Source organism: Streptomyces sp. NPDC008086 (assembly GCF_042957325.1).
Lineage (GTDB): Bacteria > Actinomycetota > Actinomycetes > Streptomycetales > Streptomycetaceae > Streptomyces.
The window spans coordinates 170,346-227,811 of sequence record NZ_JBIBIA010000003.1 but is presented as its reverse complement, the minus strand read 5'-3'; the positions used below and the strand labels follow the sequence as shown (position 1 = coordinate 227,811).

46 protein-coding genes and 6 pseudogenes (1 of these 52 running past the window's edge) are annotated in these 57,466 nt (G+C 72.1%); 30 read left to right on the top strand and 22 right to left on the bottom strand.

What is annotated here, in order from left to right:
* The 3 genes from ACFZBP_RS11260 to ACFZBP_RS11250 form a co-directional block, all read right to left on the bottom strand.
* Nucleotides 1-1,594, bottom strand: the 5' portion of a protein-coding gene (locus ACFZBP_RS11260; RefSeq protein WP_391411992.1) for a hypothetical protein. 1,358 nt of this gene lie to the left of the window's left edge; only the first 1,594 of its 2,952 coding nucleotides appear in the window; it begins with the start codon at nt 1,592-1,594; its stop codon lies off the left edge, out of view.
* A gap of 120 nt (nt 1,595-1,714) precedes the next feature.
* Nucleotides 1,715-2,629: an amidohydrolase family protein gene (locus tag ACFZBP_RS11255; protein WP_391411991.1), complete on the bottom strand. Its 915-nt coding sequence runs from the start codon at nt 2,627-2,629 to the stop codon at nt 1,715-1,717.
* 167 nt (nt 2,630-2,796) lie between these two features.
* Nucleotides 2,797-3,426, bottom strand: coding sequence for a TetR/AcrR family transcriptional regulator (locus ACFZBP_RS11250; RefSeq protein ID WP_383443631.1), 630 nt, complete (start codon nt 3,424-3,426; stop codon nt 2,797-2,799).
* 79 nt (nt 3,427-3,505) lie between these two features.
* Here ACFZBP_RS11250 and ACFZBP_RS11245 point away from each other — a divergent pair, with 79 nt between their 5' ends.
* From ACFZBP_RS11245 to ACFZBP_RS11195, 11 genes are all read left to right on the top strand, one after another.
* Nucleotides 3,506-4,900 (top strand): MFS transporter, encoded by a 1,395-nt coding sequence (locus tag ACFZBP_RS11245; RefSeq protein ID WP_391411988.1) that lies wholly within the window; start codon nt 3,506-3,508, stop codon nt 4,898-4,900.
* On the top strand, nt 4,897-6,138 hold the full coding sequence (locus ACFZBP_RS11240) for an FAD-dependent monooxygenase (protein ID WP_391411985.1): 1,242 nt from the start codon (nt 4,897-4,899) through the stop codon (nt 6,136-6,138). Before ACFZBP_RS11245 ends, ACFZBP_RS11240 begins: the two co-directional genes overlap by 4 nt.
* Before the next feature lie 85 nt (nt 6,139-6,223).
* Nucleotides 6,224-6,637: a cytidine deaminase family protein gene (locus tag ACFZBP_RS11235; RefSeq protein ID WP_383443640.1), complete on the top strand. Its 414-nt coding sequence runs from the start codon at nt 6,224-6,226 to the stop codon at nt 6,635-6,637.
* A gap of 451 nt (nt 6,638-7,088) precedes the next feature.
* Nucleotides 7,089-9,215, top strand: a complete 2,127-nt coding sequence (locus tag ACFZBP_RS11230; protein ID WP_391411982.1) for a hypothetical protein — start codon at nt 7,089-7,091, stop codon at nt 9,213-9,215.
* A 48-nt stretch (nt 9,216-9,263) separates the two neighbouring features.
* Nucleotides 9,264-10,790, top strand: a complete 1,527-nt coding sequence (pelF, locus tag ACFZBP_RS11225) for a GT4 family glycosyltransferase PelF (protein ID WP_383443646.1) — start codon at nt 9,264-9,266, stop codon at nt 10,788-10,790.
* The gene (locus ACFZBP_RS11220) at nt 10,787-12,202 is read left to right on the top strand and encodes a hypothetical protein (RefSeq protein ID WP_391411979.1); all 1,416 of its coding nucleotides are present in this window, start codon (nt 10,787-10,789) and stop codon (nt 12,200-12,202) included. Before pelF ends, ACFZBP_RS11220 begins: the two co-directional genes overlap by 4 nt.
* 95 nt (nt 12,203-12,297) lie before the next feature.
* Entirely contained in the window at nt 12,298-13,299 is a 1,002-nt protein-coding gene (locus ACFZBP_RS11215; RefSeq protein ID WP_383443652.1) for a GDP-mannose 4,6-dehydratase, read from the top strand.
* Nucleotides 13,300-13,330: 31 nt separating this feature from the next.
* Nucleotides 13,331-14,044, top strand: a complete 714-nt coding sequence (locus ACFZBP_RS11210; RefSeq protein ID WP_062720295.1) for a nucleotidyltransferase family protein — start codon at nt 13,331-13,333, stop codon at nt 14,042-14,044.
* Between the two features lie 6 nt (nt 14,045-14,050).
* Nucleotides 14,051-14,989 carry an NAD-dependent epimerase/dehydratase family protein gene (locus ACFZBP_RS11205; protein ID WP_391411976.1) on the top strand — a complete coding sequence of 313 codons (939 nt, stop codon included), beginning with the start codon at nt 14,051-14,053 and terminating at the stop codon, nt 14,987-14,989.
* Nucleotides 14,986-15,648 (top strand): spherulation-specific family 4 protein, encoded by a 663-nt coding sequence (locus ACFZBP_RS11200; RefSeq protein WP_383443659.1) that lies wholly within the window; start codon nt 14,986-14,988, stop codon nt 15,646-15,648. The genes ACFZBP_RS11205 and ACFZBP_RS11200 overlap by 4 nt, the downstream gene beginning before the upstream one ends.
* Nucleotides 15,645-16,451: an endo alpha-1,4 polygalactosaminidase gene (locus tag ACFZBP_RS11195; RefSeq protein WP_383443662.1), complete on the top strand. Its 807-nt coding sequence runs from the start codon at nt 15,645-15,647 to the stop codon at nt 16,449-16,451. Before ACFZBP_RS11200 ends, ACFZBP_RS11195 begins: the two co-directional genes overlap by 4 nt.
* Before the next feature lie 12 nt (nt 16,452-16,463).
* Here ACFZBP_RS11195 and ACFZBP_RS11190 read toward each other — a convergent pair whose 3' ends face one another.
* The 3 genes and pseudogenes from ACFZBP_RS11190 to ACFZBP_RS11180 all read right to left on the bottom strand — a co-directional run.
* Nucleotides 16,464-17,267, bottom strand: coding sequence for a TipAS antibiotic-recognition domain-containing protein (locus ACFZBP_RS11190; RefSeq protein ID WP_391411973.1), 804 nt, complete (start codon nt 17,265-17,267; stop codon nt 16,464-16,466).
* A complete protein-coding gene (locus ACFZBP_RS11185) occupies nt 17,260-17,796 on the bottom strand; it encodes a VOC family protein (protein ID WP_391411970.1) in 537 nt (178 codons plus the stop codon). The genes ACFZBP_RS11190 and ACFZBP_RS11185 overlap by 8 nt, the downstream gene beginning before the upstream one ends.
* Nucleotides 17,797-17,851: 55 nt before the next feature.
* Nucleotides 17,852-18,686: pseudogene (locus ACFZBP_RS11180) on the bottom strand (non-ribosomal peptide synthetase); the annotation flags it as partial.
* Between the two features lie 6 nt (nt 18,687-18,692).
* Between ACFZBP_RS11180 and ACFZBP_RS11175 the strand changes: the two are divergent.
* Nucleotides 18,693-19,139 (top strand): aminotransferase class III-fold pyridoxal phosphate-dependent enzyme, encoded by a 447-nt coding sequence (locus ACFZBP_RS11175; RefSeq protein WP_391411968.1) that lies wholly within the window; start codon nt 18,693-18,695, stop codon nt 19,137-19,139.
* Between the two features lie 120 nt (nt 19,140-19,259).
* Here the strand turns inward: ACFZBP_RS11175 and ACFZBP_RS11170 are convergent, their stop codons facing one another.
* Nucleotides 19,260-20,090, bottom strand: a complete 831-nt coding sequence (locus ACFZBP_RS11170; RefSeq protein ID WP_391411965.1) for a phosphotransferase — start codon at nt 20,088-20,090, stop codon at nt 19,260-19,262.
* A 90-nt stretch (nt 20,091-20,180) separates the two neighbouring features.
* On the bottom strand, nt 20,181-22,889 hold the full coding sequence (locus tag ACFZBP_RS11165; protein WP_391411963.1) for a SpoIIE family protein phosphatase: 2,709 nt from the start codon (nt 22,887-22,889) through the stop codon (nt 20,181-20,183).
* A 127-nt stretch (nt 22,890-23,016) separates the two neighbouring features.
* Between ACFZBP_RS11165 and ACFZBP_RS11160 the strand changes: the two genes are divergently transcribed.
* Nucleotides 23,017-24,138 carry a SpoIIE family protein phosphatase gene (locus ACFZBP_RS11160; protein WP_391411961.1) on the top strand — a complete coding sequence of 374 codons (1,122 nt, stop codon included), beginning with the start codon at nt 23,017-23,019 and terminating at the stop codon, nt 24,136-24,138.
* A gap of 32 nt (nt 24,139-24,170) precedes the next feature.
* Here the strand turns inward: ACFZBP_RS11160 and ACFZBP_RS11155 are convergent, their stop codons facing one another.
* Nucleotides 24,171-24,836, bottom strand: a complete 666-nt coding sequence (locus ACFZBP_RS11155) for a class I SAM-dependent methyltransferase (protein ID WP_383443725.1) — start codon at nt 24,834-24,836, stop codon at nt 24,171-24,173.
* A 57-nt stretch (nt 24,837-24,893) separates the two neighbouring features.
* Here ACFZBP_RS11155 and ACFZBP_RS11150 point away from each other — a divergent pair.
* Together ACFZBP_RS11150 and ACFZBP_RS11145 are read left to right on the top strand one after the other, a co-directional pair.
* Nucleotides 24,894-25,448: pseudogene (locus ACFZBP_RS11150) on the top strand (zinc-binding dehydrogenase); the annotation flags it as partial.
* Between the two features lie 299 nt (nt 25,449-25,747).
* A pseudogene (locus ACFZBP_RS11145) lies at nt 25,748-26,101 on the top strand (histidine kinase); the annotation flags it as partial.
* 226 nt (nt 26,102-26,327) lie between these two features.
* On the opposite strand, the gene ACFZBP_RS11140 reads toward ACFZBP_RS11145, so the two are convergent.
* Entirely contained in the window at nt 26,328-27,668 is a 1,341-nt protein-coding gene (locus tag ACFZBP_RS11140) for a hypothetical protein (protein ID WP_391411959.1), read from the bottom strand.
* Between the two features lie 114 nt (nt 27,669-27,782).
* Between ACFZBP_RS11140 and ACFZBP_RS11135 the strand changes: the two genes are divergently transcribed.
* Entirely contained in the window at nt 27,783-29,024 is a 1,242-nt protein-coding gene (locus ACFZBP_RS11135) for a molybdopterin-dependent oxidoreductase (RefSeq protein ID WP_391411957.1), read from the top strand.
* 316 nt (nt 29,025-29,340) lie between these two features.
* Here the strand turns inward: ACFZBP_RS11135 and ACFZBP_RS11130 are convergent, their stop codons facing one another.
* From ACFZBP_RS11130 to ACFZBP_RS11120, 3 genes are read right to left on the bottom strand one after another with little or no spacing between them, the layout of a single operon-like run.
* Nucleotides 29,341-30,105: a methyltransferase domain-containing protein gene (locus ACFZBP_RS11130; RefSeq protein WP_391411955.1), complete on the bottom strand. Its 765-nt coding sequence runs from the start codon at nt 30,103-30,105 to the stop codon at nt 29,341-29,343.
* Complete coding sequence (locus ACFZBP_RS11125; protein ID WP_391411952.1) at nt 30,102-30,776, bottom strand: DUF2064 domain-containing protein; 675 nt, start codon at nt 30,774-30,776, stop codon at nt 30,102-30,104. Before ACFZBP_RS11125 ends, ACFZBP_RS11130 begins: the two co-directional genes overlap by 4 nt.
* Nucleotides 30,773-31,468, bottom strand: coding sequence for a glycosyltransferase (locus ACFZBP_RS11120; protein WP_391411950.1), 696 nt, complete (start codon nt 31,466-31,468; stop codon nt 30,773-30,775). The genes ACFZBP_RS11125 and ACFZBP_RS11120 overlap by 4 nt, the downstream gene beginning before the upstream one ends.
* Before the next feature lie 123 nt (nt 31,469-31,591).
* Between ACFZBP_RS11120 and ACFZBP_RS11115 the strand changes: the two genes are divergently transcribed.
* Together ACFZBP_RS11115 and ACFZBP_RS11110 are read left to right on the top strand one after the other, a co-directional pair.
* Nucleotides 31,592-32,338: a response regulator gene (locus tag ACFZBP_RS11115; protein ID WP_391411947.1), complete on the top strand. Its 747-nt coding sequence runs from the start codon at nt 31,592-31,594 to the stop codon at nt 32,336-32,338.
* A complete protein-coding gene (locus tag ACFZBP_RS11110) occupies nt 32,331-33,443 on the top strand; it encodes a sensor histidine kinase (RefSeq protein ID WP_383443750.1) in 1,113 nt (370 codons plus the stop codon). Before ACFZBP_RS11115 ends, ACFZBP_RS11110 begins: the two co-directional genes overlap by 8 nt.
* A gap of 159 nt (nt 33,444-33,602) precedes the next feature.
* Here the strand turns inward: ACFZBP_RS11110 and ACFZBP_RS11105 are convergent, their stop codons facing one another.
* The gene (locus tag ACFZBP_RS11105; protein ID WP_391411945.1) at nt 33,603-34,604 is read right to left on the bottom strand and encodes an NAD-dependent epimerase/dehydratase family protein; all 1,002 of its coding nucleotides are present in this window, start codon (nt 34,602-34,604) and stop codon (nt 33,603-33,605) included.
* A 124-nt stretch (nt 34,605-34,728) separates the two neighbouring features.
* Between ACFZBP_RS11105 and ACFZBP_RS11100 the strand changes: the two genes are divergently transcribed.
* The 6 genes and pseudogenes from ACFZBP_RS11100 (at nt 34,729) to ACFZBP_RS11075 (ending at nt 43,550) form a co-directional block, all read left to right on the top strand.
* Complete coding sequence (locus ACFZBP_RS11100; protein WP_391411943.1) at nt 34,729-35,466, top strand: NAD(P)H-dependent oxidoreductase; 738 nt, start codon at nt 34,729-34,731, stop codon at nt 35,464-35,466.
* 67 nt (nt 35,467-35,533) lie between these two features.
* Complete coding sequence (locus ACFZBP_RS11095) at nt 35,534-36,244, top strand: HEAT repeat domain-containing protein (RefSeq protein ID WP_391411941.1); 711 nt, start codon at nt 35,534-35,536, stop codon at nt 36,242-36,244.
* A gap of 3 nt (nt 36,245-36,247) precedes the next feature.
* Nucleotides 36,248-37,258, top strand: a complete 1,011-nt coding sequence (locus ACFZBP_RS11090) for a MerR family transcriptional regulator (RefSeq protein ID WP_383443762.1) — start codon at nt 36,248-36,250, stop codon at nt 37,256-37,258.
* 358 nt (nt 37,259-37,616) lie between these two features.
* A pseudogene (locus ACFZBP_RS11085) lies at nt 37,617-37,754 on the top strand (VOC family protein); the annotation flags it as partial.
* Between the two features lie 249 nt (nt 37,755-38,003).
* The gene (locus ACFZBP_RS11080; protein ID WP_391411939.1) at nt 38,004-42,698 is read left to right on the top strand and encodes a TIR domain-containing protein; all 4,695 of its coding nucleotides are present in this window, start codon (nt 38,004-38,006) and stop codon (nt 42,696-42,698) included.
* Nucleotides 42,699-42,806: 108 nt separating this feature from the next.
* A complete protein-coding gene (locus ACFZBP_RS11075; protein ID WP_391411936.1) occupies nt 42,807-43,550 on the top strand; it encodes a hypothetical protein in 744 nt (247 codons plus the stop codon).
* Nucleotides 43,551-43,708: 158 nt separating this feature from the next.
* Here ACFZBP_RS11075 and ACFZBP_RS11070 read toward each other — a convergent pair whose 3' ends face one another.
* On the bottom strand, nt 43,709-43,900 hold the full coding sequence (locus ACFZBP_RS11070) for a hypothetical protein (RefSeq protein WP_391411934.1): 192 nt from the start codon (nt 43,898-43,900) through the stop codon (nt 43,709-43,711).
* A gap of 151 nt (nt 43,901-44,051) precedes the next feature.
* On the opposite strand from ACFZBP_RS11070, the gene ACFZBP_RS11065 reads away from it, so the two are divergent.
* Nucleotides 44,052-45,890: a glycosyltransferase gene (locus ACFZBP_RS11065; RefSeq protein WP_391411932.1), complete on the top strand. Its 1,839-nt coding sequence runs from the start codon at nt 44,052-44,054 to the stop codon at nt 45,888-45,890.
* Between the two features lie 150 nt (nt 45,891-46,040).
* Nucleotides 46,041-46,991, top strand: coding sequence for a hypothetical protein (locus ACFZBP_RS11060; RefSeq protein ID WP_391411929.1), 951 nt, complete (start codon nt 46,041-46,043; stop codon nt 46,989-46,991).
* A 20-nt stretch (nt 46,992-47,011) separates the two neighbouring features.
* On the opposite strand, the gene ACFZBP_RS11055 is transcribed toward ACFZBP_RS11060, so the two are convergent.
* Entirely contained in the window at nt 47,012-47,587 is a 576-nt protein-coding gene (locus tag ACFZBP_RS11055) for a dihydrofolate reductase family protein (RefSeq protein WP_391411927.1), read from the bottom strand.
* A gap of 125 nt (nt 47,588-47,712) precedes the next feature.
* Nucleotides 47,713-48,792, bottom strand: a complete 1,080-nt coding sequence (locus ACFZBP_RS11050; RefSeq protein WP_391412992.1) for an endonuclease/exonuclease/phosphatase family protein — start codon at nt 48,790-48,792, stop codon at nt 47,713-47,715.
* Nucleotides 48,793-49,019: 227 nt separating this feature from the next.
* On the opposite strand from ACFZBP_RS11050, the gene ACFZBP_RS11045 reads away from it, so the two are divergent.
* The 3 genes from ACFZBP_RS11045 to ACFZBP_RS11035 all read left to right on the top strand — a co-directional run bounded on the left by ACFZBP_RS11045 (nt 49,020) and on the right by ACFZBP_RS11035 (nt 51,327).
* Entirely contained in the window at nt 49,020-49,715 is a 696-nt protein-coding gene (locus ACFZBP_RS11045) for a response regulator (protein WP_391411925.1), read from the top strand.
* The gene (locus ACFZBP_RS11040; protein WP_391411922.1) at nt 49,708-50,847 is read left to right on the top strand and encodes an ATP-binding protein; all 1,140 of its coding nucleotides are present in this window, start codon (nt 49,708-49,710) and stop codon (nt 50,845-50,847) included. Before ACFZBP_RS11045 ends, ACFZBP_RS11040 begins: the two co-directional genes overlap by 8 nt.
* A gap of 69 nt (nt 50,848-50,916) precedes the next feature.
* The gene (locus ACFZBP_RS11035; RefSeq protein WP_383443790.1) at nt 50,917-51,327 is read left to right on the top strand and encodes a hypothetical protein; all 411 of its coding nucleotides are present in this window, start codon (nt 50,917-50,919) and stop codon (nt 51,325-51,327) included.
* Nucleotides 51,328-51,604: 277 nt separating this feature from the next.
* Here ACFZBP_RS11035 and ACFZBP_RS11030 read toward each other — a convergent pair whose 3' ends face one another.
* The 4 genes and pseudogenes from ACFZBP_RS11030 to ACFZBP_RS11015 all read right to left on the bottom strand — a co-directional run bounded on the left by ACFZBP_RS11030 (nt 51,605) and on the right by ACFZBP_RS11015 (nt 55,905).
* Nucleotides 51,605-52,375, bottom strand: a complete 771-nt coding sequence (locus ACFZBP_RS11030; protein ID WP_391411920.1) for a DUF4328 domain-containing protein — start codon at nt 52,373-52,375, stop codon at nt 51,605-51,607.
* An 88-nt stretch (nt 52,376-52,463) separates the two neighbouring features.
* Nucleotides 52,464-52,784: pseudogene (locus ACFZBP_RS11025) on the bottom strand (GNAT family N-acetyltransferase); the annotation flags it as partial.
* Nucleotides 52,785-52,881: 97 nt separating this feature from the next.
* Complete coding sequence (locus tag ACFZBP_RS11020) at nt 52,882-53,844, bottom strand: alpha/beta fold hydrolase (protein WP_391411918.1); 963 nt, start codon at nt 53,842-53,844, stop codon at nt 52,882-52,884.
* An 87-nt stretch (nt 53,845-53,931) separates the two neighbouring features.
* Nucleotides 53,932-55,905, bottom strand: a complete 1,974-nt coding sequence (locus ACFZBP_RS11015; RefSeq protein WP_391411916.1) for a glycoside hydrolase family 97 catalytic domain-containing protein — start codon at nt 55,903-55,905, stop codon at nt 53,932-53,934.
* Nucleotides 55,906-55,993: 88 nt separating this feature from the next.
* Between ACFZBP_RS11015 and ACFZBP_RS11010 the strand changes: the two are divergent.
* Nucleotides 55,994-56,941 (top strand): annotated as a pseudogene (locus ACFZBP_RS11010) (terpene synthase family protein); the annotation flags it as partial.
* A gap of 89 nt (nt 56,942-57,030) precedes the next feature.
* Here the strand turns inward: ACFZBP_RS11010 and ACFZBP_RS11005 are convergent.
* The gene (locus ACFZBP_RS11005; protein WP_391412989.1) at nt 57,031-57,447 is read right to left on the bottom strand and encodes a polyprenyl synthetase family protein; all 417 of its coding nucleotides are present in this window, start codon (nt 57,445-57,447) and stop codon (nt 57,031-57,033) included.
* Nucleotides 57,448-57,466 lie beyond the last annotated feature (19 nt).

The window sequence follows — 57,466 nt, the reverse complement described above, 5'->3', positions numbered from 1 at the left end:
CCTTGCCCGCCCCGTACAGTTCCAGTCCGTTGCCCGCGGCCAGCCGTACGTCCCCGGTGGCGACGCCCACGCACTCGCCGCCCACCAGAACGGAGTCGGTGTTGGAGCCGACCAGCCGCCCCTGGCAGTAGCGCTGGGCCATCCACCGGTTGCCGAGGAAGCCCAGGGCCAGGGCGATGGCGAGGACCACCGCGAGACAGGGCCGGGACCACAGCAGCCAGGCGGCGGTACGGCGGATCCGGGTGGTGGAGTGCTGCGCGGAGTGCCGGCGGCGCAGCTCCTCGGCGGACAGCGGTATCCACAGGATCCACGGCAGTGCGGCCGACCGCCCGGGCGACTGGCCGACGTTGAGGCCGGTCACCCACTCCTGGTAGCGGGCGTCCGCCGCGAAGGCACGCTCCGGGTCGTCCGGCCCGGACCCGTCGGGCCGCGGTACGGCGAGCCGCCCCGGGTCCTCGGATCCCGGCGGCCGCAGCCGCTCCGCGGCCGGGAGCGCGGCCAGCACCAGCAGCGGGTCGACCTCGCTGCGGCGGGTGCGCACATTGCTGATCGCCCGCAGCAACAGCAGGCCGCCGTCCTCCTCGGTGGCGCACGGCAGATACACCACGGGCGGAACCGTGCGCTTGCGGCGACGCAGGTCCAGGGTCCGGGGCCGGAAGTTCTCGCGCAGGTCCTCGAGCAACGCCAGCACCCGTAGCTCCAGATGGAACTGACGTGCCGTCACGTCCCCGGCCTGGGCCGCCACCACCTGCTGGGCGACGGCGAAGGCACGGCCGCGGATCGTCTCCCAGGACTTCGTCGGCCGCCACCGGGACCATTCGGCGGCTTCCGGCCGGTCGCTCGAAGGCGCCAGGAACGTGGTGGTGGCGAACCAGCGGCTGGCTCGGCGCAGCCACAGCAGCGGTGGCGCGCTGCGCGCCAGCAGGTGCACCACGCCGAACGCCGCCAGCGCCAGGGCACCGCCCCACACGGCCGTCTGCCACCCGCCCTCGCCCAGCAGCACGCTCAGACAGGCGATGAACATCGCGCCCACGAAACCGGACGGGTTCACCACCGCGCCGAACGTGTCCGACAGCGCCGAGACACGTCTCTCCTCGTCGGCGCCGTCCGGATCACGCCCCGGCCGCCAGCGCAGCTCGGCCAGCCGCCGCATCAGCCGTTCGCGACGCTGGGCGGCCGACCAGACCGTGCTCACGTCCCCGCCGACCTCCGGCGCCGCCTGCTCGATGGCCCGCAGCAGCCGCGAGCGCGGAAAGCCGAAACCCTTGTACTGCGACTGGTTCTGGTTGTCCCAGGGGTGTTCGCACAGCTGGCGCACCATGTCGATCGCCGAGGAGTACGCGTCCGCGCCGCCCCCGCCGTCCAGCCGCTTGGCGATCAGCCCCCGCGGCTGATGGCCCTGCCGGACGAACTCCACGACCTGCGCGACCCGCCGGTCCAGGATTCCGGTGGGGTCCTCCTCACCTGCCTGGAGGACCACCAGCGGCGTCACCGGCGGGTTGTCCCGGAAGTTGTCGATGAGCCGCCTCATCAACTCGAACACCGCGTCCGCCGCCTCTATCCCGGCGCTGCCGCTCCATACCTCTCTCGCCACTCGCTCCGCCCCCGTCGCATCCGCCCGAACCGGCACCGCCGGATCCGATGCTGATACCCACGCGGAAACACGCTGCACCGCACAGACGTCGGATTCTCACGAACGTGACCGGGGCCGGCGTCACAGCCCGAACAGCTCCACGGCGTTGTCGTGACACACCGCCCGCAGCCACTCGTCGCCGAGCCCGAGCCGCTCCAGGGCGTGCAGCTGATGGACGTACGGATAGGGGATGTTGGGGAAGTCGGAGCCGAGCAGGACGCGGTCGCCGAGGCCGGCCAGCCGGGGCAGGGCCCGGCCGGGGAACGGCATGAGCCGCTCGGCGAAGTCCGTGAACGCCATCGTCGTGTCCAGCCGCACCTCCCGGTACCGCTCGGCGAGCCCGAGGAACTCCTCGTACTCGGGCATGCCGAGATGCGCGACGACCAGTCGCAGCCGGGGATGCCGTGCCAGCACGCGCGCGATCGGCTCCGGGCCGGTGTGCTTGCCGGGCGCCGGCCCGGAGCCGCAGTGGATCACCACGGGGATCCCCGCCTCGGCCAGCAACCCCCAAGCGGCATCGAGGAGTTCGTCTGCCGGGTCGTACGCACCCACCTGCACATGCGCCTTGAAGACCCGCGCGCCCGCGTCGACGGCCTCCTGGACATACGCCTCGACGCCGGGCTCCGGATAGAGGGTGGCGGTGTGCAGGCAGTCCGGGGTGCGGCGGGCGAAGTCGGCGGCCCAGCCGTTCAGCCAGGGCGCCATGCCGGGCTTGTGCGGGTACAGCATCGAGGTGAAGGCCCGTACGCCGAACTCCCGCAGCAGCGCGGTCCGTTCCTCCTCCTCCGCGCGGTAAGTGATCGGCCACTCCAGCCCACCGGTCAGCGGTCCGAGCGCGTCGAAATAGCCCCAGACCTTGCGCAGCACGCGCTCCGGCATGAAGTGCGTGTGGACGTCGACCAGCCCGGGAAGCCCCAGCCGCTCCCAGAAGAGCCGGATCGCGGCGGCCCCGGCGTGCGGGTCGGGGGCGGCGGACGCCGTGCGGTGATCGTTCATGCCGTTCACGATCGCCTCTGGCGGGGCGGCGGGTCCATTCCCCCGCGCCGGGATGCGAGAGGGATCACTCCGAGGGGAACGACGCCGGCCCCGTCATGCGGGCCTGCGGGACCAACGGTCCGGGCGGCGCCATCGAGTGCACCGCCTGGTTCTGATCCGCCCCGGCTCTACTTGGCCCGGTACGCCCGGAGGAAGGTCCGCACCCCCTCCACGAGGAGTGGCCGGACGCGGTCGTCCTCCGCGGCGTTCGCGGAGCCGAACCTGTTGAGCGCGACGCTGAAGGTCAGCGCGATGAACTGGTCGGCCGCGAGCCGGGGGTCGGGGACGTCGAGCAGTCCGGCCTCGGCGAAGGCGGCGAAACGCTCGGCCAGCGCCTCGTCCGGGGCGTCGGCCATGGAGTTCTCGCCGCCTTCGCCGAGGCCGGACTGCGCGCGGACCAGCCGCTGCAGTGTGGCGTACTCCGCCGAGCCGAGCATGTCGGTCGCGATCCGCGTCGAGAACGTGACCAGGACGTCCTCGAGGTCGGCGGCCTCGGCGGGGTCGGCGAGCGTGTCGTCGAGGATGCGCCGGATCGTGGTGATCAGGGACTGGCCGACGCCGTCGACGACGGCCTGCAGCAGCGTCCGCTTGTCGCCGAAGTAGTCGTAGACCGTCCGCTTGGACACGCCGGCCCGGGCGGCGACCGCGTCGACGCTGGTCCGGTCGAAGCCGTCGGCGAGGAACAGTTCCCGGGCCGCGGTGAGGATGGCGGCCCGCTTCTGCGTGGAGCCCTCGCGCAGTGTCTTCGTGGTCGGCATGGCCGTATCCTAACCTGATTACACTGCACGGTGTAGTGTAGTTCTCTGAATCTCCCCCGACACCGAAGAAAGGACGTTCATGACCACGACCCTGGCTCCCCCGGTCCGCGCCGGGAAGGCCGCCGTCGGGGCGCTCGGCATGCTGGCAGTCGCCACGGGGGCCCTGGAGTCGGTGGTGACACCGACGCTCCCGCTGCTGCAACGCGAGTTGTCCATCAGCCCCGCGCAAGGGGCCTTACTCAGCATCACGCTGCTCATCACCGGCGCTCTCGTCACGCCCGTCGCCGGCAACCTGGGCGACCGCTACGGCGGGAAACGGGTCATGCTCCGGCTGATGGCGGTGGTCTCGGCCGGTGGCCTGGTGTCCTCACTGGCACCGAACCTGCCGGTGCTGCTGCTCGGCCAGGTACTGGAGGGCGCGATGGTGGGCGCGATGCCCCTGTCGTTCATCCTGGTCCGCAGGCACCTGCCCACCGGTGCGTCCCAGGTGGCCATCGGCGTGGTCAGCGGTTTGTTCGTGGGCGGCGGCATGCTGGGCACGCTGATGGCCGGGCCCGTCGCGGAAGGGCTGTCGCGGCACTGGATGTTCGCGATACCCACGATCGCGATCGTCATGGCGACCCTGCTCGTCCACCGGCTGATGCCGGACGATCCGCCCACCCGGTCGAGCGCCGGGATCGACTGGCCCGGCCTGGGGCTCCTGAGCGGCATCCTCCTCACGCTCATGCTCGGCCTCTCGATGGCACCCGAACTCGGCGGCCGGCCACTCGTACTCGGCGCCCTCGTCCTGCTCCTGGCCCTCCTGGTGGCCGGATGGATCTCCGTCGAACGCCGGTCGCCCTCACCCATGGTCGACCTGCGCCTGGTGGCGAAGCCGGCGATATGGAGCTCGTACGCGATCACCTTCGCCGTGTGTGTGGGCACCGCCGTGTCGATGTTCCTCGTTCCGCAGCTGTTCGCTGCGTCCGCCGACGGGTACGGCTTCGGGGCCGACTCCACCGACATCGGGCGGTACCTGTTGCCCGGGGCCGTCGCGGGGGCGGCCAGCGGGCCGCTCGGCGGGGCCGTGGCGCGGCGTTACGGCTCGACCGCTGTGGTCACCGCCGGAATCGGCACCATGACGGCCACGCTGCTCGCCCTGGCGTTCGTGCACACCGAGGTCTGGCACCTCGTCGTCGGCAAGGCGCTGGTCGCCCTCGCCAGCGGTGTCTGCATCACGGCGATGGTCGTCAGGACCGCCACCTCCGTCGACCACGGCAACACCGGAACCGCCACCAGCCTGGTCCTGGTGACGCGCGTGATCGGCTTCGCCGCGGGCGCACAGGTCAGCGGCGCCTTCCTCGCCGCCGGAACCCGGCCCGGGACGGACGACCCTGCCGAGTCCGCCTTCGTCACCGGCTTCGTCATCGCCGGCGTCGTCACCGCGCTGTCCCTCCTCGTCGTCCGCACCATGGGCAAAGGAGTCAAGACATGACCTCCACCGGCCCGTTGACGGCTGTGCGTACCCCGCCCCGCAGACGCGAGGTCCTGATATCGGGCGCAAGCATCGCGGGTCCCGCCCTCGCCTTCTGGCTGAACCGCTACGGCTACGCCGTCACCGTGGTCGAGAAGGCGGCCGCATTGCGCGGCGGGGGCTACCCCATCGACGTACGGGGCACCGCGCTGGAGGTCGTCCGCAGGATGGGGATCCTGCCCCGACTGCGGGACGCGCACGTCGACCTGCGTCGCTTGACCTTCCTCGACGCGGAGGGCGGCACGGTGGCCTCGGTCGGTCCGCACGCCGTCGCCGGCAGTGTCGCCGGACAGGACCTGGAGGTGCGGCGCGGGGATCTGACCGAGGCCCTGTACGGGGCGGTCCGTGACGACGTGGAGGTCTTGTTCGACGACTGCGTCGACAGCCTCGACCAGTCCGACCACGGGGTCGACGTCACCTTCCGTCGGGGCGGCCGACGTACGTTCGACATGGTCTTCGGCGCGGACGGTCTGCACTCGCGTACCCGGGAGTTGGTGTTCGGCCCCGAAGAGCAGTACCACCGCTACCTCGGGTACTGCTTCGCCGGGTTCACCATGCGCAACACCCTCGGCCTCTCCCACGAGGTCACGATGTGGAACACCCCGGGCAGGGCGGCGGCTCTCTACGCCGTGGGGGACAGCGAAGAGGTGCACGCCCTGCTGACCTTCGCCCGACCGCAGGCCCCGACCTCGTTGGAGGCGTTCCGTGACCCCCGAGCCCAACGGGACCTGGTCGCCGCCACGTTCGCCGACGCGGGATGGGAGGTCCCGGGCATGCTCGCCGCCCTGCGTGACGCGGACGACCTGTTCGTCGACGTGGTCAGCCAGATCCGGATGCCTCGCTGGTCCAGCGGCCGGGTCGCGCTGGTCGGCGACGCCGCCTACGCACCCTCCTTCCTCACCGGGCAGGGCTCCAGCCTCGCGCTCGTCGGCGCGTACATGCTCGCCGCTGCCCTGGCCGACCGGGACGCCGAAGCGGGCTTCGCCGCCTACGAACACGGCACCCGTGGGTTCGTGACGCTGAACCAGGACCAGATCGGCGAGGGCGACGCCATACTCTTCCCCACCACCGCCCGGGGCCTTGAGCGGCGCAACGACATGCTGCGCGGCCTCAGTGGCACAACCGTGCCCGCCACGGAGGGCCGGCCCGCCCATTCGGCCCTCACCTTGCCGCCACCGCGGCAGGGCCAACTGGGATGACCGGTCAGCACACAGCGAGGATGGTCACTTGCGCAGCACGGTCGGGCGGGTCAGCGTCGCCTGACCCCGGACGAAGGCAGAGGACATGACCACGCAGATACAGGACGTCGACCACGAGCTCATCCAGGCCGCGTCCGATGTCGCGCGCACGCGGTGCCGGGGCGACAACCACACCATGGCAGCCGCGGGCCGTGCCGGCGACGGGCGCATCGTCACCGCGGTGAACGCCTACCACTTCACCGGAGGCCCGTGCGCCGAACTCGTCCTCATCGGTGCGGCGGCCGCCCAGGGCGTCTACGACCTCGACACGATCGTCGCCGTGGGCGACCGCGACCGCGGCGTCGTTCCCCCGTGCGGCCGGTGCCGCCAGGCCCTTCTCGACTACTTCCCCGACCTCGAGGTCATCGTCGGCGAGGGCGACCGCGTCCGAACCGTCCCCATCACCGACCTGCTGCCCGCGAGCTATGTCTGGGCCGACCACCAGTTCGACGCCGAGTAGGCCGGCGCGGGAGCCGTGGTCGGCGTCGGCCCGGCGGAAGGGACCCGATGCCAAGCGCCGGCAGTACGTGAGGGACGCGGATGACCTGAAACCGGCGCGAGGCCAACCCGCGTACCGGTCCATACCAGTGGCAGTCGCACCGGCGTTCCCCGACCGTCCAAGGAGACGGGGAACGCCCCTCCCACCTGCGCGGCAGGGGGCGAAGCCGCACTCGCGGGCGGCCGTGATCCCTGGTCGCGCACCCGGTCCGGGCCGAGCGGCCCCGCGTCCCGCACCTGCGTTTTTCCGTCAGGTTCCGCAGCAAGAGCACGAAAGCTCCACAGATACCTCACTATTTGACGCGACGGATGGGTCGACGACCGGCGACTGAGGGGGAGCCGGCGTCACTCGCGGGGGTGCGTCCGCTCTGCGGAGCAGTACTCACCCCTGCCCTGGGAGGGGACAGCACCGCATGAAGCGGACCTTAGGCACCACCTTGCTCACGACGGGAGCGCTCATAGCGGCGCTCGGCGCACCGGCCGCACACGCGGCGGCCCCGCCGCCGCCCCGCATCGACCTGCGGGTGCTCGTCGTCAGCGACGGCGGCCCGGCCACCGACGCCATCGCCGCCGAACTGGACACCGCGGGAACGCCGTACACGGAGATCGACCTCACTCGGTCCGACCGCCCGGTCATCGACGCCGGCTACCTCGCGGACACCGTGGACGGCCGGGACCGCGCCAAGTTCCAGGCCGTCGTGCTGCCCAACGACAACCCGTTCCCCACGAACTCGCCGGAGATGGCCGCCCTCGCGGCATACGAGCAGGCCTACGACATCCCGCAGGTCGACGCCTACACCTACGCCCGCCCCGAGACCGGCCTGCAGTACCCGGTGTACGGCGGCTACTCGGGCAGCGTCGACGGAGTGCGGGCCCAGGTGACGGACGCCGGGCGGGCGGGGGCGTTCGGCTACCTCGACGGACCGGTGCCCTTCGAGGACAACTCCCCGACCGTCGGCGAGAGTTACGCCTATCTGTCGACGCCCATGGCCGGCGCCGACTTCACCCCGTACGTGCAGGCGCCGATCCCGGGCACCGCCAAGCAGGGCTCGCTGGTGGGGGAGTACCGGCACGACGGCCGGCGGGAACTCGTCGTCACCTTCGTCTACAACGAGTACCAGCAGCAGTTCCGGCTGCTCGCCCGCGGCATCGTCGAGTGGATGACCGGCGGGGTGCACCTGGGCGCCTCCCGCAACTACTTCGCCGTCCACGTCGACGACGTCTTCGCGGCCGACGACCGCTGGAACTCCACGCTCAACTGCACACCCGGCGACGTGGACTGCACCGACCCGAACGCCACGCCCGACCCGATCAGGATGACGCCCGCCGACGTCGACCACGCCGTCACCTGGCAGCGCGAGCGCGGCTTCACCCTCGACCTCGCCTACAACGGCGCCGGCAGCGTCGACCACCGGGAGGACAACGGTGGAGCCGACCCGCTGGCCGACCGGCTCGTCGCCGAACGCGCCGAGTTCCGCTGGATCAACCACACCTACACGCACGCCTTCCTCGGCTGCGAACAGGACACCTCGGTCGTGCCCTGGAGGTGCGCCACCAACGCCGACGGCAGCACCCAATGGGTCAGCCGCGCCGCCGTCGCCGACGAGATCGCCCACAACAGCGTCTGGGGCCGGTCGGCCGGACTCCCGCTGGACGACGACGAGTTGGTGACCGGCGAGCACTCCGGGCTCAAGGTGCTGCCGCAGCAGCCGGCCGACAACCCCAACCTGGCGCTCGCCCTCGCCGACAACGGCACCGCCTGGCTCGCCTCGGACAACTCCCGCGAACCCGGCCAGCGGCAGGTCGGCCCCGCCACGACCGTGCCCCGCTACCCGATGAACATCTTCTACAACGCCGGCCGCGCGGCCGAGCAGGTCGACGAGTACAACTGGATCTACACCAGCCGCGCCCAGGGCGGCAGCGGCATCTGCGAGGACAACCCGGCCACCACGACCTGCCTGCCCGAGCCGCTCGACACCGCGACCGGCTACGACCGGCACATCGTGCCCCTGGAACGGCAGATCGCCCTCGGCCACGTCCTCGGCAACGACCCCAAACCGCACTTCATCCACCAGTCCAACCTCGCCGAGGACCGCATCGCCTACCCGGTCCTGGACGGCGTCCTCGACACCTACGGCACGCTGTTCGCGCAGAACACACCGCTGGTCAACCTGAGAATGAAGGACACCGGCAACGAGCTGAAGCGGCGCGCCTCGTGGCGGACCGCGGTGGCCGACGGCCAGGTCACCGCCTACCGGATCGGCGACACCGTCACCGTCGAGAGCCCCGCCGGCGTCGACGTCCCCGCCACGATGCCCGAGGGCACCACACGGGACGGCGCCGCCTTCGGCGAGGCGTACGCCGGCGAACGGTCCGCGTGGACCGCGGCGACCGCCACGCCGCTCACCCTCACCCTGCCGCAGTCCGCGGCCCCCTCCACGGTCACCGGCACGGACGCCACCGCGCCGGTCACCGCCCCGGCACCGGACGCCCGCGTGCCCGAGGGCGTGGCCGAGCCCGTCTCTCCCACGGGGAGCTGACCGGCGCGACCGGCACCCCTGCCCACACCTCGGCCGTGGAGCACATCCATGCACGTTCACCACGGCGCGCGACCCAACGACACCGCGCGCGTCACCCTGCTCACCGAAGGCACCTACCCGCACAGCCATGGCGGTGTGAGCGTCTGGTGCGACCAGCTCGTCACCGGCATGCCCGACATCGAGTTCGACGTCATCGCCGTCACCGGCACCGGACGGGAGCCGATCGTGTGGGACCTGCCCGACCATGTCAGCGGCGTCCTGTCCGTCCCCATGTGGGGCGCCGCACCCGAGGGCCGCCCGCCCCGCGGCCGGTCCCGCAGGCGGCTCACCGACGCCTACGAGCGGTTCCTGACCGCGCTCGTCGACCCCGGCGCCGAGCACGGCTTCGCACCCGCGCTGCACACCCTGGCGCGGGCCGGGGCAGGCGGCGAACTCAGCGCGTTCCTCAGGGGCGACACCGCGATCCGCATCCTGACCGCCGTATGGACGCGTCCCGGGCTGGCCGTGCGCGAGGCGCGGCCCACCCTGCACGACGCGCTCACCGCCACCGCCCTGCTCGAACACGCGCTGCGCCCGCTGGCCGCCCCGCCCCCGCAGCACGGCGTCGCCCACGCCGTCAGCGGAGGCGTCGCCGTCCTGCCGGGGCTGGCCGCACGCGAACGGCACGGGGTTCCGCTGCTGCTCACCGAACACGGCGTCTACCTGCGCGAGCGCTATCTCGGCTATCGCACGGCGCCGTACCGCTGGCCGGTGAAGGCGGTGATCCTGGGCTTCTTCCGGCTGCTGGCGGAGGAGAGCTACCGCCAGGCGGCGCTGATCACCCCGGGCAACCGCTACAACCGGCTGTGGGAGGAACAGGGCGGCGCCGACCCCGAGTCGATCCGCACCGTCTACAACGGCGTCGACCCCGCCGCCTTCCCACCGGCCGGACCGGAGCCGGAGAGCCTCACCCTGAGCTGGGCCGGCCGGGTCGACCCGATCAAGGACCTGGAGACCCTGATCCGCGCCTTCGCACTCGTCCGGGACCGGCTGCCGGACGTACGCCTGCGATTGTTCGGCGGCACACCCCGGGGCGGCGAGACGTACCGGGAACGCTGCGAGGCCCTCGCCGCCGAGCTGGGGCACGGCGACGCGGTGACCTTCGAGGGCCGCGTCGACGACATCAAGGACGCCTACGCCGCCGGGAACGTGGTGATGCTGTCCAGCATCAGCGAGGGCTTCCCGTTCACGCTGATCGAGGCCATGTCGTGCGGCCGGGCGACCGTCTCCACCGACGTCGGCGGCGTCCGCGAGGCCGTCGGCGACACCGGGCTCGTGGTGCCGCCGCGCGACCCTGCCGCAATGGCCGCCGCCGCGCTGGAGCTCCTGGGCGATCCCGTCCGGCGCCGGGCGATGGGCGAGGCGGCCCGGCTGCGGGTCATCGAACAGTTCACCCTGCGCCAGACCATCGACACCTTCCGTGCCATCTACCACGAACTGGCCGCAGGAAAGGCGCAGTCGCCCGCCAGAGTCGTGCTGCCCGCGCCGGCGGTCACCGGCCCGGCGGTCACCGGCACGGGGAGTCTGACCGGATGAGCGGTCCCATATCCCTCGAACCCGGCGACGCGGGACAGGACACCCTCGCCCTGCGGCTGGCCGCACCCCGCCCGCCGCGCCGCCGCCCGCGCTGGGCCCTGGACGACGCCACGCTCGCGATCCGGCTGCCCGGACCCGGCCCCGACGAGGAGGCGGTCAGCACACTCGCCGCCGAACTCGCCGACGCCATCGGACCCGCCGTCCACCCCTACGAGGTGGCGGCCCTGCTGGAGGCCGAGGGCCTGTCCGCCACGGTGATCAAGGAGCGGTACGGCCACCCGAACCTCTTCTCCCTGGCGACCGCGCTGTACCAGCGGGTGCCCCGGACGTTCCCGGAGCCGCCCCGCCCGGCCGACCCGTGGCGCCCGGACACCTTGCGCTGCCTCCTGCGCGGCGTGCTGTTCGCGCTGCCGGCCCTGGCCTACCTGCTCACCGCGCCGCTGTGGGCCGTCGACCGGCACGCCCCCGTGCTGATCGTGGCGGGCATCGCCTCCTGGGCCTGGGGACAGGCACTGGGCCACCGCGCCCATCTGCGCCTGGTGACCGGACGCCGGGAGGCATCCGGCACGCTGCTGACCGGGTCCCTGCTGGGCGCCGCCGCGGCCACGGCACTCGCGGCGCTCCCCGGGGCCGGCGCCCTGGCTCTCGCCGTGGCGGCCGCCCAGTCGCTGTACCTGGCCGGCGCGAGCGTACTGCTCGTCCTGGCCCGGGAGCGGCTGCTGCTGGCCGCGCTCAGCCCGCTCATCGCGGGCGCCGCGGTACTGCCGTGGTGGGAGCCCGGACCCGAACTGCGGGTCGGACTGCCGCTGTTGGCGCTGCTGGCCACGCTGGGGGCCGCCGGTCGGGTCCTGTGGGCGGGGCGCGCCGGCCCGGCCAGCGCCGACGCCGTACGGCCGCCGCTTCGCGCGTCCGTGCCGTACGGACTGTTCGGGCTCGCCGCCGCCGTGCTCGTCATGCTGGAGGGCCGACGGCAGCCGTACGCGGTGATCGCCCTGACGCTCAGCATGGGCCCGGCCGAGTGGCTGCTGTACCGCTACCGCGGCTGGTCGGTCGCCGCGCTGCGGGTGAGCGCGACTCCCGCCGGATTCCTGCTGCGTTCGACCGCCGTCCTCGGCCTGTGCCTGACCGGCTATCTGTCACTGCTGCTGCCCGCGGCACTGCTCACCGGCTCCGACCCGGTCACCCTGCTCCTGCTCGCGGCCGCCTTGTGGACCGCCCTGCTGCTGCAGGCGTTCGGGGTGGCCTGGCCGCCGGCCGTGCTCTGCCTGGCCGCGGCCGGCCCGGCCGGGGCGGTGCTCCTGCTGGACCTGCCGCCAGGACCGCCCGTACTGCCCTGGGCCTGCGGCGTGGCCGCCGTCTGTCTCGCGGTCTGCGCGACACGCCTGCTCGGCCGGCCGTCCCCGCACTCCTGACCACGCGAACGAACCGCACGACCCCATCGGACCGCAGACCCGCGCCCGTCCGCGCCGGGTCCCCCGTCCGACGACCACGACGAAGGGACCAAGAGTTGACCTCCGCACCGCTCGCCGCCGTCACCGGAGCCGAAGGCTTCATCGGCTCGCACCTCACCGAGGCGCTCGTCGCCTCCGGCCACCGCGTCAGGGCCATGGCCCAGTACAACTCCTTCTCCTCCTACGGCTGGCTGGAGACGCTGCCCGCCGACGTCCTGGACCAGGTGGAGATCGTCCTCGGCGACGTACGCGACCCCGGCTCGGTGCGCGGCCTGCTCGACGGCGCCGACTGCGCCTACCACCTGGCCGCGCTCATCGCGATCCCGTACTCCTACCAGGCCCCGCACAGCTACGTGGACACCAACGTCACCGGCACGCTCAACGTGCTGGAGGCGGTGCGCGCGCTGGGGACCCCGCGGCTGGTGCACACCTCCACCAGCGAGACGTACGGCACCGCGCGGACCGTGCCGATCACCGAGGACCACCCCATCAACACCCAGTCGCCGTACGCCGCTTCGAAGGCCGGCGGCGACCGGCTCGCCGACAGCTACCACGCCAGCTTCGGCACCCCCGTCGTGACGCTGCGGCCGTTCAACACCTTCGGCCCGCGCCAGTCGATGCGCGCCGTCATCCCCACCGTCATCGGCCAGGTGGCGGCCGGACAGCGCACCATCACCCTCGGCGACCTGCGGCCCACCCGGGACTTCACCTTCGTCGAGGACACCGCGCAGGCCTTCCTCGCGGTCGGCACGGCCGAGGCGGAGCGGGTCGTGGGCCGCACCTTCAACGCCGGGACCGGCGGGGAGATCTCCGTCGGCGACCTGGTCGCGCTGATCGGCAAGGTGATGGACGCCCCGCTCGACGTCCAGGAGGACTCCGCGCGGCTGCGGCCCGCCGCCTCCGAGGTGATGCGGCTCGTCGCCGACGCGACCCGGCTGACCACGGCGACCGGCTGGCGACCCGCGAGCACCCTGGAGGAAGGACTCGCGCGCACCGCCCGGTGGTTCACCGACCCGGCCAACCTGGCCCGCTACAAGACCGGCATCTACAACATCTGACCCGACCGGCACGTATCGCAGGAGGTACGCCATGCACGCAGTGATCCTGGCCGGTGGAAAGGGCGTCCGGCTACGGCCGTACACCACCGCGCTGCCCAAGCCGCTCGTCCCCATCGGCGACCAGCACGCGATCCTGGAGATCGTGCTGCGCCAGCTGTCCACGGCCGGCTTCACCCACTGCACCATCGCCATCGGCCACCTGGGCGAGATCATCCGCGCCTACGTGGGCGACGGCACCCAGTGGGGCCTGAAGGTCGACTACGCCACCGAGGAGAGCCCGCTCGGCACCATGGGCCCGCTGCTCACCCTGCGCGACCGGCTGCCCGAACACTTCCTCGTCATGAACGGCGACGTCCTCACCGACCTGGACTACGCCGACGTCCTGCGCACCCACCAGGCGTCGGGCACGCCCCTGACCATCGCCACCTACGCCCGCAAGGTCCACATCGACTTCGGCGTGCTGACCACCGACGCCAGCCGCGTGGTCGCCTTCACCGAGAAGCCCAGCATCGACTACCGGGTGTCCATGGGCGTCTACGGTGTCTCCCGCACCACCCTCGACGACTACACGCCCGGGCTGCCGCTCGGCTTCGACGAACTGGTGATGGACCTGCTCGCCGCCGAACGCCCCCCGCACGCCTACGAGTTCGACGGCTACTGGCTCGACATCGGCCGCCCCGACGACTACGACCGGGCCAACGCCGAGTTCACCAGCCGCAAGTCGCTGCTGCTCAAGGGGGCCTGAGCGGCCATGCGCATCCTCGTACTCGGCGCCACCGGCTACCTGGGCACGCACGTCGCCGAGCAGCTGCGTGTCCGGCCGGACGCGCGGGTCCTCGTCGGCGGCCGCTCGCCCGCCGCCGACGTCACCGTGGACCTCGCCGCCGACCGCCCGCAGGACCTGGCGGAGGCCCTGGCCGAGGCCGCGCCCGACGCCGTCGTCAACTGCGCGGGCGCGACCGGCGGCGACGCCGCCACCCTCGCGGAGGTGAACGCCCGCGGCCCCGCCGTGCTGTGCGCCGCCCTGCGGAAGGCGGCGCCCGGGGCCCGCCTGGTCCATCTGGGCTCGGCCGCCGAGTACGGGCCCACCGAACCCGGAGTACGGGTGACGGAGTCGGCGCCGACCCGGCCGGCCGGCCCGTACGGCGCGACCAAGCTGGCGGGCACGGTGGCGGTGACCGCGTCCGGGCTGGACGCGGTGGTGCTGCGGGTGGGGAACCCGGTCGGCCCGGGCGCCCCGCCCACCGGGCTGCCCGGCCGGGTCGCCGCACTGCTCGCCGCCTCGTTCGGGGACGACGGCGACGACCCGGAGGCGGTCCTGCGCCTCGGTGACCTGTCAGCGCGCCGCGACTTCGTGGACGTACGCGACGTGGCCCGGGCGGCCCGGCTCGCGGTGACCGCCGAGGGGCCGCTGCCGTCCGTGCTCAACGTCGGCGGCGGGGAGGCCCGTCCGGTGCGGGAGCTGGTGCGGGCGCTGGCGGACGCGGCCGGGTTCCGGGGCCGGATCGTCGAGGAGGAGGACGGCGGATCCGCCCGGTCCGCGCAGGTGTCGTGGCAGTGCTCGGACATCACGGCGGCCGGCGACGCCCTCGGCTGGAAGCCCGCCCACCCCCTCGACGCGTCCGTGGCGGCCCTGTGGGCGGCCACCGGCCGACGGGCCGGTCCCGCCGCGGGGGTGGCGGCGCGGTGAGCCTGCTGATCCCGCTGTACGTGCACCCGGCCGAGGACCCGGCCGCCTGGCACCGGCTCATCACCTGCGCCGCACGCACCTACGCCGTCGTGCTGAACCCCGCGAACGGACCCGGCCGCGCCCCGGATCCGGCGTTCGTCGCGGCGGCGGAGGCGCTGCGTACGGCGGGAGCCCGGCTGCTCGGCTACCTGGACACGGACTACGGCGCCCGCGACCCCGACGACATCACCGCCGATCTGCGCCGGCACCAGGAGTGGTACGCCGTCGACGGCTGCTTCCTGGACCAGGTGCCGGCGGCGCCGCACGGACTGCCGGACTGCCGTCGACTGGTCCGCTCCGCGCGTCGGCTCGGCGCCTCGACCGTCGTCCTCAACCCGGGTGTCCATCCCGCGCCGGGATACGCCCGGCTCGCCGACCTGACGGTCACCTTCGAGGGCCCCTGGTCCCAGTACGTCTCGGACTTCAGCCGCCCCTCCTGGACCGCCCGACTGCCAGCCGAGCGACTGTGCCACCTGGTCTACGGCGTGCCCGAACCGCTCGTTCCGCTCGCCCTGCGGACCGCGAAGGAGAGAGGTGCGGGCGTGTGCGGACCGGTGACGGGCGAACCCCCGAACCCCTGGTCCCGACTGACGCCCGCACTGGCGGAGGCGGACCGGTGAGGCGGGCGGTGTCGGCCGCCGTCGTGGCCGCCCTGATCACCTTGGCGGGGTGCTCCGGCGGCCAGGCTCCCACCCCGGCCAACCCCACGGCCCCCGCCCCCGACGCGCGGTGGCAGCCGCGCCCCGGGCTGGCCTGGCAGTGGCAGCTCGACGGCAAGGTCGACCCGTCCGTCGACGTACCCGTCTACGACATCGACGGTTTCGAGAACACCGCCGACGACGTGGCACGTCTGCACCGCGACGGCCGCAAGGTCATCTGCTACGTCAACGTCGGCGCCTGGGAGGACTTCCGCCCCGACCGACGCGCCTTCCCGCGCTCCATCCTCGGCAAGCCCAACGGCTGGCACGGCGAACGCTGGCTGGACATCCGCCGGCTCGCGCTGCTGCGCCCGCTGATGGAGCGCCGGTTCGACATGTGCCGGGACAAGGGCTTTGACGCGGTGGAACCGGACCTGGTCGAGGGCTACGGCAACGACACCGGCTTCCCGCTCACGGCACGCGACCAGCTCCGCTACAACCGCATGATCGCCGCCATCGCCCACGAGCGCGGCCTCGCCGTCGGCCTCAAGAACGACCTGGCCCAGATCCCGCACCTGCTCGACGACTTCGACTTCGCGGTCAACGAGGAGTGCGCCCAGTACGACGAGTGCGCGCTGCTCGAACCCTTCATCTCGGCGGGCAAGGCCGTCTTCCACGTGGAGTACGCCGAGCCCACGGCCCGGTTCTGCCCGACGGCCCGCAAACTCCGCCTGTCGTCGATGCGGAAGAAGCCGGAACTGGACACCTGGCGCCGGCCGTGCTGAGGAGCGGCCCCGTCACTGCCAGGTCGCGGTGTCGGGGTCGATGCCGTGGGCGCGCGCACTGGCGTCGACGATGCGACGGAACCATGAGGCGAGACCGGGACGGATGCCGTCGTAGTGGGCGGCGAACCCCGGATCGGCCTCGTACATCCGGCCGAGACAGACCTGCATCCGCCGGCTGAGGGGAAAGTACGAGGCGAACACCTCACGGTGCCGCTCGACGAGTTGATCGGCCTGCGGGCTACCAGGTGCGACGCCGGCATCCATCGCGTCCCCCAGGGCACGGTCGAGGGCGGCCACGGCGTCGGCGACGGCCTGCCATTCCTCCGGGCCGCGAGCGGCCGAGAGTTCGGCGTACTGCTGCCATTGCCTGGTGTCCCCGTACTGCTTACGGGCCTCGGCGGGAGAGTCCGGGTCCCACTGGGGGCCGAAGATCGCGGCCTGCTGCTCGGCGGTCAGCAGCAGGCCGCGCTCGTGGGCCTCGATCATCCGGTCCAGACCGGCGCCGAGCTGCTGGAGGCGCTCGATCCGTTCGGTGACCTGGGCGCGCTGCGCGCGCAGCGCACCGGTCACGTCCGCGGTCGAGTCGTCCAGGATGGCCCCGATCCTGTCCAGGCCGAGGCCGATCTCGCGGTAGACGACGATGCGGTGCAGACGTTCCAGATCACCGGTGGTGTAGAGCCGGTATCCGGCAGCCGTGCGCAGCGACGGCCGCGCCAGACCGATCTCGTCCCAGTGGTGCAGCGCGCGGACCGTCACGCCCAGACGCGCCGAGACCTGACCGACGGTCAGGCCGTCGGTGTCGGTGACATCAGACATGATCCTCATTCTCGCCGCCCCCGGCACCCGGCGGGGTGATCCCCACGGCCGCGAGATCCCTGGCCTCCTGACTGGCGGGATCGAAGGGCTTCGCCGCGGTGAAGACGATCCGCGCGTTCTCGGGGGTGATCACCTCCACGTCACGGGTGGTCCAGGGTGTGTCCCGGGGGCCGTCGACCGAGCCCGGCCGCACCGCGCGACAGGCCTCGACGACGGAGTCGACCTCGCTCAGCACGCACGCGAAGCTGAGGCTCAGCGCCGGTGCCTGCTCCGGAACGGTCTCCGCCCTGACGAGGAGCACGTCCTGGAACGCCCACCGGCGCAGATGCACCACCCTGCCGGGGATGGCGAACAGCTCGAAGAACCCGAGCCCCCGAGTCCAGAAGTCCACCGACGCGGCCAGATCGGTCGTGGGGACGGTCGCGAACGCCGGCATTCCGTAGATGCCGCGGAACGGCTCCGGCGGGACCGCGTCCGGACCGGGGGTGGGCACGGGGCTCATCTCGAACGCGTTGTAGTAGTCGCTCATGGACGCCACGATTCAGCCTCACGCAGGGTGAGGGTCAAGTCGTAGGGCGGCGACCTCAGGAACCACCCCCGGCCTGCGCCGCGGTGAGGCTCCTGACCGTCGCGCGGATCGTCGGATGCCGGTACAGCTCCCGCAGCCGCAGCGACGGCAGGCCACGGGCGCGCAGGGCGGCGCCGATGCGGACGGCGAAGAGGGAGTTGCCGCCCAGGTCGAAGAAGTCGTCGTCCACGTCGACCGGCCGGCCGAGCACCTCGCTCCAGATCGCCCGCAGTTGGCCGGTGAGATCGTCGTCGGCCGGGACGGGCTCGGTCTCCCGGGCCGGCGCGGCGGGGGCGGGCAGGCGGGCCGTGTCGAGCTTGCCGTTGGCCGTGAGCGGGAGGGTGTCCAGGGCGGTCACCGTGGCGGGGAGCATGTAGTCGGGCAGGATGTCCGCGGCCCGCCTGCGGACGGCGGCGGGGTCGCCGGAGGCGAGGACCACGTAGGCGTCGATCCTGGCGGTGGCGGCGTCGGCCGGGTCGTCGCGGCGGACCACCACGGCCGCCGTCCGTACGTCCGGGTCCTCCAGCAGCACCGAGCGGATCTCGTCCAGCTCGATCCGGAAGCCGCGGATCTTGACCTGGCTGTCGATCCGGCCGAGGTGTTCGAGACGGCCGTCCGGGCGCAGCCGCCCCCAGGTCGCCGCTGCGGTACAGGGTGCCGCCGGTGAAGAGGTCGGGGACGAAGCGCCGGGCGGTCAGTTCCTCCTGGCCGAGGTAGCCGAGCGCGACCCCGGCGCCACCGACGCAGATCTCGCCCGCCACGCCGGGCGGCAGCGGCCGTCCGGCCGGGTCGGTCACGTACAGGTGCCAGCCGGGCAGGGCACGCCCGACGGAGCGGGTGGCGGCGAGGGCCTGCCCATGGCGGCCCTGCTGATCCGGCCCGACCTCGACCACTGGGCTCCCGGCGAGCACAACGGCACCTTCCGCGGCCACAACCTCGCCTTCGTCGCGGGTTCAGCCGCCCTGGACCACTGGACGGACCCGCACTTCACCCACCACACCACCGAACTCACCACCGCCATCCGCACCAGCCTCATGGCCATCACCGAAGCCCTCCCCGCGGGCGCGGCCCACGTCGTCGGCAAGGGCGCGATGAGCGGCCTCCGCTTCTCCACCCCCGCCGCCGCCGAGCACGCCCGGCAGACCTTGTTCCGCGCCGGCGTCATCGCCGAGACCTCGGGCCTGGGTCACGTGCTGAAACTCCTGCCACCCCTGACGATGTCCCTCACCGACTGGAAAGAGGTCGCGGACGTCGTCGGCGACAGCATCCTCGCCTCGGCATCGGAGGCGGGCCTGCCTGCCTGAACCACAAAGGGGCCTGACGAACCACAAAGGGGCCTGATGCGGCCTGCCCGGGGACGGCGGTGTCGGGCCCCTTCGTGGTTCATCATTTGTGTTCCTCGTACGCTGTCCGGCTTCTTTCGATCAGCCATGGAGCGCTGCCCGGATCCGGCGGAGCCATTGCGCGCCCAGGCGGCGCCCGTTCGGGAGTTGGTCGTCCCGGTCCCAGCGCCACGTGGTGATCATCGCCAGGACGAGGAGCCGGCAGTCGCGCAGCAGATCCTGGTCGACGCCCGGATAGTGCGCGCCGATTTCCTCGGGCGCGTGGGCGAGGTCGAATTCGACGGGCCCACGGCAGCACGTCTCGAGGTCGATGAACAGCGGCCCGTTCTTCGTGCTGATCAGATTGCCCGGGTGCGGCTCGCCGTGCAGCAGTTGCTCGGCGTCGCCACGCTCGCCGATGGCTCGCTTCAGGCCGCGTAACGCGTCGTCGAGCAGTTCCCGGTCCGCGTCGCCGAGCGCCGGAGTCTGCTCGCGGTTGGCCACCAACTGCTGGGCCTGCTCGACGCGATCCGTGAAGTGCGGTGCCGGGACGTGGAGTTCGCGCATGCCGACATGTAACTGCCCGAGCGCGTCGGCGTAGTCGGCTGGTGCGATCTCTCCAGGTGGCACGGGCTCGTAGTAGGTCCACAGTGTGACCACGAACCCGTCCCGCTCATGAACACGTGGCTCCACCCGAGGATCGAGAGCGGCCACCGGGCACCCGGATGCGATCAGCCGTTGAGCGAGGTCGACCTCGAACTGTGCGACCTGGTTCCCGACGGGCGCCACCCGGGCCAGGACGTCGCATGGCAGCAGACGCAGAGTGAGTTTGTTCGAGTCGTGCAGCACGATCGCGTCGTCGACCACCAGGCCGACCGACGACGCGGCCGACATGGCCGCGGCCACCGCCCGCGGCACCTCTGACACCTGCATAGTGCCGGGCCCCTCTCCCCTGAGCGCTGCCACAACTCACCCGCGGTGCACCCTGGGTACCGTATCCGAGTGGTTCATGGCGGGGCTCGCTCATTCCTGGTCCGCCGTGGGCACGGACTCCTGAAGCGGCTCGGGAAGGACCTGTTCCGCCCAGATGACCTTGCCCTGGGGGGTGTAGCGGGTGCCCCAGCGCTCGGCCATCTGTGAGACCAGGAACAGGCCTCGGCCGCCCTCGTCCGTCGTCGCGGCGTACCGCAGATGGGGGGAGGTGCTGCTGCCGTCGGCGACCTCGCAGATCAGGGCGCGGTCGCGGATCAGCCGCACGTGGATCGGGGCGGTGCCGTAGCGGATGGCGTTGGTGATGAGTTCGCTGAGGATGAGCTCCATGGTGAAGCCGAACTCCTCGAGGCCCCACGCTTCGAGACGTTGGGACACGGCGTCGCGCATGCCCGAGACGGCGGCAGGGTCCGGCGGTACGTCCCATTCGGCGATCCGGTCCGCAGGCAGCCCCCGTGTGCGGGCGACGAGGAGGGCGACGTCGTCCTTGGGACGCCGGGGGAGCAGGCTGTCCAGTACGTGCCGGCAGGTGTCCTCGGGCGGCCGGCCGGGATGGCCGGTGAGCGCCTCGCGCAGCAGCTCCATTCCCACGTCGAGGTCGCGCCTGCGGTCCTCGATGAGACCGTCGGTGTACAGCACGAGCTGGGTTCCCTCCGCGAGGCACACCTCCGCGGTCTGGAACGGCATGCCGCCCAGACCCAGCGGCGGGCCCGCCGGCACGTCCGGGAAGGTGACGGTTCCGTCGGGCCGGACCAGCGCGGGCGCCAGATGCCCGGCTCGGGCGACGACGTAGTGGCGCGTCACGGGATCGTAGATCCCGTACAGGCAGGTGGCGCCCACGACCCCCGCCGCGCTTTCCGCCGCCTCCTTCTGGTCGATGCTCCCGACCAGGTCGTCCAGATGGCTCAGCAGTTCGTCGGGCGGCAGGTCGAGGGCGGAGAAGTTGTGCACCGCGGTCCGCAGCCGCCCCATCGTGGCGGCGGCATGCAGGCCGTGGCCGACCACATCGCCGACGGCCAGCGCCACCCGGCTCCCCGGCAGCGGGATCACGTCGAACCAGTCCCCGCCCACACCCGACTGGGCGGGCAGGTACCGGTAGGCGATGTCGAGGGCGTTCTGCGCCGGCATGGCCTGCGGCAGCAGGCTGCGCTGGAGGGTGACCGCCAGGGTGTGCTCTCGGGTGTAGCGGCGGGCGTTGTCGATGCTGATCGCGGCCCGGGCCACCAGTTCCTCCGCCAGCGACACGTCCTCCTCGTTGAAAAGCTCGTGCGGTCGGGCGCGCCAGAAGTTGGCCATGCCCAGCACGACGCCCCGGGCCTGGATCGGGGCGGTGATCAGCGAATGGATGCCGTAGTCGATGATCGCCTTGGCGCGCTCCGGGTCCTGCACACGCCAGCTCGTGGCGGTCGGCAGGTCGCTCACCAGCTGGGATCTGCCGCTGCCGTAGCCGCGTGCCTGGGGCGTGGAGGGCAGATAGTCGAAGAGCCGGCCCTGTGCGGAGAGCGGATGGTCGTCGCGGATGCCGTACACGGCCGCGCGGCGCATGTCCGTCGCCGTGGGGGCCGGCTCCTCGCCGTGCAGGACGGCGTCGGCCAGGTCCACGGTGACGAAGTCCGCGAAGCGGGGCACGGGGACCTGCGCCAGCTCGCCGGCGGTGCGCAGCACGTCCAGGGTGGTACCGATGCGGAGCCCGGCGTCGTACAGCAGTCTGAGCCGCTCCCGTGCCACCTCCGCCCTGCCGGTCACCGCCTGGAGCTCGGTGGAGTCGCGCAGCGTCACCACCGTTCCCCTGGGGTCGCCCTCGCGGTCCGTGGGCCGCTGGTTGATCGCGAGCAACCGCTCTCCCGCGAGATGCACCTCGTCGGTGGCCTCGCGCCCGGAGACCAGCAGCTCCTTCGTGCCGGGATCGAGGCCCGGCAGCTCCGAGGCGAGCCGCCCCTCGACGTCCGGGGGCAGCTCCAGCAGCCGTCTGGCCTCGTCGTTCGCCAGGATCAGCCGCCCGTCGGAAGCCACGATGAGCACCCCTTCGCGGACGGAGTGGAGCACCGTGTCGTGGTGCTCGTACATCAGGCTCATCTCGGCCGGGGCCAGGCTGTGCGTCTGCCGGCGCAGCCGCCTGCCGACCAGGGCCGTCACTCCGGTGGACAGCACCAGCGCTCCGGCCCCGGCGCCCAGGATGATCGGCAGTTGCCGGGCCAGCTGACTCTCGACGTTCTTGACCTTCATCCCGGCCGAGACGAGTCCCACCACCTCGCTGTCGGCGTTCTCGATCGGGACCGTGGCCTGCACCTCGCGACCGAGTGGGCCGTTGACGCTCTCCACGTAGGTCCTGCCCTCCAGGGATGGCCCGATCTCGCCCACGAACCGTTTGCCGATCCGGTCCGGCAAGGGGTGGGTGTACCGGATGCCCTCGGTGTCCATGACGACGATGAAGTCGACGCCGGCGGCCTTGCGTGCCTCCTCTGTGAGCGGTTGGAGGACCTTGCTCGGATCCGGGGCCTGCAGCGCCGCGAGGACGCCCGGTGCGTGTGCGAAGGTCTGCGCCACGGCCGTGGAGCGGCGCCTGGCCTCGGCGTTGGTGTCCCGCTCCGACTGGAGGATGAGAGCGAAGACGCCACAGGCGACGAGCAGCACGACCAGGGCCACCTGGAAGATCAACACCTGCCCGGCCACGCTTCGCATGCCCTTGCTGATCAGGCGTTTCACCGAGAGGTGCGGAAAATGGGCGAAACGGTTCGCCATGCGACCTTTTTAACACCGGTGATCCCAAGTGGCCAGGCCCGCGGCCTCGACCTCGGCTCCGGCGGAGCGGTGCGCGATTTCCCCGCGCCCTATGTCTGCTTAGGTAGATATGATGCATTTTGTGATCATGCCTGGGCGGCTGTGGCGCCGTCGTCCTGCCTATGGCGGCCGATGGGACGCCGCCCGGCTGGCGCCCGTGGTCCTGACCGTCCTCATCGTCGGCGTGGCGGCCTCGACCCCCAGGGAGATCGCCTTCAGCCGCCTTCTGCCCGCCGCGCCCGCCCTCGCGGCCGCGATGTGGCCGGTGCTCCCCACGATCCTGCTGGGGGCGTTCTGCTTCGTGTTCATGATCGTCCTGAGTCTCTTCCACACCGATCTCGGGACCCAGTACACGTCCGCGGCGATCATCGCGGTCACCTTGGCGGCCGCGTACGGCAGCCATGTCCGCCTTCAGCGCGAGGAGATCCTCTTCCAGGTCCGGCTCGTCGCCGACGCGGCCCAGAAGGTGCTGCTGCGCCCGCTGCCGCGCCGCATCCAGGACGTCGAGATCGAGTCGCTGTATCTGGCGGCCCAGGAACAGGCACGGATCGGCGGCGACTTCTACGAGGCGATCGGCACACCGCACGGGGTCCGGCTGCTCATAGGCGACGTACGCGGCAAAGGCCTGTCCGCGGTCGGGGCCGCCTCAGCGGTGATCAGCTGCTTCAGGGAGGCCGCGTACGACGAACCCGACCTGCAGGGCATCATCCATCGCCTGGAGACCACGATCACGCGCCACAGCGACGCGTTCCCCATCCAGGACCAGCCCGAGCACTTCGCCACCGCCCTCCTCGCCGAGATCCCGCACGGCGGCGGCCAGATACGACTCCTCAACTGCGGGCACCCCCCGCCACTGATCGCCCACTGCGGGAAGGTCCGCCTCCTCGAACCCAGCATTCCCTCCCCGCCCCTCAACCTCGCCGCACTCATCGGTGACCGCTACTGGGTCGACCTGGTCTCCTTCACCCCGGGTGACCAGCTCCTGCTCTACACCGACGGCGTCTCGGAGACCCGCGACCACTCCGGCCGGTTCTTCCCCCTGTCCGACTGGATGCGCCGGCAGGACGTGGAACAGCCCCGCGAACTCCTCGACCGCCTGCACCGGGACCTCCTCCAGCACAGCGGCGGAAGACTCTACGACGACATCGCCGCGCTCGCGCTGAGGTGCTCGGCGGTGCCGGACCGGCGAGCGGTGGGGGCCGAGGGCTGAGATCTCGTGCCACGGGTCTCGCCGGTGTCCCCTCACCCGGCAAGGGTCTGGGTGACGCGCCACAGCCGCCGCGGCAGCCCACCCTCCGCGAAGGCGTGGACCTCCTGAAGGCTCCAGCCTTCCGCGAGGGCGTCGACCAGTTCACGGGAGAAGAAGTGCACGGCGAAGCCGCCGTGCTCCCAGATGTCGTCGCCGTGGCCCGTCCCCACCCTGTAGTGCGCGTCTCCGGTGTGCCGGACGGTGTACACGAAGACGCCGCCCGGTCTCAGGACACGGCGTACTTCGGCGACCAGGGCGTGGATCTCGTTCGTGGACAGAGCCATGCAGAGCAGCATGTGCGCGAACACGCCGTCCATCGAGGCGTCCGCGAGCGGCAGCGGCTCGCGCACGTCGTGGACTGCCGTCGTGACCCGTTCGGCCAGGCCCTGGACGCCAGCGGCCTCGCGCAACTGCTCCAGACCCGCCGGGCTGAAGTCGGTGGACAGCACGAGGAAGCCCTCGCGTGCGAGGAACAGCGTGTCGCGACCGTGCCCGGCACCCAGCTCGAGCACGTTCCCGGCGTGGGCGGCCCGAAAGACCGCGGCGGCGTGGACGGCGGGCTCGGACGGTTCCTCCCCGTACATGCCCGGATGTTCGCCGTAGGTCTGCTGCCAGTGCTGACGCTGGATGTCGGCCAGGTCCCGCTCGGACTCCGACATACGCTCACTCTACGGGCCGGCCGCCGTTGTCAGGCCGCTCCGCGGCGCCGGACACCCGACGGCCGTGTCCGTCCCGGCACCACCGTGGTCGTGGTCGGCGCCGGCCCCATCGGACTGGCGGTCATCGCGACGGCCCGGCTGTTCTCACCCGAACGGATCGTGGCCGTCGACCTGGCGCCCGCCCGGCTGGAGGCCGCCCGCGAGGCTCTGGAGGGAACTGGTCGCCGACCTCACCGACGGCCTCGGCGCGGACGCCGTCATCGAGGCGGCCGGCGTGCCCGAGAGCTTCGAGCTGTGCACCCGCATGGTCCGGCCCGGAGGGCACGTCGCCAACGTCGGCGTACACGGCGCCCCGCGACCCTGCACCTGGAAGACCTGTGGATCAAGAACATCATCATCAGCACCGGACTGGTCGACACCTACTCCACCCCGACCCTGCTGCGGATGACGGCCTCCGGCCGCCTGCCCACCTCGCGGCTGGGCACCCACACGTTCCCGCTCGACCACATGGAGGAGGCGTACGACGTCTTCGCCCGCGCCGCCGAAACCGGCGCGCTCAAAGTCGTGCTCGGCGTGGAGCAGCGCGAGGTCGTCGCCGTGGACGCGGCCTGACACAAGGGAGTGCCGTGGCGCTCATGGCCGAGCGGCCCCCACCGGCCGAACGGGCGCCGCCCCAACGGGCCTCGCCGGGATCAGGCTTCGCCCGCGCGGCCGTCGGACGGAGCGACACCGCGGGGGATCGGTGCCGCTCCTGCTTCCACTGTCCCTCGCGCCGTCGTCGGCGCCAAGGGCCGATGGTCCCTGGCCCGGCCCCGGACCGCCGCACCGGCAGTCGCCGTCATCGCCCCTGGTCCAGTCCCGGACCACCACACCGCAAGCCGTCGAAGCACCGGGGATCATAGGAGACGCAGGTGGCAGGCGCCGAGGAGTCTCGGGAGGCCTGCGTACGGCTGCCGCAGCTGAGGCTGGACGAACTGCTGGAGGAGTCCGGACCCGGCTGGACGCGGCCCGCGGCACCCGCGATCGGGTGCACAGCCTGCTGGCGGCACTGCTCTCCGTCGGCCGGGACCTGGAGCAGGAGCTGGACCTGGAGCAGGCGCTGCGTGCGGCCGCCGCCGTGCTGGTCGACGCCGAGGTACGCGGACCTCGGAGTGATCGGCCCGGACGGCAAACGCCTGGCCTTCCACACGCTCGGCGTCACCGCGGACCGGATCGCGCGCATCGGCCGCCAGCCGGAGGGCCACGACATCCTCGGGGAGCTCATCCACCAGTGCGGATCGCGGGCGAGGCGGCACCGGTGCCGGGCTTCGCGCCCAGCGTGCGGATGGAGGGCCTGTCGGACACCCGTGCGCCGCGCGAGGTGGCTGACCACGTGGTCGCCGTCCTCTCCGAAGCCCTGACCAACGTCGCCCGCCACGTCCAACGGCAACGGCATCTCGGCCGACGACCGCCGCAGCGGGCTGCGCACCACGGGGGAGCGGGCGCGGCTCGTCACCACCCGGTCAGCAGCAGATGGTTGAGGAGCAGCGCGAGCACCGCCTGGGCGGCAAGCCACGCGCGGGGCCGGGTGAGGAACGCGCACGCCGGGAGCAGCCACACCGCGAAGGGCAGCCAGATCCGTTCCGTCTCCGCCTTGCTCATGCCGGACAGGTCGGCGACCAGCAGGGCGAGCAGAGCGGCGGACACGAGGAGAGCGAGGCGGGCCTCGGCGGTCCGGCCAAAGGCGCCGTCACGCCGGCGGACGAGCACCGCACCGGTTCGCCGCAGCCCCGCCGTCGTCGCCAGACCCGTGATGAGCACAGCGCACGCCAGGTTGGCCCACACCCAGTAGCCGTAGGGACGGATGCCGCCCACGCCCTGGTGGTAGCGCGTCACCAGCAGGCGGTACGCCTCCCACCAGTCGAACCCGGCGAGCGTGAACAGCGCCGGGACCACGGCCAGTCCGGCCAACAGCGCCACCAGCAGCCCCGGCCGCTGCCGGATCCCGTGCCGGCCGAGCCACAGCACCGCCGCCCCGATCAGCGCGACGAGCGTGAGGCCGTACGACAGGTAGCAGACCAGGCCGAACAGCAGGCCTGACGCCCCGGCCCACCACGGGGACCGTCCGGTCACCGCCAGTGCCAGCAGAGCCACCGCCCACGCCGCCACCGCCGCGAAGTACGCGTCGGCCGAGGTCCCCGTCCACACGGCGGCCGGCGCCAGCACGAGGAAGGGGGCGGCCCTGTGCGCGAGCGCCTCGTCGGCCAGGGCGCGGATCGTGACCAGCACGGCCACACAGGCCGTGGCCCCGACGGCGATGCACCACATCCCGGCCCAGCCCCCGCCGCCCAGCCCGATCCGGTCGAGGAGCACGAAGGTGAGCGGGGCGGCCGGCGGGTGACCGGCGACGTGGGCGGGCCAGTGGTCGGGGGAGCCGAGAAGGATGTGGTCGGTGAAGCCGTGCAAGGTGGCCGGGATGTCGTCGAAGCGGTCGATGACGCGGAGGTACTCGTGGCGGGTGGTGAGCCGCCCGGCGATACCGCGGTGCCATCCGTCGACCAGGGCGAGGGAGAGGATCCATGCCAGGGCCGTGGCCCAGGCCAGCGGGAGCAGACCCCGCCACGGGAGACGGGCCGCGAGGGCGGGCCCGTACGCCACGGTGCCGATCGCCACGGCGACGGCCGCCGCGCTGCCGGGGCCCACGTGCGGGTCCCAGGTCGCCAGCAGCGGGGGCCAGTTGACGAAGAGGGTGTGGCGAGTCGCCTGAATGCGGCGGCCGACCAGCACGGCCGCCGTCACCAGGAGTACGGCGGCCACGCAGGCGTAGAGGTCACGGCGTGAGGAGCGGTTCACGACCGGAACGCTAGGCCGACAGAGCGGGCGCTGACCGCCGTCCGGGCCGGACGTCAGCGTTTCGTCATCGTTCGCGCACCCGTTCCGGGGGTGGTCGGGGCCTACGGTCGGGCCATGCGAGACGATCCACGCGATCCGCGGTTCCCCTCCTCACCCGGCTTCTGGCGCAGCCCGCTGCGCGGCCCCTGGTTCACCTCGGTGCTGGGCCTGGTCCTGCTCGTCGGCATCACCGTGCTGTTCGTGACGGGCCTGGTCTCGTACGCCGCCTACAACCCGGACCTGTCGCCGGTGAACGACAAGACGCCGGACAAGGGGATCCTCGGCTTCTACCTCTTCGCCTGGCCGACGAACCCGCACTGGCTGTACCGGCTCAACCAGGGCGTCCACGTCACGCTCGGCATCACCCTGATCCCCGTCCTGCTCGCCAAGCTGTGGTCCGTCGTACCCAGGCTGTTCGCACTGCCCCCGGCCCGCTCGCTCGCCCACGCCCTGGAGCGGGTCTCCCTGCTGCTCCTGGTCGGCGGCGGCCTGTTCGAGTTCGTGACCGGGGTGCTCAACATCCAGCTCGACTACGTCTTCCCCGGCTCCTTCTATCCTCTGCACTTCTACGGTGCCTGGGTCTTCTTCGCGGCCTTCGTAGCCCACGTGCTGCTGAAGATGCCCATCGCGCTGCGCAATCTGCGGCAGTTGAGGGAGGAGAAGAACGACCTGGTGTCACCGCGCCCCGCCGACCCGACCGTCTCCCGGCGCGGCGCCCTGTGGTTCGTCGGGGGCGGCTCGCTGCTGCTGTTCGCCACCACGGTGGGGCAGAACTTCGACGGTCCGCTGCGCCGCACCGCGCTCCTCGCGCCGCACGGCGGCGGCGAACCCGGCAGCGGACCGAACGGCTTCCAGATCAACAAGACCGCCGCGTACGCCGGCATCGACGCGGCGGAGACGGGCGCGGACACGTGGCAGCTCGTGGTGACGGGGCGCACGGGCACGGTCCGTCTGAGCCGCTCCCGGCTCCTCGAACTTCCCCTGCACAGCTCGGCGTTGCCCATCGCCTGCGTCGAGGGCTGGTCGACGTCGGACCAGTGGTGGCGCGGGGTGCGGCTGCGCGACCTCGCGGGGCTCGTCGGATACGACGACGACCCGCCGGACGTGTTCGTCGAGTCCCTCCAGCGGCACGGCGCCTTCCGCAAGGCCGCCCTGCGCGCCAACCAGGTGGCCGACCCCCGCTCCCTGCTCGCCCTGTACGTCAACGGCGAGGAGCTGTCCCCCGACCACGGCTACCCGGCGCGGATCATCGTGCCCGCCGCACCCGGTGTGCTCAACACCAAGTGGGTGGCCCGCATGACCTTCGGAGACCTGTGATGCGCCGACCGCGGTTCCCTCTCGGAAGCCCGTTCCAACTCCTGCTGCTCGCCTGCTCGTTCGCACTGGCCGCCTATGCCGGGGTGCGGCTGCTCGCGGACGACTGGTTCGGCGTGGTGCTGTGGTTCGTGGGCGCGGCCGTGCTGCACGACCTCGTGCTGCTGCCGTTGTACGCGGCCCTGGACCGGGCGGCCGTAGGAGGGCTCGACGCGGTCCGGCGCCGGGACCGGGTGCCGTACGTGCGCGTACCGGCGGCCCTGTCCGGGCTGCTCCTGCTCGTGTGGTTCCCGCTGATCAGCGGCATGGTGGAGCGGCGCTACCGGTCCGGCACGGGGCTGCCGGCGGACATGTTCCTCGCCCGCTGGCTGCTGATCACCGCCGTCCTCTTCGGGGGCTCGGCGCTGCTGCTGGCGATGCGGCTGCGACGGCTGCGCAGGGAGACGAAGCAGCGGCCGCCCGTCGTCCACTGACCGATCGACTCCCAGCCCCGGGCGTACCGGAGCAGCGCCCGGGTGCCGAGTCGCGCCCAGGGGAAGTGGGCGTCGGCCCCGCCGGTGGCGGTGAGGCCGACGACCTGCACCTGGGCGCGTTCGTCGACGTCCACCGAGGCGGTCTCGGCGATCAGCAGGCCGCCAGGGCGCAGGAGCGCGGTCACCCGGTCCAGCAGGGCCCGCGGGTCGCCGCCGATGCCGACGTTGCCGTCCATGAGCAGGACGGTGCCCCAGCGGGCCTCGCCCGGCAGCGGCTCGAAGACCGAGCGCCGCAGCGCCGGGCCCCCGAGTCGCACGGTGCGGTCGACGGCGGCCGCGCTGACGTCGATGCCGAGAACGGCCCGGCCCCGGGCGGCGAGTTCGGCGACCAGCCGCCCCGGTCCGCACCCCACGTCCAGCACCGTGCCCTCGCACCGGTCCAGCACCTCCCGGTCGACCGCGTCGGCCCGGGCACACCAGCGCTCCACCTCCAGCGGCAGCAGCCAGCCGTCCGCACGGCGCAGGAACAGCGGGCCCTGGCCGGAGCGCAGGGCGGCCGCGTAGGGGTCGGCGGTCGCCCAGGCGGCAGCGGTGGCAGGCACGGTGCTCATCGGGAGCCGGCCGGGGGAGCGGTCGGCCCGGCTTCCCGCTGGGAGTCGGGTGCCATGACCGCCAAGCACCGGGCCAGTCGTACGGCGAACCGGCTGTGCGGGGCCAGCGCGGCCACGGCGTGGGCGTCGGCGGCGGTGTCGACGTCGCGCAGCCGTGGCAGGTCACGCACCCGCAGCCCCGCGCGGACCAGCCGCTCGCGTTGCAGCGCGCCGGTCACGGCGGTCGACATCGGCACGCCCCGCACCAGACCGGGGTCGGGATCGGCCAGCCCCAGGGCCCAGAAGCCGCCGTCCTCGGCCGGGCCGAACCAGGCGTCGCAGTCGGCGAAGTCGACGTCGAGGAGGCCGGGTGTCACCTGCGGGGTGTCCATCCCGACGAGCAGCGCCGGACCGGCACAGCGTGCGAAGGCGTCCGCCAGGCGCTCGTCCAGGCCGCCCGCGCACTGCGGTACGACGTCGAAGCCGGGCGGCAGCCAGGGGCCGGGGGCCCCGGCGAGGACGAGGACCCGCCGGGCGGCGGGTACGGCCGCCACCGCGTGCAGGGTGTCGGCGAGGGCCGCCTCGGCCAGACCGGCCGCCTCCTCGGGCGTGAACGGCGGAGTGAGCCGGGTCTTGACCCGGCCCGGTCGCGGTTCCTTGGCGATGACGAGCAGCGTGGTCGTCGCACTCAACGGACGGTTCCTCCCCCATGCGCGGGCGTCTCGCCCAGGACGCGGCTCATGTCCCGTACGGCCTGCCAGGTGCCCCGCCAGGTGCCCGTCACCTTCGAGGCGCCGGAGCGCGGCAGATACGGCACGTCGTGCTCCGCGATCCGCCAGCCCGCGTCGGCGGCGCGCACCACCATCTGGAGCGGATAGCCGCTGCGCCGGTCGGTCAGCCCGAGGGCGAGCAGCGGCTCCCGGCGGGCGGTGCGCAACGGACCGAGGTCGTGCAGGCGCAGCCCGGTGCGGCGGCGCAGCATCCGCGCGAGCGCGAGGTTGCCGGCGCGGGCGTGCGCGGGCCACGCGCCCCGTCCCTGCGGGCGCCGTCGGCCCAGCACCAGATCGGCGTCGCCGTCCCGCACTTCGCGCACGAAGGGGACGAGCAGCGACGGGTCGAGGGAGGCGTCGCAGTCGCAGAAGCACACCACGTCGGCGGTGGCGGCCCGCAGTCCGGCGTCGCAGGCGGCGCCGAAGCCGCGGCGCGGCTCGCGCACCACGGTCGCGCCGAGCGCGTGGGCGAGGGCGGCCGAGCCGTCGGTGGAACCGTTGTCGACGACGAGTGCGCGCCAGCCCGGCGGAATCCGTTCGAGGACCCAGGGAAGGGCCTCGGCCTCGTTCAGGCAGGGCAGCACCACATCGACGTCGGAAGGTGTCGTCGTCACGGTCTCACCCTACGAACGCGAAGTGGACAAACCGGACTCTTGCTCCTTACGAAACGCGGACGTCGAAGGCCCGCGCGACGGTCGGGCACGGCATCGCAGGCGGCGCGGTGGGAGGCTGGGGGCATGCAGCAACAGCCGTACGAACCCACGGGGGCGCCGGCCCGCGAAGCGGCCCCCCGGATCCTGGTCGTCGACGACGATCCGACCGTCGCCGAGGTCGTCGCCGGGTACCTGGACCGCGCCGGTTACGCCGTCGAGCGGGCCGACGACGGTCCGACCGCCCTCACCCGTGCCGCCGCGCGCCGCCCGGATCTGGTCGTCCTCGACCTGATGCTGCCCGGCATGGACGGCCTGGAGGTGTGCCGCCGCATCCGCGGCCACGGCCCCGTGCCGGTCATCATGCTCACCGCCCGCGGCGACGAGGACGACCGCATCCTGGGCCTGGAGGTCGGCGCCGACGACTACGTCACCAAACCCTTCAGTCCGCGCGAACTGGTGCTGCGGGTGGAGTCGGTGCTCCGCCGCAGCCGGTCGGCCTCGGACACCGGGAGCCGGCTGCGCGCGGCGGGCCTGGCCCTGGATCCGGCGGCCCGCCGGGCCACCAAGCACGGCGTCGAACTCGCCCTCACCCTCCGGGAGTTCGACCTGCTCTCCTTCTTCCTGCGGCATCCGGGGCGGGCGTTCGGCCGCGAGGACCTGATGCGCGAGGTATGGGGCTGGGACTTCGGCGACCTGTCGACCGTCACGGTCCACGTCCGCCGCCTGCGCGGCAAGGTCGAGGACGACCCCGCCCGGCCCCGGCTGATCCAGACCGTGTGGGGCGTGGGCTACCGCTTCGAGCCCACGCAAGGGGAGGCCGATCATGCGTGACACCCTGCTGATCGCCCTGTACGCCTTCGCCGGCGCGGCCGCCACCGGGCTGACGGGGGCGGGCGTCCTACGGCTGATCCGGCGCCGCTCGCTCACCGCCTCGCTGGCCGTGATCGCGGCGGTCGGGGTCGTCGCGATGCTCGCGGGCACACTCGCCGTCGCCTGGGCGATGTTCCTTTCCTCGCACGACCTGACCGTCGTCACGACCGTCGTCGCCATGGCGGCCGTCGTCTCCCTGGCCACGGCCCTGCTGCTGGGCCGCTGGGTCGTCGCCCGCAGCCACGAACTGGCCATAGCCGCCCGCTCCTTCGGTGACGGCGGCGCGTTCACCGCCCCCGCCGAGCCGGCCACCGCCGAACTGGACGCGCTCAGTCGCGAACTGGCCGCCACCAGCGCCAAGCTCACCGAATCCCGGGAGCGGGAACGCGCGCTGGAGACGTCCCGGCGGGAACTCGTCGCCTGGATCTCGCACGACCTGCGCACCCCGCTCGCCGGCCTGCGCGCCATGTCGGAGGCCCTGGAGGACGGCGTCGCCGCCGACCCCGCCCGCTATCTGAAGCAGATGCGCACCGAGGTCGAACGCCTCAACGACATGGTCGGCGACCTCTTCGAACTCTCCCGCATCCACGCCGGCACCCTCCCTCTGGCCCTCACCCGCATCTCGGCGTACGACCTGGTCGGCGACGCGCTGGCGGGAGTCGACCCGCTCGCCCGGGAACACGGGGTGCACCTGGTGGGCGGCCGCATCGAGCCGGTTCCGGTGGAGGTGGACGGCAAGGAGATGAGCCGGGTCCTCGGCAACCTGCTGGTCAACGCCATCCGCCGCACCCCGGCCGACGGCACGGTCGCCATCGCCGTCGAGCGTTCCCCCGAGGGCGTGGTCCTGTCGGTGACGGACGGCTGCGGCGGCATCCCGGAGGACGACCTGCCGCGCGTCTTCGACACCGGCTGGCGCGGCACCCACGCCCGGACGCCTCCGGCCGGCGCGGGGCTGGGCCTCGCCATCGTCCGCGGGATCGTGGAGGCGCACCGGGGCCGGGCCACCGTACGCAACATCCCCGGCGGCTGCCGCTTCGAGGTGGTGCTGCCCGCCGCCGCTGCCTGAACGCGGGCAGCGCCACCGGTCCCTCAGGGGCCTGGGCCGGGTCCGCATGGTCCCGCCCGCTCCGCGACGCCTGGCACGCCTCCCCGGAGCGGCGCCCCCATCGCACCAGACGCCACAGGCCCGCCCTCCGGGCGGACGACGGGACTTTGCGGACACGACCTAGGTCCCGCGCATCCCGGCCCGAGCGAACTCCGTCATGCCCTCCTCGAAACCGACCTCCGGCTTCCAGCCCAGCGCGTCCCGCAGCCGCGACGAGTCGGCAGTGATGTGCCGTACGTCCCCGAGCCGGTACTCGCCGGTGACGGCCGGTTCGGGCCCGCCGTGGGCGACGGCCAGGGCCCGCGCCATCTCGCCGACGGTGTGCGGCTCACCGCTGCCGGTGTTGTACGCCGTGAGCGCGCCCCGGGCGGCCGCCGCCTCCAACACCAAGGCGTTGGCCGCCGCCACGTCCCGCACATGCACGAAGTCCCGCCGCTGCCGCCCGTCCTCGAACACGCGCGGTGCCTCGCCCCGGGCGAGCGCCGAGCGGAAGAAGGAGGCGACACCGGCGTACGGGGTGTCGCGGGGCATTCCGGGGCCGTACACGTTGTGGTAGCGCAGCGACACCGCCGATCCGTCGGTGCAGCGGGCCCAGGCGGCGGCCAGGTGTTCCTGGGCGAGCTTGGTCGTCGCGTACACGTTCCGCGGATCGGCCGGGGCGTCCTCGCCGACCAGACCCGGGGAGAGGTCGTCCCCGCACACCGGGCACGTCGGCTCGAACCGGCCCGCGTCGAGGTCGGCGACGGCACGCGGCCCGGGCCGTACGACACCGTGCCGCGGGCACGCGTACCGCCCCTCCCCGTAGACGACCATCGACCCGGCCAGCACGAGACGCCGTACGCCCGCCTCCGCCATGGCGGCGAGCACCACGGCGGTCCCCAGGTCGTTGCGTGAGACGTACTCGGCGGCATCGGCGACCCCGTTGCCGAGCCCCACCATCGCGGCCTGATGGCACACGGCGTCCACCCCGCGCAGAGCGCGCCCGACGGCCACCGGGTCCCGCACGTCGGCGCCGGGATCGGCCCGCACATCGAACACGACAGGCTCGTGCCCGCGCACCGCGAGCGCCTCGACCACATGGGACCCGATGAACCCGGCACCGCCGGTGACCAGTACACGCATACGCCCACGCTAGGTCCGCACCGGCCTCGCACCCCGGTTCCACGCCCGCACGTCATGACTCCGTAAGGCATGCGAGGGTGCGTCGCACCGGGACAAAACGGAAGTCTCGCGAGACGCTGCCCGCATGACGAGCACACCCGCCACCGGCACCGACAGCACGTACCGCTACGACGACCTGACAGCCCTCTACATCAACTGCACGCTCAAACCGTCCCCGCAGCTCAGCCACACCCAGGGCCTGATCGACAAGAGCCGGGCCGTCATGGACGCCGGCGGGGTGCGAACGGACCTGATCCGCGCCGTCGACCACGACATCGCACCCGGCGTCTATCCGGACATGACGGAACACGGCTTCGCCACCGACGCCTGGCCGGGCCTGTACGAGAAGGTGATGGCCGCGGACATCCTGGTGCTCGCCGGCCCGATCTGGCTGGGCGACAACAGCTCGGTCACCAAGCAGGTCATCGAGCGTCTCTACGCCTGCTCGTCGCTGCTCAACTCCCAGGGCCAGTACGCCTACTACGGCCGGGTCGGCGGCTCTCTGATCACCGGCAACGAGGACGGCGTGAAGCACTGCGCGATGAACGTCCTCTACAGCCTCCAGCACCTCGGCTACACGATCCCGCCCCAGGCGGACGCCGGCTGGATCGGGGCGGCGGGCCCCGGGCCGTCGTATCTCGACGCCGGTTCGGGCGGCCCGGAGAACGACTTCACCAACCGCAACACCAGCTTCATGACCTGGAACCTGATGCACATCGCCGCCCTGCTGAAACGCGCCGGCGGCATCCCCGCGTACGGCAACCAGCGCTCCCAGTGGGACGCCGGCTGTCGGCCAGGCGCGGACAACCCCGAGCACCGCTGACGGCCCGCCCCGTTTGACCTTGACACGGTGACAAGGCCTTCACTTGCCCGTCGAGGAGGTGGTCGCCATGACGATCACGAGACAGGACACGGACACGGACGCGGACGCGGGCACGGACGCGGGCACGGACACGGTACGAGCGCTCCACGGGTTGGAGGACAGCCGCTCGTCCGTACGGCTACGGGCCGCACTCGCGGTCGGCACGACACCCGACCCGCGCTTCGTCGACAAGCTCGTCGAACGGTGCGCTGTCGAGCCCGAGTTCTTCGTCCGGGACATGCTGACCTGGGCGCTCACCCGCCATCCGCTGTCCGTGACACTGCCCGTGCTGCTCCGCGAGGTCCACGCGGAGCGCACGCAGGCACGCAGCCAGGCGTTGCACACGCTGTCCAAGATCGGAGACCCGCGGGCGTGGCCGGCGATCACACCGGCGCTCCTGTCCGACGCCGACGACGAGGTCGCGCGCAGCGCTTGGCGGGCGGCGGTCGTCCTCGTACCGGAAGGAGAGGAGCCCGAGTTGGCGACCGTCCTGGCGACTCAACTCGGACGCGGTGGCCGGGAGACCCAGCTGAGCCTCAGCCGGGCGCTGGTCGCCCTCGGCGAAGTGATCGCGCCGGTCCTGCACTCCGCGGCGACGACGGCGCCCGACCCGCGGGCACGCGCGCACGCGCTCGCCACACGACGGCTGCTGCGCGACCCGGACACCGGATTCGAGTACGCGATCGAGGAGGCGAAGCGGGTGGTGGCCCTGGGCGGGTCCGGCCAGGAGGGACAATAGGGCGTGCTGATCGGTGAGATGGCGCGACGGTCCGGGGTCAGTGCCCGCATGCTCCGGCATTACGAGTCGCTGGGGCTGGTGCGTCCTTCGGGCCGTACCGGCTCCGGCTACCGGGAGTACTCCGCGGCGGACATCCAGCGGATCTTCCACATCGAGAGCCTGCGGTCGCTGGGGCTGTCGCTGCGCGAGATCGGCCGCGCACTCGACGACCCCGGCTTCACCCCCGCCGCACTCGTGGGCGACCTCATCCACCAGACCCGCGAACGCATCGCCGCCGAGACCGAACTCCTCACCCGACTACGCCGGATCGACGCCGCGGACCCGGCCGGCTGGGAGGACGTCCTCCAGATCGTCGCACTCCTGCAGGCACTGCAGTCCAAGAGCGCCGACGCACGCCAGCGGGCCGCCCTTTCCGCGGCCGACGATGTTCCGGTGCCGGTCGACGCCCTGGTCGAGGCGGCACTGAACGAGTCCGAGCCCAACGTCGCCGGAGCCCTGCGATGGGCCCTGGCACGATCGGGCCACGACGGTGGCGGCGCGGGGTTGTTGGCGGAGGCCCTCGACTCACCGGCGCCCGCGGTGCGCGAACGCGCCGTACAGGCCCTCGTCGAGATGCCCGACGGGGAAGCGGGCGCCCACCTGCGGGACGCCCTCGCGCACCCCGACGCCGTGGTCCGCGGCTACGCGGCCCTGGCACTCGGGACACGTGGCGTGGCCGATGCCGTCCCCACCCTCCTCGACATGATCGTGGCGGGACGGAACGACATCGACGCGGCCGACGCACTCAGCGTGCTGGCGAGCGACTCCGAGGCAGCGGACCGACTCGCGAGCCGACTCGTGGATCGCCTCGCCGACGACACGACCGACGGCCCTGCCCGGGGCCGGCTGACCCAGGCCCTCGGGGGCATCCCCGGCGCTGGGGCGTCACGCGCCCTTACGGAGCTGTCGGATGACGGGGACCGAGCTGTCGCGCTGACCGCGACGTACCTTCTCCAGCTGCGGGAGGAACGATGACCCTGTCCTCACCGAGCGCACGACCGAGAGAGCTACCATCTCAGCGGCGTCGGCGACCGCCGCCCACGTCCAGGCGTCATCGGGAGAACTCATGTCGACGGAGGGCCCCGGCCATTCAGCGGGCTGGGCGAAGGCCCTCGCGGCCTCCGTCCTCCTTGTCCTCATGCCCCTGGTGATCTGGCTCCTGGTCTCCTTCCCCGGGTCGGGCGCAATCCCGTGGTGACCGCGGTGCCGCCTCACCACGTCGTCTCCGCATCGCCAGCCGAGGCATCCGGGAATACTCACCGACATGCGCGGACGACCCGGCCACGAGCCCAGCACCCCTCGGATGTCCAGACACGACTGGTGGGGCATCGTGCTCGAACTCGGCGCCCGGGAGAGCGACCACCAGCCACAGGACAACGTCAGAGTGCTGATCGACCCGGCCGGCCATCCGTTCTGCCTCTATCAGGACAGCGGCAGTGACCAGCGCGATCACCTGAACTGTCTCTTATGACCACCTGGCAACAGCAGTTGCCACTCCTGAACTTCCTCCCCACGCCCCCGTGATTCCGTACGATCCCCGCAAGAAGCACGCCCACCACCCTCGACCGGAGGGCTCGTCTTGGATCATCGGCGCCTTCGTTCTGGTGACGGGAACGGGAACGGGGACGAGCGGAGCGTTCCCCTTCTGGACGTACCCGGCCTGGAGGCGGTCACCAGGGTGTCGGCGGGGCGGGCGGATGCCCGGGAGCTGGCACGGGTCGTGGACGATGCCCGGCGGCGGGTCGCCGTCGTCGAGGTGGAGGGAAGGGCCGTCGGCACGGGCGTGCTCGTGCAGCCCGATGTGGTCCTGACCGCCGGTCATGTGCTGCGCCACGCCCTCGAGTCGGGGCGCCCTGCGGGCTCCACGGTGGCCCGCTTCGACTTCCACCGGTGTGCGGCGGCAGTGGGGGCGGCCGGGGCGGGGACCACGGTGCGGCTGACCGAGCTCCTCGGCGGCGGCCCGGGCACGGGTGACGGATTCGCCCTGCTGCGGACCGAGGAACCGGTGCCGCCGGGGGAATGCTGCGAGGGCTCCGCCGTGCCGCGCGGGCACTACGCGCTGGACCCGGCGCCCTACGACCTCCGTGCCGGAGTCCCGCTGCTCCTCCTGCACCACCCTCTCGGCACCCGCCTGCGCGCGGCCGTTCCGGCGGTGACGGAGCCGGACTCCGGGGGCACCCACCTCCACTACCGGAACGTCCGCACCGCGCGCGGATCGGGCGGGGCGCCCCTCGTCGACGTACAGGGGCGGCTCGTCGGCATCCACGACGACGACGCCGGAGCGGTCGGGCGGGCCCTCACCGCGGCCGCCGTCGCGAGCGCCGTGAAGAACGGGCCGCATCCGTGGATCGCGGACCTCGCGGCCGTCGTCCCCGGACCCACGCACGGGCCCGCGATCATGCTGAGCTGGGTGCCGGAGGACCGGGGTTGGGCGAAACGGGTGCACGCCATCCTTGCGGCGGCCGGCCACCGGGTGTTCCTGGAACCCGAGTCGGGCACGCCGGGCCATCGCACCGTGCGGGAACACGTTGAGGGCGGCGGCCGGGTGTTCGCCGTCGTCAGCCCGGCCTATCTGGCCGATCCCGCCAAGACCGCCGAACGTGACTTCGTCGTCCACGACCTCGACCACGCGACCGCGCGCAGCCGACTGGTACCCCTGCTGGTGGAGGGCGAGGCCACCGGCAGCGTCGCCCTGCTCTCACCGGTGGACCTGCGCGGCACGCGGGACACGGACCTGCCCGGCCGCCTCACGTCCGCCGCGCCTCCGGCGCCCGCCCCACTGCCCGCCGCGACCGCCCCGGCCACCGACGGGGCCGCGCGGGACGCCGTACTGACCTTCCGGCCCGACGATCCACTGCCCCGGCTCCAGCGGCTCAGCGCCCGGGCCCGCCGCGCGGCCGGAACCGTCTCGGGCACGATCTTCGCGGACGGCGAGCACAGCCAGTTCGAGGCGGGGTTGTACGTCACCCGCGACCTCGAGGAGGAACTGCTCGAACTGCTCGACACCGACCGCGACACCCCGCTCGTCGTCACCGGCGACGCCGGCTGCGGCAAGACCAGCCTGCTGTGGAGCCTGGCCAGACGGCGGTGCGAGCCGGGCGGGGAGGTCTTCTTCCTCAAGGCGACCTGGCTGGTACCCGACGACACCGGCACCACCCGGGTCGACCAGGAGACGCTCCTCACCTCGATCGCGCAGGCGCGGCGGGACGGACGTACCGTGACCGTCCTGGTCGACACCGTGGACGTCGTCGTGAACAGCGACTCCGCGTGGGACACGCTGGTCACCGTCGTGGAGTCGGCGGCGGCCGACGCCGCGGTCGTCGTCACGTCCAGGGTGGCCGAGGCGAAGGAACTGCCCTCGTCCTGGCGGCAGCGGGAGCTGTCCGACTACTCGACCGACCGCGGGCCGGACCCGTACGCGACGAGCGAGTTCGACCGCGCGGTCCTGGCCCACAGCGCCTTCTTCGGCAGCGATCCCGAGATCCGCGAGGACCTGATCACCGGAATGCTGACGATCGCGGCCCGGGACATCTCCCTCAACCCGCTGTGCCTGCGCCCGCTGACCCTGCGCATGCTCTTCGAGATCTACACGCCGGCCCGGGTACCGGACGTGGTCGACACCACCGGTCTGTACGAGGCCTACTGGGACCACCGGGTCGCCCGCGACCGCCGCTCCTGGGACCGCGCAGGCAGCCGCGCAGAACACGAGCACGAGCACGAACAGGAACGCGACCTCGGCGTGGCTGCCATGGCCCTGGCCCTGGAGATGCTCCGCACCGGCGTTCCCGAGGCGCGCGTCGACAGGGTGCGCCTGCCCGACTCCCTGACCTCCCAGGGCCTCGGCCGGGACGTCGACCTCCTGGTCGGCCGCGGCGTGGGCCAACTCTCGGGCGGTGTCTTCCAGTTCTTCCACCAGACGTTCTTCGAGTACGCCGCGAGCCGGGCCCTCGTCCACCGGAACGGCGGCGCCGGACTGAGCGCCCTGGTACGCCATCTGCGGGGCCTGCCCGGTGACGACTACTTCCTGCTGGCCGTCCTCGAACAGGCGTGGCTGTGCGCGGACCGGCCGCAGAGTGTGGCGCCGGCCGCCGGGCAGGTGCTGGCGGAACTGCTGCGGGACTTCGCCCCGGCCCCCGACGACGACACGCGGGACCCGCTCGGCGGCCACCCCGCCGTCCGCTACGGACTGCGCCGCGCGGTGCTGTCCGTGTGCGCCCAGAGTTCGCTCCTGACCGACGAGCTGACGCCGGATCTGCTGCGCCTCCTCGGCTCGCCCGACGACCTGCCGCTGCCCGCGCTGCGCCAGTTCCTGGCCCTGCTGCCCGCACCGGCCCGGGCCTACGGCTCTCGTGACATCGCCGTGCTCACGACGGCCTCCCGCCGCCCCGACCTGGCCTGGATCACCGTACTGGAGGTCCTGGAGCGACTGCTGCCCAAGGACTCCGCGCAGGTCCTCGACACGGTCGCCGCGCTGCGACTCGTCGAACGCGCCGTCGCGGGCGAGGAGTTCCTGTCGACCCGCGGCGAACTGACCGGTTTCCTCGTCACCCTGCTGCGCTGGGAGCCGGAGCAGGCGGCCCCGCTCGTGACCGAGGTGGCCGCGGCCGCCCTCGACCGCTCCGGGTTCCAGTACGTCGCCCAGATGCTGACCCGGATGGCGGCCCTCGCCGGGGAGGACGCCGACCCCGCCCGGTGGGCCGACTGGGCGAACGCCATGATCGGGGACACCACCGTCACCTCGACCGTCCTCATCAGGGCGCACACGGCCGTACTGCTGCCGTACCTGCACACCCTGGACCTGCCAGAACTGGTCGAAAGGCTCACGGCACTCGTCTCCCGGCTCCGGTCCGGGACCGAGCCCACCACCGTCGACCGCTCACTGCTCGGGGCGCTCCTCACCGCCATCGCCACAGCCGGCCCGTCCGACGCCGACCCGGGCCCGGTCGTGGACCTGCTGGCCCGCATCACCCGCCGCGAGCACGTGACCGACCTGTCGCACGGCGCCCTGGTCAGGCTGCTCGCCTCCGACACCCCCGTCGGCTCAGCCGTCCGCGACCTGGCCGTGCAGTGGCTCCGGGACGGCATGCTCGTCATGGAGGAGGACGACGACCTCGCCGCGGCCCGAGCCAAGGTCGTCCGCACGGCACTCGGCCAACTGGACCTGCCGCTGCCGTACGTGGCCGACGTCGCCGGCCGCGCGGCCACGTCCTGGACGGCCGGGACCGTCGATCCGAAGCGGGTCTGGCAGCTCAGGGACTGTCTGCGCCCCCTGCTCGTGCGTGGCGCCGCGGCGGGCATCCCGGAGGCCGCTGCGGTGCTTCAGGAACTGCCGGGCCATTTCCGGGTGTCCGGCGCCGACATCACGACGTGGGCCGACCCCTTCAGCCGTCACACCCCCACCGCCCACGAGACCGGCGTGCTGATCGACCTCCTGCTGCGGCTCGGCGAACTCGACCGACTGCGCACCCTGCTGGACCAGAACGTCACGCTCGAGGTCGGCGCCCTCGACCACCTCACCCGGTCCACTCTCACCGACCTGCGGGCCCGGGTGCCCGAGACCCGGCCCCGCACGATGAACCAGCAGACCCGCACCGCTCTGAGATCCCTCACCTCGCGCCTCGCCGCGGTGGCGCGGACGGGCGCCCCTGTCCCGCTCGACTGGGACGAACTGGCCGGCTGGATCCGCCGGGTCCCCGACGGCCCCGCCGCCGGCTGGCTCGTCGAACTCGTCGGCGCCGGTCTGACCCGCGCCGCGTACCCGCCCGACGAGGCCCTGCGCCTGCTGCGCGGCGTCTGCGGCGCCGACACCACCGACACCACCGACAGCACCGCCGGCTCCGGCACGATCGACTGCGTGGGTGAGGACGGACGCCGGGCCCGCCGCTGGTGCCTGTGGTGGTACGGCGTGCACGGCACGGTGGACGACGTCGAGGAGATGTTCCGGCTCGCGTTCGCGGAGCCGGTCGACGAGGACGGCCTCATCGAGCTCTCCGAAATGATCGTCGGCGGGATCCGGACAGCTCCGCTCACCGACGAGGCGGCTCTCGACCTGCTGTTCCGCATGGGGCGGGGACTCAAGGACAGCAGGCTGGGATCGGCGCCGCGCAAGAAGGTGGCCCGGGCGTGGCGCGCTGCCATGCGGGCGGTCGTACCGGGCTGCGGCGTCGCCGGACACCTGCGCCTGCTCGACGAACTGCCGCTCCTGGAGGACAGGTTCGCGGCGCGCCTGCTGCACTACGTGCCGGTCAGCCGCAACCCCCGCGTGCAGACCGCGCTCGACGTCGTGGCCGCGGCGCCGGGATTCGGCTCGCAGGTGCAGAAGGCGGTGCACAAGATCCTCGACGAGCGTCGACGGACGGCCTCGGAAGGCGGCTGGCCGCATCTCTTCAGGGACCTTGAGCACTCCGACCAGTAACACTCTGGAAGACACCCGCTCGAAACGGGAGAATGACGTCACACCGACGTCGCAGGACGAAGACGTCAGACGACGACGTCAGACGGTGGACCGACGGAGGGGGCGGCGGTGGCGGGGGTCACGCTGAACGTAGCGATCGGGCTGCTCACCAGCATGCTCAGCGCGGCGTTCGTCTGGCTGTGGCAGCGCGGGCGGAACACGCGGGCGCTGCACCGGAAGGCGCGGTTCTTCGGCATGCGGCCGGGCGAGACGTGCATCGTCGTCATGAACCACAAGTGGGACCGGCCGGGCGTGGCCGCGCACCACGACGTGCAGGCCATGGTCGAGGCCGTCGTCCTGGCCCGCGAGCTGGGCTGCGAGGTGTCGATGCGCGTCAGCGGCGACTTCCGCGACAGCAACGGGCCGTGCGCGGAGTTCTGCATCGGCGGCCCGGAGAACGGCTCCAACGTGCGAACCGCCGGGCATCTCGAGCACAACCTCCCCGGCGTCGAGGTGCGGCCCTTCAGCGACCGGCCGGACTCCATGGCGTTCGTGGTGGGGGAGGAGACCTTCCCGTGGGACCGCGGGCGGTGCGAGTACGTGCTCGTCGCCAAGTTCCTGCCGCTGTCCGCGACGCGGCCCGTGTTCGTCGTCTGCGGCCAGAGCGCCGTCACCAACCACGCGGCGATGGTCTTCCTGCGCCGCTCCCACCGGGAACTGTCCGACCGGCTCGCGAGCACCGACCGCTTCTGCCTCATCCTGCGGGTCGACGCGATCGCCACGTACGGCGTGCAGGGGACCACACTCGCCCGGGACGTCTCGGCGTCGGCCTTCGAACCCCGGCCCGGTCTGCGTCCCGCCGCGACCGGCTGACCCGGGATCAGTCCCCGGCCCCCATCACACACATGCCGGCCCAGTCGTACGGACCGAGCTCGGGACGCCGATCGCGAGGTCCAGCCGTCCCTACAGCCGTTCGCCCAGGCTGCGTTCGAGCAGCTCGCACTGGGCGACGCCCTCCTGGTACTCCCCGGTCAGCCCCGCAGCGTGGTCAGTTCACGCCGGGCCACCGCGTGCGCCCTGGCCGTAGACCCGTCGAGAGGAAGCGCGAGTTGGGCGTGATCCCATGTCTCGGCGACCATGAAGCCGCCCCGCAGCCGGTGGCGCATGGCCAGCAGGCTCGTGACGGACACGACCTTCGCGTCGTCGCCCGCTCGTACGGCCACGACACGGGCGGCGAGCAGCAGCCGAAGGCTCCGCCGATACCAACAGGGCGTCCAGGAGCGGGGTTTCGGGGACGTGATGCCTCGTGGCCATGCAATCACGGGGAGTGTGCGAAAGGGGGGCGAAACCGTGGTTCTCTGACATCATCGGCGCATGGTCGAAGCGGTGCTCATGTCCCTGATCGTCCAGTCCGCCTCGGGCCTGATCAGCGAACAGATCAAAGTCCTCTACGAACGTTTCCGGGAATCGGGCCTCTCGGCGAGGCCCGGCCTCGACCTGGGCGACCGTGGCCCGGGGCAGGCGGGCGGACATGCCGTCACCGCGGTCGTCGTCAACGCGTTCGGCGTGGCGGGGGAGGACGGCGAGCGTGAACTCGGCCGGGCGTCCGAGGAGATCGTCCGCTGGCTGGCGTCGGCTCCACCCGCGGTGGCGGGCTCGGTCCGCGTCGAGCTGGTCAACCGGGAGACGGGCGCCGTGGCACGGATCGACAGCGAGACCCCCACCGAGGCCGCCGCACTGCTGGGCCCGGTCCTCGGCAGCGAGTGGGTGAGCGCGCCCATGGTGTGGGACGGGGCGGAGTGGACCGAGACCGAGGAGCCGGAGGCGGCGGGCTCGGACGACGCACCGGCGCCGTTGCCGGCAGAGGTTCCGGCACCGGCCGTCCCACCGGAACAGGCGACGCCGAAATCCCCGGCGCCCAGAACCCTCGCGCCAAAATCGCCGGTGCCGGATCCGATCGCTTCCGGCACCGCCGAGGCCAACGGTTCCTCGGGGCCCCGGGTGTTGGTGGTCGCCGACGAGTGGCTGCCCTCCAAGGGCGGCCTGAGCGCGTTCAGCCGCTATCTGTGCCGGGCGTTCGTCGCCCTGGGCCTGGAGACGTACTGCCTGGTGCCCGAGCCCTCGGAGCGGGAGAGGGCCGACGCCGGCACGTACGACGTAGGGCTGGTCGCCGCACCGGTGGACCCGGGGCGGCCGCGCGACGAAGCCCTCATGCTGAAGCCCGAACTGCCCGGCGGCGTGGAGCCGGACATCGTCGTCGGACACAGCTGGGTCACCGGCCGCTACGCGCGCGTGATGCAGGGCTACTTCCCGAAGGCGCGGCGGGTGCACTTCATCCACATGTCGGCCGACGACACCCCGTTCCACAAACAGCACGAGCCCGGGACCGTCGTGGACGAGGCGGAGGTGGCCGAGGAACGCGGGAAGGCGGAGGCGGCCCTGGCGCGGGGCGCGGAGCTGACGGTCTGTGTCGGGCCGCTGCTGTACGACTGGTTCCGCCGTCATGTGCACGAGAAGGAGGGGATCCCGGCCCCGGTCCAGCTCGACCCCGGCTTCGACGGACCCGACGAGTTCAGCAAGGCGCCCCGGACCCGCCCGCCGGGCACCCCCAGGATCCTGCTCTTCGGCCGGCTCTCCGACGAAGGGATCAAGGGAGTCGACCTGGCGGCGCGCGCGGTCGGCGCGGCCATGCGCGGTCGCAGCCCGCACCGCGAGGTGGAACTCCTGGTCCGCGGGGCGAAGCCCGGGGAGGGCAGGGCGCTGAAGGAGCGGCTCGAGGAGATCGCCGACTGCTCCGCGGTCAAGGTGCTGCCCCGGAACTTCACCGACGATCTGCAGGCCATCCGTGACGACCTGCGGACCTCCAGCCTGGTCCTGATGCCCTCACGGGTCGAGGGGTTCGGCCTGGCCGGCCTGGAGGCGATCACCTCGGGCACACCCGTCCTGATCAGCGGCGCCAGCGGTCTGGGCCTGCTGCTGGAGGATCTGCTGGACCAGGACATGCCCGAGATGATCAACCGGCTCGTGGTCCCGGTGCGCAACGGAAAGCGGCACGAGGACGCCAACGTCGACGACTGGCGTGTCGCGATCGCGACGGCCCTCAACCATCTGGACGCCGCGTTCGACGACGCGGCCACCGTACGCGCGGCCCTGGCCGAGAAGCGCACCTGGGCCATGGCGGCGACCCGGCTGCTGGAAGAGCTCAAGCGCTGATCGGACGTCGGTTCCGGGTGGCGCCGGCACCACGCTCTCGATGACGTCCCTGCCGCGATCCTCTCATCCCGACGCAGATTGAGTACGAGTACTCATGCTCCCCGGGGCGCCGGGCTGACAGGCTCGCGCCATGACAAGCGGCAGAGCGACATGAACCAGCGGCAGAGCGACACGGCCAGCGGCAGAGCGACGCTGACCGCCCTGCACCTCTTCCTGGTCTGGGCCATGACGGCGGCGATGATGCCGGTGCTCGGCTTCGGGGTGGTGGCGTCGGCGTGGGGCGGGGGCGCCGGCGCGACCGTGCCGGTCTTCCTGCTCGGTGTACCGCTGACAGTGGGCCTGCTGGTCGCGGCCGGTCTGCCGGCGAAGACCCTGGTGCCGATGTGCGCCTCGGTGTCGCGGCGGCTCGGCTGGGCCGTGCTGGTCTTCGTCCTCGGCACGGCGGGCGTCGCGGCGGGTCTGGCCGCCTACGGCGCGGACGTCGACCTGGGAAGCGCCGGTACCAGGATCGCACTCACCGGGGTGCCGTACGCCGTGGCCGCGGCGTTCTTCGTACCCAGCCGGTGGGTGCGGGTGGGGGCGCTGGCCGTGCTGGGGGCCGCGGTGGCCTACGGCGGCTTCGTCGGCCCGGCGCAGGCACGCCAGCGTCAGTACGACGCGGAGGTCGCGCGGTACCGGGAGAACCCGGAGTTGCTGTACCTGGGGGCCACGCCGCCGGGCATGGAGGTGTCCCGCGCCGAGGTCGGCCCGGCCTCCTTCTTCGTCGACTACGGCCCCGTCAGGGCGGGCTACGAGCTGGGCTTCGTAGGCCTCGTGGTGCGCTCAGCGTCCACGGAGGCACCGCTCCGGTGCCCGGAGCCCGCGCAACAGGGTGTGACCTGCACGGTGGACGCGCACGGTGAGATGGCCACGCTCCGCGACCTGCCCGGCGGGGCCCACGACGTCACCCTCGTCCGCCGCCACGGGAACACGGAAGTTCAGGTCTCCAGCCAGAGCCTCGACGAGCAGGGGCTGCGTCGGCTCCTGAACACGCTGCACCCGCTGTCGGACGACGAACTGGCGGAGCTGATGAGGGAAAAGAAGATCGACTACACGCTGTGAGGATGCGCCGAGCCGGGACGTCAATGGAGGACGGGCCGGTAGACGAGCTCCTGGACGCGACCGTCGAGCGTCCGGTGCTCGAGCAACTCCAGGTCGAAGTCCGCCGCACCCTGGAAGATACGGTCCAACCCGGTCCGACCGGTGACCACGGGGAAGAGCGTCACCTGAAGGCGGTCGACCAGGCCCGCCGCCATCAGCGCCCGGTTCATCGACAGACTGCCGTGCGAGCGCAACGGCACGTCGGACTCCTCCTTGAGCCGGGCGACGACATCGACGGCGTCACCGCTCGCGAGGGTCGCCTCCGGCCAGTCGAGCGGGCCCTCCAGGGTCGTCGACACGACCGTCATCGGCAGGTTCCTCATCCGGGTGACCCACGGGTCACGCACGTCGGGCTCCTCGGTGCTCTCGGCCAGCATCCGCGCGAAGGCCCGATAGGTGTTCGCGCCGAAGACCATCCGCTGCTCCTCGCCGTACACGGCAAGGCGGTGGTCGAGCAATTCGGGGCCCTGCTTACCCCAGTAGCCGGTCCAGTCGCCGCCGGCGGCTCCGTAGCCGTCGAGGCTGGAGAACACGTCGAAGGTGTAGGTGGCGGTCATGTCGTCCTCCTCGGATGCGCTTCATCGCTGGGTAGACCCAGCGTGTTGCCGAAACTCATCGCCGCGCGGGCCACAAGCGGCGCCGACACCCGAACGGCCCGTCCGGATGGCCCCGCAGAGCGAGGTCACCAGCTGATTCCGGCCGCCACCGGCAGATGGTCACTCCCGGTGGCCGGCAGCACCCACGAGCTCGTCGGCTGCACCCCGCGGACCAGGATCTGGTCGATCCGCGCCACCGGGAACGTCGCCGGCCAGCTGAAGCCGAAGCCGTCCCCGGCCTCCTCCTGGGCCGAGCGCAGCTGCGAGGTGAGGCCGTCGAACGCCCGGTCGTCCGTGGTGCCGTTCAGGTCGCCGAGCAGCACCACCCGCTCGTTCCGCTCGGCGGCGAGGGCCTTGCCGAGCGCGTCCGCGCCACGGTCCCGGCTGTCCGTCCAGAAGCCGTTTCTCGGGAACACCCGTACGGATCCCAGGTGGGCCACGTACACCGCCAGCGGACCCTTCTCCGTGGCCACCGTGGTGCGCAGCGCCCGGGCGTAGGCCAGCTTGACGTCGTCCGGTTTGGTCTCCGCCAGCGGCCCGTAGTCCAGCTCGATGTCGACGACCCGGCTGTCCGACAGCGGCAGTTTGCTCCACAGCCCGACCGTGCCCTGCACCGTGTGATACCGGTACGCCTTCGCCAGCACCTTCTCGTACGTGCCCCTGGCGTCCTCGGTCACCTCCTCGAGGGCCAGCACGTCCGCCCCGGAGGCGGCCAGGTCTCGGGCGGTGCCGGCCGGGTCGGGGTTGTCGGCGCCGACGTTGTGACTGACGACCGTGAGGTCGCCGCCGGAGTGCGACTTGTCGCCGAGCAGCCCGCCGAAGAGGTTCAGCCACACCATGACCGGCAGCAGCAGCGCGACCACCGCGGAGGCGGAGCGGCGCCACAACGCCGCGGCGAGCAGCACCAAAGCGAACAGGCCGAACCAGGGCAGGAAAGTCTCCACCAGACTGCCGAGCCCCCCACGGTCGGTGATCCGCGCATGCAGAAGCAGGAGCAGGCCGAGCAGCAGCGCCAACACGGCGAGCACCAGCCCGCGCTTCCAGGGCCCCGCCCGAAAGCCGCCGCGGACCGCCCGACGGACGCGCGATCGCCAGCCCCCGGAGCCGGTGTCCCGGCGACCGACGTCCCGCTGCCCGGCCTGCTCGACCGTCCCGGCCCGCACCATCGTCTGTCCTCGCTCACTGCCGGTCACTACTGCCTCCTCCGGTCCTGGGTGGGGTCGGCAATGACCGACTGTCGGGTCGACGGCGACGAGTCGGCGAATCCGGCGTGCCGTTGTTCGTGCGGACGGTGGCGGTCGAGTCATGACGCCAGTGAAGGCAGCGCGGCGTTGTCGGCACGTATGCGGTTTCCGATACGTCGGCGATATGCGCCGACTCGTAGCATCGACGCATGCGTGTGTTGATCGTCGAGGACGAGCCCTATATGGCAGAAGCCATTCGCGACGGCCTGCGCCTGGAGGCCATCGCGGGAGACATCGCCGGTGACGGCGAAACCGCTCTGGAACTCCTCAGCGTCAACACCTACGACATCGCCGTCCTGGACCGCGACATTCCCGGACCCTCCGGCGACGAGATCGCCAAACGCATCGTCGCCTCCGGCAGCGGCATGCCGATCCTCATGCTCACCGCGGCCGACCGTCTCGACGACAAGGCCTCCGGTTTCGAACTCGGCGCGGACGACTACCTCACGAAACCCTTCGAACTGCGAGAACTCGCGCTCAGGCTCAGGGCACTCGACCGCAGACGCGCCCACAACAGGCCGCCGGTGCGGGAGATCGCGGGTCTGCGACTCGACCCGTTCCGCAGAGAGGTCTACCGGGACGGCCGCTACGTCGCACTGACCAGGAAGCAGTTCGCCGTGCTCGAAGTCCTCGTCGCGGCGGAAGGCGGCGTCGTCAGCGCCGAGGAACTCCTGCAACGGGCGTGGGACGAGAACGCGGACCCGTTCACCAACGCCGTACGCATCACCGTGTCGGCACTGCGCAAACGCCTCGGCGAGCCCGGGATCATCGCCACCGTGCCAGGCGTCGGCTACCGCATCCACGCGCAGCCGGAGCCCGGACGCGGGGGAGGAGACCGTGCATAGGGAGCCCGGGACGAGCGTTCGCCTCAAACTCACCCTCAGCTACGCCGGATTCCTCATGCTGGCCGGCGTTCTGCTGCTGGCGGCCGGGTGGGTGTTCCTGGACCGGGTGGCCCACCCCGGGCTCATCTTCATGCCCGACTACCGTCTCGCGGTCGTGCGTCAGTTCGCCCCGATCGCCGCCGCCGTGCTGGCGTTCCTGCTGGTGTTCGGCCTCCTGGGGGGCTGGTTCCTCGCCGGCCGCATGCTCGCCCCCCTGACCCGCATCACCCACGCCACACGCATGGCCGCGAACGGTACGCTCTCCCACCGCATCCGGCTGCCGGGCCGCGAGGACGAGTTCCGCGAACTCGCCGACGCCTTCGACACGATGCTCGCCCGGCTCGAAGCGCACGTCGCCGAACAGCAGAGGTTCGCGGCCAACGCCTCTCACGAGCTACGCACACCGCTCGCGATCTCGAAGGCGCTCCTCGACGTGGCCCGCACCGACCCGGACCACCACGTCACCCGCGAACTGATCGACCGCCTCCACACCGTCAACACCCGGGCCATCGACCTCACCGAGGCACTGCTCCTGCTCAGCCGCGCCGAGCAGCGGACCTTCAGCCGAGAAACCGTCGACCTGTCCCTCCTGGCGGAAGAAGCCACCGAGACCCTGCTCCCGCTCGCCGAGAAGCACGGCATCACCATCGAGACCCGCGGCGACATCGCCGCCACCACCGGCTCGCCGACGCTCCTGCTTCAGCTGACCACCAACCTCGTGCACAACGCCATCGTCCACAACCTGCCCGAACACGGCACCGTACGGATCACCACCCGTGCCGACCCGGACACCGTGACGCTCACGGTCGAGAACACCGGCGAGAAGCTCACCCCGGAGCTGGCCTCCACCCTCACCGAACCGTTCCTCCGAGGTACCGAACGCGTACACACCGACCACGCGGGCGTCGGCCTCGGCCTGGCGATCGTCAAGACCATCACCCACGCGCACGACGGCACCCTCACCGTCACCGCACGCTCCGAGGGCGGGCTCCGCACCATTGTGGAACTCGCGGCGACAGCCGAGGCCGGCCCGGGCGAACCCGACGCCCTTCAGCGCTACCACCAGCCCCTTCGCAGCGGAACCTCTGAATAGGGAGGTTCACCCCGCCCCGGCCCCCGGTGGACGATGGCCGAACTCAGCCAACGCCATGAGGGGGAACCCATGTCCCATCGCACTTTCGGCGTCCTCGCCGCAGCAGGCGCGCTCGCCATGGCCGCCGGCCTGGCCGGAACCGGCTCCGCGCAGGCCAGCCCGTCCGCGACGCTCTACGGCTGCCCGTCCGGCTACGTCTGCTACTACCGCACGACGAGCGTCAACTCGGACATCGTCTTCAAGACGGCCGGCAACTGGTACGGAGGCGAGTTCTCCACTCAGGCGGTCTTCAACAACGGCAAGCGCTACCCCGGCGCCGACCACGTCCGGTACACCTTCCACTATCCGTCGTCCCCGAACACGAAGCACACCGACTGCCTGACCTACCACAAGACGGACAGCCCGCTCGTGGAGCCCGGCGAAAGCGCCAGCTTCATCGAGCGCCACGTCGAGAAGATCGAATGGGTCGGCTCCTGCTGAAGGCCATCGACGGCTCACGATGGACGACTTGAGCCGACCGTTCGTAGGAGAAGCGGACAGGCGAGTCCAGCCCGCCCAGCGGCCGGGCTGGACTCGCCTGTCCGGCTCCTGCTCTCCACGTGCCGCACCCGGGCACGCCCTGGCCCGTGCGCACGGGCGGGAGCACTGGTACGCCTCGTTCTCGCTCCACATGGCCGAGGTCGAGCGTGCCTACGGGGCTATCCGCCCGGCGGATGCGTAACCGCCGACAGCTCCAAGCGCCGGGCCGGCCCCGAGGTCAGGCGGAGACGGGCACGGACGCGCCCGGACCGCCGCGGGCCTTCTCGTCCTGCATCCGGGTCAGTGCGAGGACGAAGAGGATGGCGAGGACGGCGGCGACGATGTCGACCGCGTCCGCGAACAGCACCTGACCCATGGCGCGCCGAATCTCCGGAACCGTTTCCGCATTGCGGTACGAGGTGGAGGCGATCCGGCCGGCCAGCAGGCTGATCACCCAGGCTGCCCACCAGCCGTTGAGCAGGCCGTGCGGCCGGCCCCTGTCCCAGGGGCTGCTGGCGTCCCAGATGTCCATCGCGATACGGCGGGGGAACCACAGGTTCACGACCGGTACGAACCAGCCACCCACGGCCCAGCCACGCTTCTTGCTGTGCCCGAACGGGTCGAACACCTCGGCGTTGACCCGCACCCGATGGAACCAGACGAGGAAGACGACGGCCGTCGAGAGCAGCGCGGCGGTCTGTGCGACACCGGCCGCCGCGTAGAGCGAGTCCGCCCGATCGGCTCTGCGTTGCACGGCCGCGCTGTACTCGCCGTCCACGAGGGTGCCCAACACGTCGTACGACAGGACGTCCGCCCAGACCGCGAACAGGTCGGTGGCGATGACCAGTCCGAGCAGTACGGCGACGGCCCTGCCGAGGCCGACGGGCGAGCTCAACCAGGCGTTCTGGCCGTGCGGCGGTGCCATGAGCGGCGCCCCGGCCGTGGCGCAGTGGGCGCAGATGACCCCGTCCGGTGCCGCCTCGAGGCGGCGGCATCGCGTGCACAGCATGGTGGAGTGGTCCCCCCGTGTCAGGTGTCCAACAGAACCGTGCGCGGTTCTCCCCAGAACCTCACGCACGGTATGCGGAAGATACGGGTCACCACCCCCGTACGTCCACCGCTTTCAGCTGCGGCTTTCCGCCGTCCTCGCCATCGGCACGGCCGTCGCGCCCTTCCGCCGCGAGCTCCTTCTCCAGCAGCGTGAAGGACTTCGGCGCACCGCCCGGCTGCGGCTTGCCCTCCTTGCCGCCGACGACGCGGTAACCGGCCTGCCGGTAGTAGGCGTTGAGCGGTTCGTTACCGGCGAGGCAGTCCAGGCGCACGCGCGTCCGCCCCACTGCGGCCACGCGGCGTTCCGCGGCCCGCAGCAGCAGCCGCCCCGTGCCCGGATCGGCGACGTTCCGGTCCACCATGAGTCGGCGACGAGGGCGGTGAGATCGGCGGCGGTGGCGGGGCGGACCCGTAGATCATGCATACGGAGATCTTCGCAACCGCCGGCCGTCGCACGAGCATCAGTCACGAGCAACCCTTGAGGAACTCGATCAGCGCCGCGTTCACCTCGTCCGGCCGTTCCTGCTGGGTCCAGTGCCCGCAGCCCGCCAGCCTGAGGGGCTCGCGCCGGAGGTCGGGCATGAGCTCGGGGAGCTTCTCGATGAGTTCGGGGGTGCCGGGGAAGGCGGGGACCAGGTCGCGGTCGCCGTAGATGTACAGGGCCGGCGAGGTGACGACGGCGCCGTGCCAGGCGGCGGTCAGTTCCCAGTTGCGGTCGAGGTTGCGGTACCAGTTGAGGGCACCGGTGAAGCCCTGCGAGAAGCTCTCGGCGAGCGCGTCCAGGTCGTCCTCGGTGAGCCAGGCCGGCAGTACTTCGGGGTCCGGCATCGCCGCGAGCCAGCCCCGCTCCGGGTCGACCAGCGGCTGCCTGCCCTCGGCGGTGCCGGGGGCGTCGCCGGACGCCGCGTAGAAGAACTTCCGCAGGGTGGTACGGGTGTCCCGCGCGAACTCGGCGTCGGCGACCCCGGGACGGTTGAAGTAGTTCCAGTAGAACCGCCCGCCGAACCGCTCCTCCATGGTCGCCAACGGCGGACGCGTCCCCCGGAACGGCGGCGGCACGCTCAGCCCGGCCACCCCGAGCACCATGTCCGGCCGCAGCAGCGCGGTGTGCCAGGCGACCGGCGCACCCCAGTCGTGCCCGACCACGTACGCCTTCTCCTCACCCAGCGCCCGGATCAGTCCGACGACGTCGCCGACCAGGTGCAGGATGGTGTACGCGTCCACGTCCTCGGGATGGTCGCTGCGTCCGTACCCGCGCTGGTCGGGGGCGACCACCCGGAAGCCCGCGTCGGCCAGCGGCCCGAACTGGTGCTGCCAGGAGTGCCACGACTCGGGGAAGCCGTGCAGCAGCACCACCAGGGGTCCACTGCCCTGCTCGGCGATGTGCAGCCGAATGCCGTTCACGTCAACTGTCCGATGGTCAACCATGGACACGAGCGTACGGGTCGTGATCTTCGAGCGGCGGAGCAGGTACGAGGCCTGGGCAGTTGTGGGAGGCGAGTCGAGCGTCCTACGTCAGTTCGGCCTGAGGACGATCGCCTGGCCGCCGGCCGGGGCCATGGGCACGGCCAGTGTGGTCTCCGAGGTGACACTCAGGGTGCTGACCACGACCGGCGTCTGGTACGGGTTGGTGCCCGGCGTCCCGTCGGAGTAGACCGTCGCCGTGTACGTGCCGCTGCCCAGGAAGGACAGGGGGAGCGACAGGGTCCTGGACGTCTCGTTCGTCATCGCCCCGAGATACCAGGTGGCGCCGGAGCGCCGGGCGACGGCCACGTACTCGCCGATGGACCCGGCCAGGGTCCGGCTCTCGTCCCAGGTCGTGGGGACGGAGTGGAACCAGGGCAGCCCGGGCCAGTTGGCGGGGTTGTTGTACTTGGACGGTTTGTCGTACCAGAAGAGGAAGTTGAGGGGCTGGTAGTACACCGCGGCCATCGCCATCTGATGGGCGTTGGTCGTCTTGTTGCGGGACTGGCCGTAGCAGATGGTGTAGTCCATGGGCCCGCCGACGTTGCGGGCGAAGGGCAGCGTCACGTTGTGCGTGGCGGTCGGGAACTGCTCGTTGCCCCGGACGCCTTCCAGACTGACGTAGTTCGGATACGTCCGCTCCAGGCCGAACGGGCGGACGTCGTCGTGCATGTCGATCAGCAGCCCGTACTTGGCGGCCGTCGCGGCCCACTCGACGATCTGGTCGGTCATCGAGCGCGTACCGTCGTTGATGAAGCCGAGCTTGATCCCTGCGACGCCCCAGCTCCTGTACAGGCCGAACAGCGCGTCCGCGTCGGTCAGCGCGAGACGGTTGACGTAGAGGAAGACCCCGATGCCATGGCTCGTGGCGTACGAGATGACCGACGGCAGATCGATGGCGGCGATGGGCTTCGTCGCGTCGAGGGTGGAGAACTCCGGGCCGTACCAGCCGGCGTCGTACTCGATGTACTGAAGGCCGCGGGCCACCGCGAAGTCGACGCCCGTCGTACCGGCGGCGGTGCTGAGCTCACAGCGGAACACCTTGCCCGGCTTGATCCACGACGTGTCGTCGAGGGCGCTCTCCGGAGCCAGGTTGAGCACCAGCTCGGCGTTGTCCACGAGTTCGGCGTCCGTGGAGCCGATGACGACCGCGCGCCAGGGCGTGGCGAACGGCGTGGTGACGGTCGTGGTCGGCTCGACGGGGCCGGTACCGCGGGCGGTGTGCTCCATGAGGAAGGCCGACAAGGTGTTGGGCTGCCCCGGCACCGAACTGAGCATCAGCCGCGGGAAGTTCACCCGTGAGGACTCGCAGACGCAGGCGATGAGCCCGTCGACGAGGGTGGCGGTGAGCGGCAGGTCGGTGAGAGGGCCGGTGTCGGTGCCGGCCGTTCCCGTGACGGGTATCGCCTCGGGCGCGACCCGTTCGTAGGCGTTCTCGTCGCGGGCGCTGTAGACCATGGTGGCGTCCGGGAAGACGAATGTCGTCAGCTCGTCGGCGATGGTCACCGTGCCCTTGTCCAGCAGTACGTAACGCAGGGCGACACCGGTCCGGTACGCCCGGACCCGGACCCCGAACCGGACCCCCGAGCGCCTGTCCCGCAGGTCCCAGCGCTGCTCCTGGTAGTGGTTGACGACCCGCGCGTCGCGCCCGTACACGGGCGACCAGACACGGTGGACGTTCTCCCTCCGGCCTCCCGTCACCGTCACGTCCTCGCCGAGGACGGTCCCGTCGCTCAGCCGGAGGCCCAGCGCGGAGGTGTCGACCACCGTCCTGCCGTGGTGCTCGGCCGACCAGTGCAGGGCGCCGTTCACCAGGGAGAGGCTGATGGAGGTTCCGGCCATACGGGCGCTGACGCCGCACGAGCGCCGCGCCTCCTCCGCGTGGGCCGTACCGGCCGCACCCGTCCCGATCGCCGCCCACCCGGCGCCGACAGCCGTGCCCTTGAGGATCCTCCGCCGCGACGGCGCCGCCGAGTCGCCCGCTCCGCGGGTCGTGGACTCGTCCCGGTCCTGTGAGGTTCTCATCGTGCTGGGTCCTCTCCGTTGAGAGCCACGGCGGTGCGCGGCTCGATCGGGGCGAAGACATGATGTAGTAAACGCTTTCTGTCGTGGGATGTTGTACGCGCCATTGCGAGGTGGGGTCAAGACGCCGGGCTTCAGCAGGTGTTCTTGGTCTCGGCCGTGGTGCACGTTCGTACTACTCAACCAAGTGAGTCCGTACGCTCTGTCGACGCCGAACCGACGACGGGACGCTGTGGCCATGCAGAATTCGCGCGCGTTCACCCTTCCGCCGTTCTACTGCCCCCTGCCGGCAGCGTGCAGCCCTCTCGCCGAAGCGGCAGGGGCCGACGCCGTGGAGTGGATGACGTCCCACGGGCTGTGCGGCGACCCGACGACACTCGCCCGGATCCGGGAGGCGCAGGTGCACCGGCTGATGGGTTGGCTGGTTCCGCAGCCGGAGAACGAGGACGTCTTCCGGACGCTGACGTGCTTCGCCCATCTGGTGCTGCTCGCCGAGGACCTGCTCTTCGACGGCTCCCCGTCGGCAGGCGGATTCGGCGGGATCATCGAGCAGGCGGGACGCGTCATGCGGGTCATGGAATCGCCCGGCTACCGGGTCACCGGGGCCGACGCCCCCTACACGCTGGCCCTCGTCGACGTGATGAACCGGCTCAGGAAGGAGAGCACCGAGGGCCGGGTCGGCCGGCTGACCCACGAGATGCGACGCTGCTTCGCCGGCACCGTCCGCGGCATCAACGCCCTGCACGGCGCCGTCCCCCTCACCGAGGGCCAGTACATGTCCATCCGGCTGGACGACGTGGCCGGCCATCTGGCCATCGTGCTCATCGAGATGTGCGGGGCCGAGCCGCTGACGGACGACATGTGGCAGTCCCCGGCGGTGCCGGCCTGCCTGGAGAGCGCAGGAATGGTCGGCGCTCTCGACAACGACCTGTTCTCCTACCGCAAGGAAACCGTGCACGACCTGAACCTGATCAACGTTCTGCAGGTGACGCGAGGGCTCTCCGTGCAGGACGCCGTCGACGAGACGATGAAGGTGCGGGACCGTGTCATGCGGCTGTTCCTGAGGCTGCCGGAAGAGCTGCTGGTCGGCGCACCGGTGCCGCTGCGCTACGTTCTGGAGCAGTTGGGTCAGGCCCTGCGCGGACACGTACCAAGGACCAGCTCGCCGCGCATGCGATCCAGAATGCCCCGGACCACCGCTCGTTCCGCCCCGTCCCCCAGACCGCCCAGCAGTTCCGCCGACCAGACCTCGCACAGGTCACCCAGGAGTACGGCCGCACTCTCCCCGAACCACGCGGCCCGCTCCCGCGGCCCGTCCGCCGCGAAGGCGCGGTGAGCGGTCGGGCGGTCGTGCCTGCGTTCCGACCGGTCGATCAAGTCGTCGTGCACGAGGGCGAACGTGTGGAACAGCTCAAGGCCGGCGGCGGCCCGAAGCACCGTCGAGTCGATCGGAGCGTTCGCCACCGAACTCCAGCCGAGACAGCAGTAGAGCGGCCGTACCCGCTTGCCGCCGCCTCCGAGAAAGTCCCGTAGCACGTCGAACATCTTCCCCATCAGGCCGACA

Coding starts and splice junctions, on each gene's coding strand:
- ACFZBP_RS11255 (WP_391411991.1), bottom strand. CDS start 2,629: ATGAACGATCACCGCACGGCGTCCGCCGCCCCCGACCCGCACGCCGGG.
- ACFZBP_RS11250 (WP_383443631.1), bottom strand. CDS start 3,426: ATGCCGACCACGAAGACACTGCGCGAGGGCTCCACGCAGAAGCGGGCC.
- ACFZBP_RS11245 (WP_391411988.1), top strand. CDS start 3,506: ATGACCACGACCCTGGCTCCCCCGGTCCGCGCCGGGAAGGCCGCCGTC.
- ACFZBP_RS11240 (WP_391411985.1), top strand. CDS start 4,897: ATGACCTCCACCGGCCCGTTGACGGCTGTGCGTACCCCGCCCCGCAGA.
- ACFZBP_RS11235 (WP_383443640.1), top strand. CDS start 6,224: ATGACCACGCAGATACAGGACGTCGACCACGAGCTCATCCAGGCCGCG.
- ACFZBP_RS11230 (WP_391411982.1), top strand. CDS start 7,089: ATGAAGCGGACCTTAGGCACCACCTTGCTCACGACGGGAGCGCTCATA.
- pelF (WP_383443646.1), top strand. CDS start 9,264: ATGCACGTTCACCACGGCGCGCGACCCAACGACACCGCGCGCGTCACC.
- ACFZBP_RS11220 (WP_391411979.1), top strand. CDS start 10,787: ATGAGCGGTCCCATATCCCTCGAACCCGGCGACGCGGGACAGGACACC.
- ACFZBP_RS11210 (WP_062720295.1), top strand. CDS start 13,331: ATGCACGCAGTGATCCTGGCCGGTGGAAAGGGCGTCCGGCTACGGCCG.
- ACFZBP_RS11205 (WP_391411976.1), top strand. CDS start 14,051: ATGCGCATCCTCGTACTCGGCGCCACCGGCTACCTGGGCACGCACGTC.
- ACFZBP_RS11190 (WP_391411973.1), bottom strand. CDS start 17,267: ATGTCTGATGTCACCGACACCGACGGCCTGACCGTCGGTCAGGTCTCG.
- ACFZBP_RS11185 (WP_391411970.1), bottom strand. CDS start 17,796: ATGAGCGACTACTACAACGCGTTCGAGATGAGCCCCGTGCCCACCCCC.
- ACFZBP_RS11175 (WP_391411968.1), top strand. CDS start 18,693: ATGGCGGCCCTGCTGATCCGGCCCGACCTCGACCACTGGGCTCCCGGC.
- ACFZBP_RS11170 (WP_391411965.1), bottom strand. CDS start 20,090: ATGCAGGTGTCAGAGGTGCCGCGGGCGGTGGCCGCGGCCATGTCGGCC.
- ACFZBP_RS11165 (WP_391411963.1), bottom strand. CDS start 22,889: ATGGCGAACCGTTTCGCCCATTTTCCGCACCTCTCGGTGAAACGCCTG.
- ACFZBP_RS11160 (WP_391411961.1), top strand. CDS start 23,017: ATGCCTGGGCGGCTGTGGCGCCGTCGTCCTGCCTATGGCGGCCGATGG.
- ACFZBP_RS11155 (WP_383443725.1), bottom strand. CDS start 24,836: ATGTCGGAGTCCGAGCGGGACCTGGCCGACATCCAGCGTCAGCACTGG.
- ACFZBP_RS11135 (WP_391411957.1), top strand. CDS start 27,783: ATGCGAGACGATCCACGCGATCCGCGGTTCCCCTCCTCACCCGGCTTC.
- ACFZBP_RS11130 (WP_391411955.1), bottom strand. CDS start 30,105: ATGAGCACCGTGCCTGCCACCGCTGCCGCCTGGGCGACCGCCGACCCC.
- ACFZBP_RS11115 (WP_391411947.1), top strand. CDS start 31,592: ATGCAGCAACAGCCGTACGAACCCACGGGGGCGCCGGCCCGCGAAGCG.
- ACFZBP_RS11110 (WP_383443750.1), top strand. CDS start 32,331: ATGCGTGACACCCTGCTGATCGCCCTGTACGCCTTCGCCGGCGCGGCC.
- ACFZBP_RS11105 (WP_391411945.1), bottom strand. CDS start 34,604: ATGCGTGTACTGGTCACCGGCGGTGCCGGGTTCATCGGGTCCCATGTG.
- ACFZBP_RS11100 (WP_391411943.1), top strand. CDS start 34,729: ATGACGAGCACACCCGCCACCGGCACCGACAGCACGTACCGCTACGAC.
- ACFZBP_RS11095 (WP_391411941.1), top strand. CDS start 35,534: ATGACGATCACGAGACAGGACACGGACACGGACGCGGACGCGGGCACG.
- ACFZBP_RS11065 (WP_391411932.1), top strand. CDS start 44,052: ATGGTCGAAGCGGTGCTCATGTCCCTGATCGTCCAGTCCGCCTCGGGC.
- ACFZBP_RS11060 (WP_391411929.1), top strand. CDS start 46,041: ATGAACCAGCGGCAGAGCGACACGGCCAGCGGCAGAGCGACGCTGACC.
- ACFZBP_RS11055 (WP_391411927.1), bottom strand. CDS start 47,587: ATGACCGCCACCTACACCTTCGACGTGTTCTCCAGCCTCGACGGCTAC.
- ACFZBP_RS11050 (WP_391412992.1), bottom strand. CDS start 48,792: ATGGTGCGGGCCGGGACGGTCGAGCAGGCCGGGCAGCGGGACGTCGGT.
- ACFZBP_RS11045 (WP_391411925.1), top strand. CDS start 49,020: ATGCGTGTGTTGATCGTCGAGGACGAGCCCTATATGGCAGAAGCCATT.
- ACFZBP_RS11035 (WP_383443790.1), top strand. CDS start 50,917: ATGTCCCATCGCACTTTCGGCGTCCTCGCCGCAGCAGGCGCGCTCGCC.
- ACFZBP_RS11030 (WP_391411920.1), bottom strand. CDS start 52,375: ATGCTGTGCACGCGATGCCGCCGCCTCGAGGCGGCACCGGACGGGGTC.
- ACFZBP_RS11020 (WP_391411918.1), bottom strand. CDS start 53,844: ATGGTTGACCATCGGACAGTTGACGTGAACGGCATTCGGCTGCACATC.
- ACFZBP_RS11015 (WP_391411916.1), bottom strand. CDS start 55,905: ATGAGAACCTCACAGGACCGGGACGAGTCCACGACCCGCGGAGCGGGC.
- ACFZBP_RS11005 (WP_391412989.1), bottom strand. CDS start 57,447: ATGTTCGACGTGCTACGGGACTTTCTCGGAGGCGGCGGCAAGCGGGTA.